This is a genomic window from Secundilactobacillus angelensis, from assembly GCF_012641075.1.
GTDB classification, from domain to species: Bacteria; Bacillota; Bacilli; order Lactobacillales; family Lactobacillaceae; genus Secundilactobacillus; species Secundilactobacillus angelensis.
Genome location: NZ_JAAXLJ010000001.1, coordinates 173,015 through 223,506 on the forward strand (window position 1 = coordinate 173,015; position 50,492 = coordinate 223,506).

Consider the following 50,492-nt stretch of genomic DNA (forward strand, 5'->3'; position numbering starts at 1 on the left):
ATTACTAATGTTAGTTATAACATTTTTTATCTCCAAATGCTTCTTTGCCAGCACTATCATGTATACTTCCCTGACGTCGAAATCGAATACTAAAACCACCGCTAGTTATTAATGACCATGTAATTGCTTGCTTAAAGTAAGTAGTTTCACTCATCACTCTAGATTTAGTTTGTTGTGTTCCACGAGTAAAGAACCTTATTTGTTGTCCATTATTCTCCCAGTTAATAATGTAATCATAGTTTCCGCTCCACTTCCGATAAGACCCTCTTTTATTGTATGGGAACCATTTTGCGTGTGAGAGCGTTGCCTCTTAATTTGACTTAACTTTAAATTCTATCTTATCTATTCTTACTTCATACCATTGACGTAAAAAGCGCGCGTTATCCCCAGTAGTTAAATCAGCTTTAGGATCCACTACTGAATCCAAGGAAAGTCCTTTCTCGAAATCTTGAAGTAAGTATTGACTGACCCAATAAGCAATTGGATTTCCCGGAATCTTGCCAAGGTTCGTTTGATTAGTTCGATAAAGATATTTTACTGTAGGATTCGATACAGCCTCTAATACTTTATCTTTTTGAATATCCATACCACCCTTAAAAGCCGAAAGCTTAAAATAAGTCCCAATATGGTTTATTTCCTTGTTTGAATTCTTCAATACAAAGGTATTAATTGGTACAGCTACTTCTTCAGTTGCTTCTTCAAAAGCCGAATACTCCATTTGAATTAAGCTTGAAATAGACTGATTATCTAATATATTAAGTCGTAATTTTTCGTATGTTTTAATAAACATCCAAACAAATGGCGTCATGTAGGTAGCATACCCAACAGGTACAGTCATATTGATATTCAACCAAATAAAGACCGAAAACAGATCACCTGAATAGCTCTTATAATACTTTTTCACGTAATCTTTAAGGGGTTTATCCATTTTGTTTAGGTACGGTGGGTTAGTTACTACCACGTCGTACTTAATTTGCAGCATCTGCCGCAATTGTGACAAATCATCCTTTCTCACAAATAAACTGCTTTGCTCAGTATCTGATAACGAATCAATAGCATTAGTTAGTGCTTGAGTATCATATTTATGATCTAGGTGGATGATGGATCCAAGCGTTTTAGCCTGTAAAAAGGTATCTCGAAGTTTTGTTAACTGTTCGCGCTGATTGCTTGTTATGGCTAACTGATTCAAGAAATCATTTGTTATATTTTTAGTACTTTCAAACGTAAATAGATTCAGTCCTAAATGCCGCTTCAGTGCTCGTCGATCATACTGACGAACTTTCATCATAATAGCAAAATATGCTAGTTGATAGGCTCGTTTATCGATTTCTAAACCAAACAAATTATGTGTGGCAATCTGTTGTGCTGCTTCGCGTCGAGAATAACCTTGTTCTTCATAAATCTGCATCAAAACGTCAAATGTATAAACTAAAATATGACCAGAACCCATTGCATTATCTAAAACACGTAATTTAGACAGATCTAACGTGTCCCTTACTCTATTTAAATCACCTGGCAATTGATATTGTAAATGATCTGCCAATCCGGAATCAGGTGTATGTTCCAAATAGTAACGTCATAAGGAATTATCGACCATATGCCTCACTACCCAATCAGTTGTAAAAAGCTGGGTGGCAGCCGGAATATCACGTTCTTTAACTGGACCACCGTTAATATTAACGACCTCATTGTGTGGCTCTTGATTATAATATTGATACAGCCACCCAATAATTTCAACTTGCCCTTGGCTATCATCACTAGAAATATCAAAATCTGTTTCCGGAATCTGTTCCACTAAGTCTGCAATTACACCGCGATTATAGCTGGGAGTGAACGATAATTACTGACGTCATCTAGTATTCAATTACTGGATTCGTTATACTAATTGCAAGAGAATAATTGCATGGACGATGCATGATAGTGGAGATATGAAAACGTATGGCTGATCTAGATTTAACACAAATAGTAACCGCAATTGAATCATTGTTTACTGAACGTAATCACTTTGTTTTTTGGTTTGATGATCAAGGCGAATTTGTCGATAATATTACAGAGATTGCGACTGCTTTGAAAGAAATGGTGATTGTAATGCAGCCGCAAGAACAATTCAAAACTAAAATTCAGTTGGTAGACATGCAACGCCAGCAGCAAGATGCACTGGTGTATTCACCTGCACCGATGCCACCCATTGAGCTTAATCATTTAGAGGACTTTATTCGTTTTTCTAAGCGTTACTCAGCCGATGCTACTTCGATGTTATTAGAAGAACTTGGCATTCCGGAGAATAATCGAACTACTTTGGTAACCTATGCATCATTTTTTGCGAATAAAGAACGTAAGGAACGGTTTAAAACACGTTATCATCATCAATCTGATCTTGAAATGGTGATGATGTCCGCATTAGCGAAGGCTAAAGATGCTAGTATGACTTCTATCTTGCAGGCAGTCTGTCAGGATACCTTAGACGCTAATAATCAGTATCTTGTTAGTTTTGACAAATATGGATTATTAACTTCATTTTGGAGTCATGTTGAGCGTGCTTACGGTTTTTCTGAAGCACAGCCAACACTGCTACATCTAATGACGGCAATGTTTGTTAATACGGCATTTGATCAGGCAGAAATTAAGTTACCAACGGGGTTACATGCCTATACCTTAACTAATAACAGTAATGCCATTACGTATTTGAAAAACACTCGTGATTCCGTTACATATCGCGGTGCAATTAAACAAATTGCTAATCAGGTTTGGTTAACTATTCAAGGTGATCAACTATTTGGCAGATTAGAGATTATTCAACTCGTTAAAGTTGATGTTTTTCCAGAAGTTGACCCAATGATCTTAAAATGGTTGACTGGGCGCTTAGTAGCGGAGGATTATTCTGTTCAGGTTAACAACCAATCAATACCAGAATTGATAGCTGATCGGTTGACTCGAGCATACGCAGAAGATTATCAAATTGCTTATCAGCTGCAAAATGAGGCATTTACGTTATTGACACTTGACTTACAAGCCACACCGAATAATTTTGAAACGGCTGTTACACAATATGTTAGCCATGATTATCAACTTGATACGAGTTATCGATTGTTCACTATGGCGTTCAGTCAGATTCAACCGCAATTGGAAGCAACGATTGAACCCTTACGTAACAAAGTTGAAGCGAAGTACCTTAATGACTTTCTGAGTGCTGTTGTACCCAATTGGACGGCTAACTATGCACCGTCTAAAGTACCTACTAATCATCAGCAAAGTCACTTTTACTACGATGATATTCGTCATAATAAAGAGCGAACTGTGGTCTTAATTTCAGATGCATTTCGCTTTGAAGCGGGGAAGTCATTACAAGCACAATTGGATAGTCGAGATGTTGTAGATACGTCAATGGATTATCGAATAACTGGACTACCTTCCGTTACTTACTTTGGCATGCCAGCATTATTACCTAACCAACAATTGACATATACGCACGATAACACGGTGTTAGTTGATGGACAGGAAGCCAATAATACAGAAAAACGTGAACTGGTTCTTCAAAACGTTAATCCTAACAGTCGGGCTCTTCAGGTAAAAGACTTCCTAGAAATGGATTCTAAAAAACGTAAGGCAACGTTAACTGATCAAAAAGTGATCTATCTTTATCATAATATCATTGACACAACAGGTGAAAAATCAATCACTGAACAAACCGTTTTTTCGGCAACTGACAAAACCATTAATGAGCTTGCACGAACAATTGAAATTTTAAGAAATCTTAGCGTTAGTCATATTGTGGTAACAGCTGATCACGGTTATATTTATCGTCAATCAGCTTTAGATAGCGCTAATAAAATCGATGTGGCTAAAGAGAATTATGATGCTATTAGTGGCGAGAAGAAGGAACAACGCTATTTAATTAGTCAAAAGCCACTGCAGTTAACTGGTGTTATAGCTCAATCGTTGGGAGAGCTACTTGGCAATGAAGACTCACGATGGATTAGTTATCCGAAGAATTTTGATATTTTTTCAGCTCCTGGGCCAAGTCAAAATTACGTGCATGGCGGTTGTTCGCCACAAGAAATGATCATTCCTGTCTTAGATATTCATACTCGTAAAGGTCGCTCACAAGCAGCCCCGGTAACTGTTCATGATGTTACAGCAATGAACCGAATTACGTCCCGTGAAGTTAATGTTCAAATTATGCAGGACGATGCGCTTAGTGACACCGTAATTGCTGCCAGTTTCCGAGTATACTTTGTTGATGACCAAAATCAGGTTATTTCTGAAATTCAAACATTGACGGCAGAGAGTACCGCAGATTTACCGACGGATCGAATTCAAACACTTCGGTTAGCGTTAAAGGACGTTAAATACGCCACTGGACAGCATTACTCATTAGTTATACAAAATACTGACACTAAGACAGAAAAACGTTCTGACTACACGATGGACATGGTGATTGGAGGAGGATTCGGCTTTGACATCTGAGGAACAACAGACACGACAGAAGACGATATTGACTAAATTGGAAGAGTTTTTCCAAGGACGTTATGTACGTAAAGATTTAACTCAACGAATTAAAGAAGGAGCCAATGTTCCAACTTATGTTCTAGAATTTCTATTAGGCCAGTACGCTAATGGGTCTGATTCAGAAGCGATTGAACATGGGGTTGAAAACGTCAAACGAACTTTAGCGAATAATTATGTTCGACCGGATGAAGCCGAAAAAATTAAATCAAAAATCCGTGAAAATGGTTCTTATACGGTAATTGATAAATTAACGGTTTATTTAAATACAGCAGAAGATCGCTATGAGGCAAGTTTTAGTAACTTAGGAATTGATGGCGTTCCTGTAGATGAACGTTATCCCCAAGACTATGAGCGCTTATTGATTGGTGGTATTTGGTCCATAGTTCGACTTAGTTACGATCATGAAAGTGAAGATCATTTTCATATAGAAGACCTTACCCCTGTTCAAGTACCGTTTGTTGATATGAAGGAGATTTACTCTGGTCGGAGTGAATTCACGACTGATGAGTGGATTGATCTTTTATTACGTTCTATGGGAATGGAGCCAGATGAGTTTGATGATCGTGTTAAATGGTTATTAATTTCACGACTGATTCCATTAGTTGAAAATAACTATAATCTTGTGGAATTAGGACCTCGGGGGACGGGGAAATCACACGTATATAAAGAACTATCACCCAATTCAATTTTAGTTTCTGGTGGGCAAACTACTGTGGCTAACCTTTTCTATAACATGACGCGTCATGAGGTCGGTTTGGTCGGCATGTGGGATACGGTTGCTTTTGACGAGGTTGCTGGGATTAATTTTAAAGATCAAGATGGCATCCAGATCATGAAGGATTACATGGCTTCTGGTTCATTTGCTCGCGGAAGAGCTGAAATTCAAGCAAGTGCAGGAATGGTATTTGTTGGTAATATCAATCAGAGCGTGGATGTTTTATTACGAACTTCTAACTTATTTGAACCATTTCCAGAAGTAATGGGAACCGATACTGCTTTTTTGGACCGAATTCACAACTATTTACCAGGCTGGGAAATTCCAAAGTATAAACCAGCTTTCTTTACGAGTGGTTTTGGCTTTATTACTGATTATCTTGCAGAAGTGATGCGAGAGTTGCGTAAGATCTCTTACGGAGATGCTTTTGATGAATACTTCTCACTGGGCTCTCAGTTGAATCAGCGTGATACAATTGCCGTTCGTAAGACTGTTTCTGGGATGATCAAGTTATTGTATCCTAATGGTGAATTTTCTAAAGAAGACGTGGCCCAGGTACTTACATTTGCTTTAGAAATGAGACGACGGGTTAAGGAACAACTTAAGAAAATTGGTGGCATGGAATTTTATGATGTCAACTTTTCCTATATTGATCGAGAAACTCAAATCGAAACCTATGTGGGTGTTCCGGAGCAAAGTTCCGCAACACTAATTCCAATGGGAACTGAAAAGCCAGGCTTTGTTTATGTCATTGGGCACGATTCCGATGAGAGATTAGGCTTATTCAAGTTAGAGTCTCAAGTAATGTCTGGTAACGGTAAGCTTGAAAAAACGGGGATTGGTAATCAGCGTGAAGCTCGTGAGTCTATGGATGCCGGCATGAGATTGTTACTGACCAATTTCCGTAAAATTGATCAACGTATTGCGCCTAAGCGACATAATTTTGTTTTGAATGTCAGCAACCTTAATGGAACAGACACAACGAGCCATTTAGCCCTAGCTAGTTATATTGCACTTGCTTCAATTGGTGTTAGCAGGCCAACCCTCGATAGTTTAGTTGTTATTGGTGATATCACAATTAGTGGCGAACCTAGAATGGTTGATGACTTGGCTGATACGCTACAAGTTGCTAAAGAGAGTGGTGCTAAAAACGTTCTTTTGCCAATTTCGGTTGTTGAGAAGCTTTCAGAAGTGCCTTCTGAAGTTGTAGCTACCTTTAACTTGATCTTTTACTCTTCAGCTGATGATGCAGTATATAAGGCACTGGGAGTTAACTAAAGGGTCTCTAGGGCTTTGATTTCAAAACTGTCTAACCAAGGAGAAATGTGTAATGGACGGAAATATTCAATATACTGCTCAGTATCTACAGGGTGGCACAAAATTTATTATTCCAGTTTATCAACGTAATTATGACTGGACAATTGATAACTGTCGTAGATTATGGAATGATTTCGTAAAGATCAAATCAGAAAATCGGCCAACTCATTTCTTCGGAAGTATTGTGGTTAAACCAGCAGATCTTGCTCAGGAAACTATTATTATTGATGGCCAACAAAGAATTACGACGGTTTCACTATTGATACTAGCTATCGCGAACTGGATGAGCGCTAATAATAAGACCGATGAAAGATTTAAGCCAGATAAAATAAAAGAACAGTTTCTTATTGCACCATTTTCCAGCGATAAAAATCCTCAAAAGCTAGTACCAATCAAGCGTGATGCTCAAGCTTATTATGCATTATTTTCAAGTCCGAAAAATTATGTTCAAGGATCGAATATTACCAATAATTATCAATTCTTTTATGACGAGTTAGATCATTTGAAAATTCCGATAGATGATTTAATGCGTAGCATCAGTGGACTGCAAATAATGGTGGTGAATTTAAATTCTCCAGATGATGATGCCCAACTGATCTTTGAAAGTCTTAATTCGACAGGCCTAGGATTAACTGATGCCGATAAGATTCGAAATTTTTTGTTGATGCGCCATAGTGTACCAGATCAGGGGAAAATATTTCAAGATTACTGGGAACCGATTGAAAAGTTTACAGATTTAAGGGTTACTAGTTTCTTTCGTGATTATTTAACAATTAAAAATTCTAAAACACCGATTAATAAGGCTATTTACGAAACCTTTAAAGAATATTTCAATATCAAAGTGGCTGATAAATGGGCTTTTTTTGAGGACCTTCTGCTATTTGCTCAAGGATTCTATCAAATTAGTAATGCTGCTACGGACCTGCCGATGGCGAACCGTATACTAAAGCGGCTGAATTATCTAGACGTGACAGTTCAACGTTCCTTTTTAATTGCTATGCTGGTGGCACATGCTCAAGAGAAAATATCTGATTCTGATTTTATTGATACGTTAAAGATCACTGAAAATTTTCTTGCCCGTCGAATGATTGCCGAGGTACCTTCAAATGGTCTGAATAAAATATTTGCTACTCTTTATAGCGAAACAATGCGATATCATGAAAATCAAGATATTGGCTTGAAAGAGATACTCATCTATTTGTTGAATGCAAGAAGTGGGTCGGGCAGATATCCACACAATGAAGAAATTATTAATAGTTTGAAGTCACGGGATATGTATAATATTAATCACTATTTTAGAACGTATTTCTTTGAGCGCTTGGAGAATGGTGATACACATGAACCTCTAAACGTGTATAAGGGTATTGAAGAACGTCAGTACAGCGTGGAACATATTATGCCACAAAAATTAAATCAATCTTGGAAGAAAGATTTAGGAGAACAGGCTGACGACGTTCATACAAAGTGGTTACACAATCTGGGAAATCTAACACTTACTGGTTATAATTCCGAGTACAGCAACCGACAGTTTTCGGAGAAAAAGTTAATGCCTGGAGGATTTAATCAAAGCCATTTTGTTAACTTAAATTACCTACCTGCGCGTTCAGAAAAGTGGACGGAAAATGAAATTCAACAAAGATTAAGTCAATTGATAAAGCTCTCCCTTGAAAGATGGCCTGAGATGCACTCTGAGTTTGTGCCAACATCTGCTGACAAAGAGATGCAGCCATTTGATGGAATCAATCATTTTGTTGGTTATAAATTAATGGGGTACAGTTTTCTCGACGATGACTATGTTGCAGAGCGGCGGTGGAAAAACTTCTACCTCCAGATAGTAAGAAAATTGTACGATATCAATTCAACAATTCTCATTGATTTAGTGAACCAGAGTGGTACAGCAGGCTTGGCTGCCCAGTTCAGTGACATAGATGGTGATAACTATGATCAAGTAGCACCAGGTATTTACCTAAATACTCATGTTGGAAACTGGGATAAAATGCAAGAAATCAAAAACTTGTTTGATAAATACGAAATACATTATGACGAGCTTTTGTTGCAAGCTAAACAGATAAAACTAGATGAGAAATAATTCAAACTCCATTTCACAGGGGATGGGGTAACGATTGCTGGTGGCCAATCACCACAATCTGAATTTGATCAACACCTGATTGCTAAGCGACAAACTGACGTCAACTTTAGCACCAGTGTTTCAGTCAAGTTTGATCCTAAGAACTATATGCAGCTGGCTGGACTAGGCCTGTACCTGGACATTGATAACTATGCCTTTTTGGCAATCAGCTATGATGAAAAAGTTGGTCGGTCAATCACTTTACTTAAGGCGGAAAAGAGTGAATTTAGTATCTTAACTTCGCCAATCGCCGTTAAGAGTGAAGCTGTAACCCTAAAGGCTGATGTTACCGGCATCACGGGGACTTTCTCCTTCATCGATGGCAATCACGAAGTCGAAATCAACCCGAAGCTAGACCTGAGTTTCTTATCAGGTGGTTTCACAGGTAACTTCATTGCCCTTGATACGATTGATATGGGACAGTATAATCGCGCTAAGGCAACGTTTAATTCGTTTGATTATCAACCAAAATAGTTTTTAACACGACCTTCGTGACACTCTTCTTAAGATCGAGAGCATCACAATTTAATAACCTAAACTGACATAATAACGCCCGCAGTTGATCACTGCGGACGTTTTTATTTATCATCAAAATATAATTAAATTTTAATTTTTCTATTGACACGGTTCTTGCCATGGTTAATAATAACAACAAGTTGAACAACAGAAAAAGCTTGAGGATGAGTAAGCTTATTTTGTCAGTTTTAGAGAGTCACTGTGTTGGTGAAAGGTGATACTGGCATTGAGCTGAAGATGGTCTGAATAATGTTGATTTGGTAAGCTTTTGTGAACCAAATTCGGGTGCGCCCGTTATAGCGGTAGGATATCTGACACTTGTCATGTATCTGAAGAGTCATAAATGAGTATTTATGAAATTAAGGTGGTACCGCGAAAGAGCGCTTTCGTCCTTTTTCTACAACAGTAGATTAAGACGAAGGCGCTCTTTTCGTCTGTTAGGAGTGAATCGCAGAATGACCAAAATTTTAACGTATCACGTACGGGAAGATGAACAGCCGTTCATAGATGAATGGGCAACTAAGCATCAGATCCAGGTAGATAGCGTACCTGACGAGTTGCATGATGACACGGTTGATTGGGCGGAAGGATATGATGGCATTAATTATAAGCAACGAAAAACACTCTCTGATGAACCAGAGCTTTACAAGAAGTTAAGCAGCTTTGGTTTGAAACAATTGGCTGTTCGTTCCGCTGGGATCGATACCGTCAATTTAAAATGGGCAACCCAAAATGGCCTCCGAGTCACAAACGTCCCGTCGTATTCTCCAGAAGCCGTTGCTGAGCTTGCATTGACCCAATCACTACAGCTGATTCGCCATATTCCACAATTCAATGAGCGTTTGAGTCATAACGATTACGTTGTTCTTGGATTACGTTCACGTGAATTGACGGAGTTAACCGTTGGTATTATTGGCGTTGGCCGGATTGGTGGCACGTTGGCGCGACTATTCCACGCTCTGGGTGCAACCGTGATTGGTAATGACATTCGTGGACCAAGAGAGGATTTACGTGGCATCCTAACCTACGTCAGCAAGGAGGAATTGTACCAACGAGCTGATATCATCTCCGTCCATGTTTGGGGCAGTGCGGATAATCGCCACCTGATTGGTGAAAAGCAGTTTACACAGTTCAAACCAACCGCATACTTCATTAACGATTCTCGGGGCCCAGTGGTGGATACGCAGGCACTGATTGAAGCTTTGAATTGCCAAGAGCTGGCTGGTGCAGCACTAGATGTGGTCGAGGATGAAACCCAGATCTTCAATTTACGTTTTGACCATGAAACACCGGTGCCACATTATAATCGACTTCGCCAACTTGATAACGTTCTATTGACACCGCACATTGGCTTTTTTACCGATCACGCGGTCAAAAACATGGTGATGCAGTCATTGGACGATACGTTAGCTGTTATTTCCGGTGGTCACAGTGCACATGAAGTCAGTCTTAACTAGCAGATGAAAAGGGGTATTCAATTATGAAAAAACATCGTTATGGATTATGGATTACAGTCATTGTCGTTATTATTGCAATCATTGGTGGCGCCTTCTGGGCAAATGGTCGGAAGAAGGCCAGTTCTTCAACCAAACCAACAATCAACATTGCCACGGCAGGAACTATTTTTCCAAATGCCTACCGTCAAAATCACAAACTGGTTGGGTATGACGTCGATGTTGCAAAAGCTGTTGCAAAGGCAGAAGGCTATAAGACTAAGTTCACTGTTACCGACTTTGATGGGATTTTTGGACAGGTCGACAGTGGTCGTGTAGATACTGTTGCCAATGACATTGGCGCTACCCAAGAGCGAAAGCAAAAGTATATTTTCACCACGCCATACAACAATGAAACAACGAATATCGCTGCCAAGAAGGGAACGAGTTACCAGAATCTCAAAGACTTTGAAGGCAAGACTGTTGCAACAAGTGGTGCTGGTAATAACTTCATTACCACGTTAAAGAAGTATGATCCAAAAATCAAAATCAAGGTTTACGAGACTCGGGACCAAGCAACTCAGGCTCTCATCACTGGTCGCGTTGACGGCTTACTATACTCACGAGCTACTTTGAGCGCCATTATCAAAAAGCAAAACTTGAACTGGCACGTTGTGAAGGATAGTGCAGGACAAGCATTAGTCGCCTACCCGTTTAAGAACGATACTCACGGTAAAAAACTACGCAAAGTCTTCAACAAAGGACTTGCCAAGATTACTAAAGATGGTACTTTGAACAAAATTTCGACTAAGTACTTCGGTTACAACATTACTAGCCAAATCAAATAAGGAGGCTGATGAAAAATGACGTTTAGTTGGACGTATTTTATCGGTTTATTTCCACAGTTAATTAAGTACATTCCGTTGAGTTTATTTATGGCGGTTGTTGCAATGCTGATTGCAGTGATAGTCGGCGGTTTATTAACTTTAGTACAACTGTACGCGGCTAAGCCATTTCAATTACTGGTGAAGCTTTACGTCTCATTTTTCCGAGGAGTTCCAACATTGGTACTGCTCTTCATTGTTTATTATGGCTTACCAGAAATTTCGCCAACGTTTAAGGGTATTTCGGCTTTAACCGCAGCAATCGCGGGACTTGGTGTTAAGCAGTCAGCTTACTTGATTGAAATTTTCCGTGCCGGTATCACTTCTGTAGATGAAGGACAGATTGAAGCTGGTGAAACGTTAAATTTCAGTTTCACGCGAATTTTCCTCAGCATTATCTTGCCACAGGCAGCGTTGAATGCCTTGCCGGCCACGGGTAATACCTTTGTTTCTTTGTTAAAAGAGACTTCGTTAGCCTTCACTTTAGGAGTGACCGAAATCTTTGCGGATGGGAAATTACTTGCTAGTGCTTCGTTGCGTTTTTTTGAAGTCTACGTTGCAGTTGGTCTGATTTATTGGGTCATGATCATTATATATACCTGGGCTCAAAAATATGTAGAGGACTTACTCAGTAAACCTTATAGGAGGGTGGTTGCCAATGTCGTTGATTCAGATCAGCAATCTAGCAGTGCAATTTAGCCAACACAAAGTTTTGAAAAATATTGATTTAACCTTTGAAGAAGGTAGTGTAACAGCTATTGTGGGACCATCTGGTTCTGGTAAAACCACCTTACTTCGAACCCTGAATCTGCTGCAGTCACCATCTGAGGGGACAGTGACAGTGGCGGGGATAACAGTTGATGCCAAACATATCAGCAAAGCCGATGTGCATAAGATTCGCAGTCAGTCGACGATGGTCTTTCAGCAGTTTAATTTGTTCAAAAATTTAACGGCACTGGAAAACGTTATGTCACCACTGATTTACAACAAGTTGGCTGGATTTGATGAGGCAAAAGCAATTGCACTGAAAGTTCTCAGCGATTTTGGATTGGAATCAATCGCTGATCAATACCCGGTAACACTGTCCGGTGGGCAATCTCAACGGGTATCGATTGCAAGGGCAATCGTTGCCAAGCCTAAGGTGGTCCTGTTTGACGAACCAACGTCAGCATTGGATCCAGAAATGGTGTCAGATGTTCTAACGACCATTGCCCAGCTGGCACAACAGCATATCACTATGGTGATTGTGACCCATGAAATTGAATTTGCACGCCAAATTGCCAACAACGCTATTTTTGTTGAGAACGGTGAAGTTATAGCACAGGGCCCAGCTAACAAGATCTTATCCACCAAGGGAACTGGTCGGATAGCAGATTTTGTTAATTCGTTGGAAAACCGTGTCATTTCGACACCACAGCAAACCAATACTAGTGAAGTGGTCACACCTCGTTTTAGACTATTGCAAAGTGGTGCGAATTAGGGCTTAGAGTGGAGTGAATTTGTACAATAGATTAGTGTGAGGAGGTTTATAAATGGCGATTTCGGAAGCGTTATTATCAAAAGTTATTGCCCTTAGACATGAATTTCATCAGCATCCAGAAGTGTCAGCCCATGAGTTTGAAACAACAAAGAGAATTACGGAAATTCTTGAACACTGGGGTATCACGGTTAATCAAACTTCTTTAGTGACCGGTGTCGTTGCAACTATTGAAGGCGCCCATCCCGGCAAGCAAGTGACGTTGCGTGCGGATATTGACGCATTACCGATAACCGAAGCCACCGATTTGAGTTTTAAAAGTGTCAATGATGGCGTGATGCATGCTTGTGGTCATGATATTCATTTATCGAGTTTATTGGGTGCGGCTTATTTGTTGCAGCAAGAGCGAGACCAGTTAACTGGAACGATTCAACTGCTATTTCAACCGGCTGAAGAAGCAGAACATGGTGCTGAAAAGGTACTGAATGCGCACGTGCTTGACCATACTGTTGCAATGGCCGGGTTTCATAACAACCCCAACTTACCGGTTGGGACGATTGGCCTGAAAGCTGGCAGTCTGATGGCCGGTTGTTACCATTTTGATATTACACTTCATGGCGCCGGGGCCCATGGTGCCAGACCAGAAAAAAGTCGTGATCCAATTGTGGCACAAGCTGCGGTGGTCACAGCATTGCAGACGGTAGTAAGCCGGAACGTCAAGCCGTTGGAGGCAGCAGTTGTCAGTGTAACCCAGGTTCATGGTGGCGATACTTGGAATGTGTTGCCAGAGGAGGTCACACTGGGTGGCACGGTGAGGACGTTCAACGATGAGACCACCGAGTTGGTTAAGCGACGAATGGAACAGTTAGTTTCTCAGGTCGCTGCCGCATATGATGTTACTGCCGACTTTGATTGGGCAATTGGTGCCTACCCGATTCAAAATGATGCCGATTTGGTCTCTGCAATTAGGCCAGCCGTGAGTGAACACGCGGAGGTAATTGTTCCCGAAGTATCGATGGCTGGAGAAGATTTTGCCACTTTTCAGCAACAAATTCCCGGTGTCTTTGTGTTTATTGGTTCTAATGGTGCACCAGACGCTGCTGATTGGCATGATCCTTATTTTGTGGGGTTGGATTCCACTTTGAAGTTCGGCATTCAATATTTTGTGGACGCTGCTCATGCTTTGAGTGAATATGCTGCTAAGAAGGCGGAATAAATGGTGGTGATTACTTGGCAATTCATTATGAAACAACAGCTTTAAAAAATTTAACGAGTCAGATTTTTCAACGCTTACAAGTATCACCTGAAGATAGCCAACAATGGGCTGATAACCTGATTGATGCGGACTTACGTGGTATTCGTTCACATGGTATTCAGCGAGTAAGCATGTACGTCAGAAAATTACGAGCTGGTGAAATTGATGTTGATCAACACGCATCGATTGTTAAGGACAGTGGTGCGGTTACAGTGATTGATGGGCAATATGGAATTGGTCAAAAAGTTGCTACTGAAGCGATGCAACGTGCCATTGAAAAGGCGCAACAACTGGGTGTCGGTATCGTAAGCGTTAGACATTCCAATCATTTTGGTGCAGCTGGGTACTACGCTCGTTTGGCAAGTCAAGCTGGATTGATCGGAATTTCAATGACAAATACCAACCCATTAACGGTACCAACTGGCGCCCGAGATGCATTCTTGGGAAGTAACCCAATTGCTGTGGCAGTACCGGCTGACCCGCAGGATTTTGTCTTTGATGGCGCGATGTCCACCGTGTCCCTAGGAAAGTTTGAAATATTGGCGAAACAGAACTTGCAAGTGCCTGGTGTCTGGGCCTTGGATGAAACCGGTAATGTGACCCAAGATTCTAATCGGCTGTTAAATAATATGCGCCAACCCCATCGTTTTGGTGGCGTATTGCCAGTCGGGGGGTTAGGCGAAACGGATGCTGGCTATAAAGGGTTTGGTCTAGCACTGGTTGTGGAACTATTAACCTCGGTCTTAGCGAATGGCCCGTTGTCCGCCGATTTAGGCGGTAAGCAATGTGGAATCAGTCATTTTTTTATTGCTTTGAATCCGAGCTTCTTTGGTGATGCAACGGCATTTAAAAGTCGGGTAACGTTGCTCTTAACGCGTTTGCGCGAATTACCCGGACTGGGTTTGACTGGCGTTCGAATTGCTGGGGATCGAGAATGGCAAACTTATCAACAAAATCAAGTTGACGGGATTACTTTAGAGCCAGCAACTATCAGGGAATTGAACAAGATTGCCACAGAATTGGGTGTTGATAGTAGCCCAGTTTTTGGTAGAGAGGTGGACTAAATTGAGTAATCAAAAGTTTGATACGGAGCGGTTACATGCTGGTTATGATCCGGCTGACCACCAATATGCGTCTTCCGTACCAATTTATGAATCGGCAGCCTTTGGTTTTGGTGATGCCGCTCGAGCAAATGGAATTTTAGGTGGCACAGTATCTGGTTATAGTTACACTCGTAACGGAAATCCCACTACCGCAGTGTTAGAGAAGCGCATTGCTGCTCTGGAAGGTGGCGTTGACGCAGTAGCAGTTGGGTCAGGGATGGCAGCTATTACATACACAATTTTAAACGTTGCTGAGGGTGGTGGCAGAATCTTGGCCCCAACTAATATTTACGGTGCCAGCTTAGATGAGTTTCGTACGCTATTTCCTAAATTTGGGATCCAGTTTGATTTTTATGATGACGTCAATGATTTGGATGAAGTTAAAAAACGACTTCATCCGGATACTAAAGCAATTTATGTCGAAAGTGTTGCTAATCCCAGCACGGAAATCACAGATATTGAGGCATTGGCCAAGATTGCTCATGAAAATGGCATCCCGTTAATCGTTGACAACACATTTCCAACCCCATATCTATTGCAGCCTTTCAAATTCGGTGCAGATATCGACGTTTATTCATCAACCAAAGGGATCAATGGTCACGGGAATGTTATTTCTGGACTGGTTGTTGATCATGGCCAGTTTGATTGGGCCAACGGGAAGTTTCCACAATTTACAGAGCCTGAGTTTACCTTAGGGGATGAAGAAAGCGGTAAGCAGGTTAGCTTCGTTGATAAGTTTGGCAAAGGGGCCTTCGCAGCTCGCATTCAAACGAAATATGTTCGCTTGTTTGGCGGATTGTTGGGACCATTTGAAGCTTATTTAGTTCTACTGGGACTGGAGACTATTTCAGAACGGTTGGAGAAAGAAGTGGCAAATGCGACCGCAGTGGCTAAATACTTGGCAGCTAATCCCCATGTCAAACGGGTCTATTACTCTAGTATTGAACCGAACAATTCTTTGCTACCCAAGTATTTTCCAAAGGGGATTGGGGCAATCTTGGCCTTTGAGGCGTCTGGGAGTGAAAAGGAAGTCGCAAACATTTTGGATAATGTTGAGCTGTTTAGCTATCTGCCCAATGTGGGGGATGCCAAATCGCTGATCGTAAACCCTACTCGGACGACTCACCGAGAGATTCCAAGTGCAATTCGCGCTAAGCATGCGCTGAATAATCAAGTCATCAGGTTGTCCATTGGTTTGGAGGATGCAGCTGATTTAATTGCTGATTTAGATCAGGCAATTACCAAAGCGTTTAATAAGTGAGAAAGAGGTGGCGACACTTGAAAATTCGGTTAATGGTCCCCGAAGATTATGAGTCTGCGTATCAGTTGTGGTCAAGAACTCCTGGGATGAACTTAAATTCTTTGGATAATAGCTTTGAGGGAATCAAGAAAATTATCGACCGTAACCCCACGCTGTGTTATGTTGCGGAAGATCAACAGCAGATTGTGGGAACACTGCTGGGTGGTACGGATGGCAGAAAGGGTTATTTTTACCATACAGCCATTGACGAGCACTATCGTGGCCAGCATATTGGTAGTCAATTGATCCAGTCGGTATTAAAGGGCTTCAAAGAGCAAGGCGTTCAGAAAGTTGGGCTATTTACAACCAACGATAATCCTGCGGGAAAGGCATTCTGGGAACACCTTGGCTTCAGTGAACGAAGTGATATTACGTATTTAGATAAAGATATATAGTTGTAATGAAGGGCAATTTCAGTACGCAAAAGCCAAAGATGAACATGTCATCAGCAAAGTAGATTTACTAATCGTTTTCTCACAAAAACGTTTGACATCCTCATCTTAAACAGTTATATTAATCACAAGTTACAAATCGAAGGAGGATCAACAATGACTGCCCATTTAGTTAAAGCTCAAATGCAAAATAGTTGTTGTCAAACGTCGCGTGTTCTGCGATGTTTGGCCTGTTAAGCATTGACTTTTAAAGGGTAATTGTTGATTTAACCTAAAAGTCTCTGTTCCAGGTGGAACGGAGTCGAGGAGCGCGCCAATTCTGAAAGAGGAATAGGCGCTTTTTTTGTGGGTGAGTGTGAAGAAAAACGCTTTGATAGCGGCCTGTAAGGGACCATCGGGAAAAATCCCGGTCTTGGATTTATCCCGATGGTCCCTTACACATAGCTATCAGTTTTTCTGAGCACGTTAGGGCACGGAGGCCATACAGAACCACATAGCTATCAGTTTTGTGGAACGTGTTAAGGCACGGAGACCCGAAAAAGCTTCTAAACTGCCCCAAAAACAACAATTATCCCTACCCAAGAAAGTACAACTCAATCAAAGGAAAGGGATCCCCAAAATGCTAATCAAATCAATCCAAGAACTCATCGGCAACACCCCGTTAATCGATTTACAAATCAGCATTCCCAACCATTCGCACATTTACGCGAAGTTAGAAATGTTTAATCCCGGCGGCAGCATCAAAGATCGGCTGGGTCAGTACATGATTCAAGACGGTATCGATAAAGGTAAAATCACCGTCACCACCACAATTATTGAACCGACAGCAGGCAATACCGGTATCGGGGTTGCGCTGGCAACCCAGGAACATCATTTACCAACGATTCTGGTTGTGCCCGAGAAATTCAGTTATGAAAAGCAAACGCTGATGAAGGCTCTAGGCGCACAACTCATCAATACACCGGCTGAGGATGGGATTAAAGGCGCCATCCAAAAAGCCCGAGAAATTGCCGCCCAAACTCCAAATAGTTATGTGCCCATGCAGTTTGAGAATCCGGCTAATCCGGCGGCCTATTATCACACCTTAGCACCGGAACTGATTGCCGATCTCAGTCAACCTATTGACGCCTTTGTGGCCGGCGCGGGTTCTGGCGGCACCTTTGCTGGAATCGCTAAGTACCTGAAGGAACAGAATCCCAACACTCAATCAATCGTGGTTGAACCAGAGGGATCCATTTTAAATGGTGGGCCAGAGCATCCCCACAAGACGGAGGGGATTGGCGTTGAATTCATCCCACCGTTTTTCAAGGATGTCCAAATTGACCAGACGTTGACGATTTCGGATGCGGATGCCTTTAAGTATGTGCGGCAGATGGCAGCGGAACAGGGGCTATTTATCGGCAGTTCATCAGGTGCAGCGTTGGCGGCGAGCTTAAAGGTAGCTGAGCGGTTACCCGAAAACAGCACCATCGTTACGGTATTCCCAGACAGTTCAGAACGATATATGAGTGAAGACATTTATGGCAACACAACATCAGGCAAAGTAGAGGAGACTTTAAAATGAACTTTGAAACGAAACTATTACACGGCGGCATCAGTGAAGATCCATACACGGGTGCAACTTCCATTCCCATTTACATGGCATCAACCTTCCATCAAACTAAAATCGGCGAATCTAAGTACGAATACTCCCGTTCTGGCAACCCCACTCGTGAAGCAGTGGAGTCACTGATTGCGGATCTCGAAGGCGGCACTCAAGGTTTTGCCTTTGCTTCTGGCTCAGCAGCTATTGACACCGTGTTTTCAATGTTCAGCGCTGGTGATGATTTTATCGTTGGTAACGATGTTTATGGTGGAACTTTCCGCCTGATTGACACCGTACTAAAGCGGTTTGGCATGACCTTTAGCGTGGTCGACACACGTGATCTGGCTGCCGTTGAAGCAGCTATCAAGCCTACGACCAAGGCCATTTATCTAGAAACACCAACGAATCCCTTGCTACGGGTGACAGATATTCAAGCAGTTGCTGATCTGGCTCACAAACACGACTTACTGAGCATTATTGATAACACGTTTAGTTCACCATACGTACAGCGGCCGTTGGAGCTGGGCGTAGACATTGTTCTCCATTCAGCTTCGAAGTATCTGGGCGGGCATTCCGATGTGATTGCCGGCGTAATTGTCACCAAAGATGACCAGTTGGGTGAAAAAATCGGCTATCTGCAAAATGCCATTGGTGGCATCCTAGCACCACAGGAAAGCTGGTTATTGCAACGGGGGATGAAAACCTTAGCACTGCGAATGCGGGCTCATTTGGCGAATGCGCAAGCCGTTTTTAATTATCTTTCTGACCAGCCAGCAGTGGCAAAAATCTACTATCCGGGTGATCCAGAGAATCCTGATTATGAAATTGCTAAAAAGCAGATGCATCATGGTTTTGGTGCTATGATTTCCTTTGAATTACAACCAGGACTAGATCCGAAGAAGTTCGTGGAAAACCTTAAAATTGTCACGTTGGCTGAAAGCCTGGGTGCACTAGAATCGTTGATCGAGATTCCAGCACTGATGACCCACGGCGCAATTCCACGGGAAATTCGGCTTAAGAATGGCATCAAGGACGAATTGATTCGCCTTTCAATTGGAGTTGAGGATGAACAGGATCTGTTGGCCGATCTAGACCGCGGCTTCAAAGCCTTACAAGGGAGCGAGAAGTATGCTGCAAACACCGCGAGCCATCCTGAAGCGTGATCCAGCGGCACATAACTTGCTACAAGTTGTACTGACTTATCCGGGGGTTAGAGCATTGTTTTGGCATCGGATTGCTCATTTCTTGGATAAACGGCGACACTATGTTTTGGCAAGTAGCTTGAGTCAGCACGCTGCAAAGATTACTGGGATTACCATCGACCCAGCTGCTCAAATCGGTAAGCGAGTCTTCATCGACCACGGCACCGGTGTTGTCATTGGTGCCACTGCAATTGTGGAAGATGACGTGACCATTTTACATGGGGTGACGCTGGGTGCCCGAAACAGTGTTGAGAATGGTCGTCGTCACCCAATCGTCAAGCGGGGTGCGTTCATCGGTGCCAACGCTTTGTTGTTAGGACCAATCGTTGTTGGCGAACAAGCTAAGATTGGGGCTGGCGCGGTTGTCTTGAAGGATGTGCCTGCCCACTGGACCGCGGTGGGGAATCCGGCGCGGTTGATGCGTAAAAATATTAAACTGATGCCTATCTCACTAAAATCTGCTCATGAACGAGCAAACGCCTGACTAAATCTATCATTAAACCCCCATAGTTTTCTAATCTTAACATTGACACTCCTCAGATACTGTTTAATAATTGAAAGTAATCAATTATTAGGAATCAACTGGGAGAGTGAGGATCCCTTGCTGTTCGATATGTGAACTGGAAGGGATTTCTTTGATTAAATTTTGGGTAGGAGACTGACATATAATGACAAAGATTTTAGCTTACAACGTGCGGATTGACGAACAGCCATTTATCGATCAATGGTCGCAGGAGCATGGTGTACAAGTTGATAGTACCGATAAAGAACTGCATGATGATACGGTTGAGATGGCTAAGGGCTACGATGGTGTTGATTTTAAACAACGAACCATTGTCACGCAGGACCCCGATTTTTATAAAAAATTAGCTAGCTATGGCATCATTCAGCTGTCAGCTCGGTCAGCCGGTATCGACACTGTGAACTTGAAGTGGGCCAAAGACAATCATCTGCGGGTCACTAATGTGCCATCATACTCACCAGAAGCCGTTGCTGAAATGGCCTTGACTCAAGCGATGCAGTTGACCCGTCATATCCCACAGTTCAATGACCGTCTTAGTGACAGTAACTATGTTGTGCTCGGCTTACGGTCTCGTGAACTCACCGAATTAACGGTGGGGATTATCGGTGTTGGTCGGATCGGCGGTAAGTTAGCACGGATTTTCCATGCTCTTGGCGCAACCGTGATCGGCAACGATTTACGGGCACCCCGCGAAGATTTGCGCGGCATTATGACCTACGTCAGCAAGGAAGAACTGTATAAACGTGCTGACATTATTTCCGTACACGTCTGGGGTGGCGATGATAACTTCCATCTGATTAACGACAAAGCTTTTGCGCAAATGAAACCAACCGCATACTTCATCAACGATTCCCGCGGTCCAGTGGTGGACACACAGGCGTTGATCAGTGCGTTGAATAATCAGCAAATTGCGGGAGCAGCACTGGACGTGGTTGAGGATGAAACCAAGATTTTCAACCAAAAGTTCGACGGTTCAACACCGGTTGATCATTATAATCAGCTCAAGCAAATGACCAATGTTTTGTTAACGCCCCACGTGGCATTCTTTACTGATCACGCGGTGAAGAACATGGTGATGCAGTCGCTGGATGATACCTTAGCGATTATTAGTGGTGGGGTGAGTGAGCATGAATTTTAGAGAGCGTGGAACAACGGGGTTGATTCCAGAATATAAGTTAAAAAATACGAGGTTCCCTGATTTTGGGAACCTCGTATTTTTTGACTCATATGGCCGGAATCACAGTTGTGGAACGCGTTTAATAGATGTAGAGCGTGGAAGCAGGCGTTAAGGGACTGTAGTGTAAGATACTTTTGGTGGAAATTTTGAACTTTGAATTTTTACCAGAAGTGTCTTACACATAAGTTCCTGCCTGCTGGAACGCGTTTAGGCTACGTAAGAGCCACACGCTAATTCACACGCCAATCCCAAATAACTATTTCTTACCCAATTCCTTCAAACTCTTCAAAGCAACTTGCTTATAAACATCATTCATGACTAAGAATTGACTTAGTTCAACGTATTCGTTCATCTTATGGGAGTTTTCCCAGTCGCCAGCACCGAGAACGATGATTGGAAATTGGTTTTCAGCCTTGCGATATTCTGATGCATCGGTGGCACCGTGGATTACTTTAAGTTCAACGTCACGGTTGAGCGCCTTGCTTGATTCGGACTGCGCCAGTTGAACCAGTGGATCTTCCTTATCGGTGACCATTGGATCAAAGGACATGTCCACGTTGAAGGCGAGGTCGGTGTCTGGTGCTGAGCTCAATCCGCGAGTAATCATGTTCAGACGCTTGATCACAGCGCCGTTACCAAATTCTGGTGTGGCGCGGATGTTACCTTGTAATTCAGCGTGACCAGGAATCGTGTTCACTTGATCGCCACTATGGAAAACGGTGATGCTGTGAACCAGTGGACCAACTTCTTCGCTGGGCTTAACGTCAGCAAAAAGATCTGCTTCCGCGTTCACAAATTTAACCAGGTTAGTCAAGGCGTTGACGCCCTGTTCTGGAATGGAACTGTGGACTGGCGTACCTTCAGAGGTCACGGTGTAATTCAGTGAACCATTGTGAGCATACACCACGTCACCACTGGTAGGTTCGCCAATAATCATGGCATTAACGTCATCAACTTCACCTTGTTCAGTGAGTTGTTTGGAACCCTGTGCACCATATTCCTCGCCAACGGATGCTAATAAACGGATACGGCCAGGAATTTTAGTTTTATCATCAGCTAGTTCAATCATGGCAATGACCATAGCAGCCAAACTGCCCTTCATGTCAGCACTGCCGCGACCGTATAGACGGTCACCGTGGATCTCAGCTGACAAGGGTTCATGAGCCCAGTCATCTAAGTTACCGAAACTGACAGTATCCATGTGGCCAGCAAAGGCGAAGACGGGTGTTGCATCTGGTTCGCCAAGTTCAGCAATCAAGTTGTTGCGTCCAGGAGACGTTTCAACTTGTTTGACTGTGATGCCGTGATCCGTGAGTAACTTTTCTAAGTAATCCGCGACCTCTTTTTCATGGTCGTTAGCCGAATCAATTTGCACCAAGTGCGTTAGGATGTCAATTTTATTTTGTTTATCCATGGTGACCTCCACTTTCATTTTTCAGACTTATACTTTTATTATAAACTTTTTTGCTGCGCTTGTCCCATTACGGACTTGTACAGTGGTGTGTGAAGTCCCTTTAAAATGCGATTATACCGCCATTAAATTAATTTTAGCAGTGCAAGTTAACGGCTGACAAATACGCCGATTTCTAAAATTTTATATAACGGCAGTAAATTTAAAACGGTGCTCCTCATCAATTTTGAGTAGCACCGTTATCGTAGTTAGTTACTTTTGTGAAGCCCCGGTAGTTGCATCCATGTTTTCGGGCATCTTCGGCTTGCCGGCTTTATCAGGTTTAGATGATGCACCTGAAATTGCGTCGAACGCACCGTTTTCAAACATGGCGATAATTTGATCAACGTTAGCTGTGCACTCTAAACACCCCAGATAGGCGCCTTCGTTATCACGTAAGGCATAGTAAGTGGTCATGATTTTGTGACCGTTCTGGGTACTTGGAATACTCATCGACTCCTTTTCACCAGCCTTGAAGCTGGCAATCAGGCCCTTGATGGCAGGGAGAATTTTTGCCGGATGAATTTCCGCCAGCGTTTTGCCGATTTGATCTTGAGAGCGAACGTGATTGCGATTCGGTTGATCCGAATACCAGCCAAACCGGTCGTCGGCATCAACTAAGTCCAATTCAAACGGAATCGTTTTGAAAATCTGCTGAAGTTCGGTCAGCGTCAATGTTCCACTGGGAAAAGTAACGTTGGCATCCTTCATAAATGGCTCATCTGACATAAAATCATCCTCCAATATTCACTTAATACCCCTATTATAGTACATTCACAGGTTACTTCAGGAAAATAACGGAAAAAAGACGTAAATAATACTTGCTAAATCAGAACATACGTTTGTATAATAGTTACAAACGTATGTTCGAGGTGAGCATGATGAATTACCAAAATGAACCTCATGGGGTCTTCTTTTTAATCGATAACAAGTCGTTTTACGCTAGCGTCGAAGCCGTGGCACGTGGGTGGAATCCATTAAAGATCAGTCTGGTGGTAATGAGTGAAGCCAGTAATACGAATGGTGGTCTGGTTTTGGCAACATCACCGGAAGCCAAGAAACGCTATCATTTGCAGGCCAACGTTTCTCGTGCTCGGGAAGTACCTCAGGACCCGCAACTGGCGGTCGTCCCGCCACGGATGAATTTGTATATCAAACGAAATTTACAGATCAACGATATTTTTCGACGCTTTGTTGCTAACGAAGATTTAATGCCATATTCCATTGATGAATCGATTTTGGATTTGACTCATTCTTGGCAGTTGTTTGGGAAATCGCCCCGGGATGTGGCGGTTCGAATTCAGAAAACCGTTCGTCGGGAACTTGGTTTATACACAACGGTTGGGATTGGTGATAACCCGGTCCAAGCTAAGTTAGCATTGGATCTTTACGCGAAACACGATACGGATTTGATTGGTGAAATCCATTATTCGACGGTACCAGAGAAAATTTGGCCGGTGAATCATTTAACCGACGTTTGGGGGATTGCGCACCGGACCGCAGATCATCTTAATCGATTAGGTATTCATAACATGTACGAGTTAGCTCACGTGGATCCCTATGAATTGAAAGGTGAGATGGGTTTGATGGGTCAACAACTATACGCCATGGCGTGGGGAATTGACCGGTCACAATTAAATAAGCGTCGCGGTCCCAAGAATGCCAGTTTAGGAAATTCACAGGTATTGCCGAGGGACTACGTCAAGCAAAAAGAGATTGAAACTGTCATCAAAGAAGTGGGTGAACAAGTAGCTTCACGGTTGCGCCACCATCACAAACAAGCTGGCTGTGTGTCACTTGGCATTGGCTTTTCTTACGCGGCCAGTGAGGCAGACGGCCGTGGTGGTTTTCATCAAGAGATGCGAATCGCACCCACGGATCAAAACGGCGAGATTGTTGCAGCATTAATTAGACTGTTTAGAAATAATTGGGACGGCCAAACGGTGCGTAATGTTGCGGTATACACTTCACGGTTGTGCGCTTCAACGGGCTTACAACTGAATTTCTTTGAACCAGCCCAAGCGCAAATTAAGCGCGCCAAAACGGATCACGTGGTTGACGCCATTCGTGACCGGTTTGGCTTCACTAGGTTAGTGTATGCCAGCAGTTTGCAAAAGGGCGGCACGGCGATTGAACGTGCATCATTAGTTGGTGGACATAATGGAGGAAACGCTTATGAATGATGATTTAAAATTAATAACGGAACGATTGGATGCCGGTTTTAAACGATTACCGCAAGTACGGTATCAAGTCCAGATTACGGATGATCCGTATGATAAAACGTATAATTTTTTTCTGAACTATCAACATCGTGGTCAACGGCTAAAGTCCCAGCCCTTGCACAGTATTCGTCAGTACCGCTTAACTTATTTGGAGCAGGTAGTTAAGGGCCTAAGGGAACATACTAAATTGAGTATTGAATATGTTGGTTTCACAGGTCAGCGTTGGCCATCTAACCAGCGCTTAATTCAAAGTAGGCGATTGAACGTTGAGTAAATTACGGCAAATCAATGATGACCAGCTAGTCCAACGTTTTTTCGATCACGATTACAGAGACCGTGGTGTGGTTAAATGGCAGGGGTATTATTTATCTGACCATACAGCCGCATTGAAAAAACAGGCTAAGCAAGAAGCTAAAAAATATCCAGCGAGGACACAGCAATCATTGGAAGAGATGGCTCAATTCCTGAGCGAAGCTTATGCTAAAGGTAAAACTGTTAGTATCCAGTTAAATGAACGGGATTTGAATGGTGAATGTTTGCCTGACATAGTTGGTAAAGTCATTGGTTATGATGATGAGATGGTTTACCTTGAAGGCCAACGTGGAGTGGCGATGGGGGAGATGAGAAATGTAGAGCGTGGAAGCAGGCGCTAAGAGACTGGCGTGAAAAGGGCTTCCGGTAGAAATCCCGAACTTGGATTTTTACCGGAAGCCCTTTACACATAAGTCTCTGCCTGCTGGAACGCGTTTGGGCGAGTAATGAAGTTTGCCTCATTTAGGGCACATTGCCGAAACGTGCTTCAGCAAGCAGACAGCTGCATGTAAAACAGCCCCACCACAAATCCTAAGCCCATGGACTTATGGTGGGGTTGTCTTACACTCCGCTATCTAACCGCTTACCTACACACTCAAACGTGTTTCAGCAGGCAAGGAGCTATGTGTAAGGTGATATTGGCATAAATCCAAACCCAGGATTTTTACCAACATCACCTTACATGACGCTCCTTAACCGCCTGCTTACACACTCTATTCCGGATCCCTCAACGACTTACCACTCTTCATCTGCTTAAATGCAGTAAAAGCATCATCAATCCGCTTAAACTCTTCGTCACTTAATTCAACGTCCAAGGCTTTCACATTCGCCGCCACCTGTTCCGGTTTTTTAGCACCCGGAATTACGACGCTAATGAGTGGATTCTTGATGTACCAGGCCAAAACAGTTTGTGTCACCGTCGCTTCGTGGGCCTCCGCAATCGGGCGAATAGCATCTACAGCTGTGAGGATATTGCCGTAACGTGGTTCTTGGAAGTCCGCAATTTGACTACGGATATCATCGTCTGGGAAGCTCGTGTCTCGCTGGTATTTTCCAGTCAATAAACCACTTGCCAATGGGAAGTAAGGCACGAAGCTGATATTGTTTTCTTTTAGATAGGGCAGCATGTCCGCACCGTGATCCTGGTGTAGCAGACTAAACTCGTCTTCCACTACGTCAACGTAACCGTCGGCGTTAGCTTCTTTTATCTGATCCAGACTGAAGTTGGAAACACCAATCGCCCGAATTTTACCTTGTTCTCGTAATCGTTGGAGTGCACCCACCGCTTCAGCTTTAGGGGTGTCGTGGTCGGGAAAGTGTAGGTAGTAAATATCGATGTAGTCGGTTCCTAATCGCCTGAGACTATTATCAACTTGTTGCGTAATGAACTTCGGGTCATTACGGATGACTTGTTCACCTGATGAAAAATCGTGGGCACCCTTGGTCGCAATCACCAACTGATGACGGTCAAAATCCTTGATTGCCTGACCCACCAGTTCCTCTGAGTGGCCAAGGCCGTAAACGTAGGCTGTATCCAATAAAGTAATGCCGTTTTCAATGCCGGTTTTAACAATGTTTAACCCATCGTCATCATTTAAATTAGGGAAGAGGTTATAGCCGCCAACTGCATTGGTTCCAAGACCTAGTGGGGTTGAGGTCACTTCTGATTTACCAATTTTAACTGTTTTTGACATTTTTGAATCCTCCTTGTAAGCGTTTTAACATACGTCCTTATTATAACCGGTTCAACCCTGTAAAATAAATAAAAATAATATTAGCACTCTACTTGCAAGAGTGCTAAAAAGGTGCTATTATATAATCGTTGACGGGGATATAAGAACTATATTAGACTTGTGTTTAATATAGAACTAATATCTGTCTCGACTGACTAGACTAACCAACTTAATAGCAATCAGCGAGGCACCGTCGACCAGACGGTGCCTTTGCGTTGTGCTTGGGCGTCAAATCACATGGGGGTGCATGTAATATGGCAAATCAATTTAACGATCCATTCTTTAATAACAACATGGATGACATGTTTAACAATCTATTTAGGCAAATGGGTAACGGTGAAACCGCTCGCTACGAAGTTAACGGGCATGAGTTAACACCGGATGAATTTGCACAATACCGTGCAACGGGGAAGTTACCAGACCGCGAACACGAAATCGAAGTGAACGATGCTGGCGACCACGCCGTTAAAAAGGGCGGTATTTTGGAAAAATTAGGTCGTAATCTTACCCAGGAAGCTCGTGATGGCTTGCTGGATCCGGTTATTGGCCGGGATAAGGAAATTCAAGAAACCGCTGAAATTTTAAGTCGACGAATCAAGAACAACCCAATCCTCGTTGGTGATGCTGGTGTTGGCAAGACGGCGGTTGTGGAAGGTTTGGCTCAAGCAATTGTTGACGGCAAGGTCCCTGAAGCAGTTCAGGGCAAGGAAATCTATTCCATCGACTTGTCTTCACTAGAAGCCGGCACACAGTTGCGTGGTTCATTTGAAGACAATATTAAAAACCTGGTTAAAGAAGTTAAGGCTGCCGGTAATGTCATCCTGTTCTTCGACGAAATCCACCAGATCTTAGGCATCGGTTCTACCGGTGGCGAAGAGAATGGTGGTAAAGGATTAGCTGACATTATTAAGCCAGCGCTTTCCCGTGGTGACATCACCGTAATTGGTGCCACAACTCAGGATGAATACCGGAACACCATTTTAAAGGACACGGCGTTAGCTCGTCGGTTCAATGATGTAACCATAAACGAACCATCTCCAGAAACCACTTTGGCAATTCTTAAAGGAATCAAAGGTCTCTACGAGAAGCACCATCACGTCAGTTTGCCTGACGATGTTTTGAAGGCTGCAGTGGACTACTCAGTTCAATACATGCCGCAACGGACATTACCAGATAAAGCGATTGACTTGATCGATATGACTGCAGCTCATTTGGCAGCTGGCAACGCTGGTTCTGATGAAGCAAGCCTGAAGGAACAACTTAAGGCTGCTAAAAAGACCAAGGATGAAGCGGCTAAAGCTGAAGATTACGAAAAAGCCGCTAAAGCCAAGGAACGCGTTAAAAAGTTGGAAGCACAGATTAAGAACGCTGACGACACCACTGAAAGTAACGTGGTTGCAACACCAAACGACGTGGCTGAATCCGTTCAGCGGCTGACGGGTATTCCGGTTGCCAAGATGGGTACCAACGATATCCAGCGTTTGAAGGGGATTGCTGATCGGTTGAAGTCTAAGGTCATTGGCCAAGACGAAGCTGTTGACATGGTGGCTCGTGCCATTCGTCGGAACCGTGCTGGTTTTGACGAAGGTAATCGGCCAATTGGCAGTTTCCTGTTCGTCGGCCCTACCGGTGTTGGTAAAACGGAATTGGCTAAGCAATTAGCGCTCGACATGTTTGGCAACAAGGATGCCATTATCCGTTTGGACATGAGTGAATACAGCGACCGAACCGCGGTTTCTAAATTAATCGGGACGAGCGCCGGCTACGTTGGCTACGAAGATAACGGTAATACGTTAACGGAACAAGTTCGTCGTAACCCTTACTCAATTGTCCTTTTGGATGAAATTGAAAAGGCGGATCCACAAGTATTGACCCTGTTATTGCAAGTTATGGATGACGGTCGTTTGACGGATGGTCAAGGTAACGTGGTTAACTTCAAGAACACGATTATCATTGCCACTTCAAACGCCGGCTTCGGTAATGAAGCTTTGACTGGCGACAAGGATAAAGACATCAGTTTATCCGAACGTCTAGCACCATACTTCAGGCCAGAATTTCTGAACCGGTTTAACGGAATCGTTGAATTCAGTCATCTGACTAAGGAAGATTTGAGTCAAATTGTTGACCTGTTATTGATCGATGTTAATAAAACGTTGGCCAAGAAGGGCATCACGTTGACCGTATCTGACGATGCTAAGAACTGGTTGATGCAGGAAGGCTATGATGAAGCAATGGGCGCACGTCCACTTCGTCGGGTTATTGAACAACAGATCAGAGATAAGGTCACTGATTTCTACTTGGATCACTTGGATGTCAAACACCTACAAGCTGATTTGGTAGATGGTACGATTAAAATCAGTGAAAAATCGGCGGTTACTGCATAATTATAGCCGTCAAAAAAGGGCGCTCACTTACCAGAAATGATAAGTGAGCGTCCTTTTTTGTGCTGTTTTGAATTCTGCCCTGAAGTAAAGATTGAAGTTAGCACAAGTATTTGATTCAATGTATCACGAGATTGATGAGGACGTGTTTGCAATGCCTACACGCCAGAAATTGATGGCGGATTTGAAAGTAAAATGCCATTTACAAGCACTGATTATCGACGACTAGATCGTAGAGACACTGAATATCTAGTAGAGCTGTCAAAAGACCTCGACATTATTGCTGAATTTGCTCTAGATAGCTAAAATCTGTAGTAATCACGATATTGCCAGAACAACGCTATTGCACCCAGCATTATTAGTATTGATCGCAATACACGATGCGTCATGGGAATGAGAAAGCAGCACAATTCGTACACGTCGAACAAGATAATTGGCATAAAGATTGGCAAGATATAAAGCTTATCTTTGATCTTTTTGAACATAATGCACCTCAATGGATATTATTTGGTGATTTAAGCTTACCATTTTGGGCTAAAAACGCCTAGATAATAGGGGAAATCGGTACAAAGTGATACAAATGTAGTGAAAAACGAGCAGAAATGATAAGTGAACGTCCTTTTAACTCATTGCGGGTCCCAACTACCCTTGAATAGTTGGCTCTTCAATTCTTCAGCCGTGAGTTTTTGTTTTTGATCAAATCCTTTAAATGGTCGGATAGTCTCCAGTGCTGAATTCTGATACCGCTTGGCCCGGGTTAGTGCGTAGTCCTCTAGAGAATCGTTTTTAACGTGGGTCATTAACCGCGCGCTCGGTGTGGTATAAGGGTTCTCAATCCGGTCTTCGAGATCTTCTAGTTCTTCTTGATATTCTGGCCCCAGCTGGATTTGGTTGGCGTACATTTCCAGCCGGCGCATGAGAGCCTTGGCCTTAGCCTGGAACTTAGTGACTGAAGTAGGTTCCTCTTCCGAAACGATTTCGTTCATTTCGTCGGCTCGCTTAATGACCTTTTCGACTTCTTCCGGGTGTAATGCCGGCGTCATGATGAAATAGCTGGCCATTAATCTTAGAAAACGTAACGTTCCAGTTCGAACGCCCACTGAACTGCTGGGATCCAAGTCTAGCATTCTCAGTTCCAGATACTTGACGCCAGTTTTTGGTAAGTCCTTTAAGTTAGAGTTACCCTTCAGACGAATAGCACCGTGAAATTCATAGTCGGAAATTAATGTCCCATCCTTGGCACCTTTTTCAATCCGGTCGACATAACGCTGTACACTGGTGTAATCACCTTTGAATTTTGTACCAAACCCGTAGACACTTTGGCGGATACTTCGCACTGGGTGGTCGGGTCCCTCATTCTTATCAAAATAGCCGGCTTCAGCGATTGGACTGGCACCGAAGAGGTAGGTGATCAACCAGCGATAACGATTAAATCCCTGGGCAATCACAGTGTAGAGGTAGTTTTCTAAGTCTACTCGATTGGGAAAACGGTCTTTTAGATGTTCATATACCAATTCAAAAACGTGGTCATCGATACTCAGGTTAATGTGGGCACCACATGGCGTTCCAGCTGCAAAACCGTGCCGCTTGACCCATTCGTGCAGATAGGCTTCCTTATCAGGTCCCATTTTGGCGAGTGGAATAGTTGATTTATCCTTGGGTAAACGTGGTGGCATCGAAAGTGGCCACAAGAGTTCACCTGGTGAAAGCGCAGTTCGCAATGCGTTATTCAAACTAAATAAGTAGTGCATCGCATCCAATGCGTGGCTGGCAGGTGGCGTCACCACTTCCGACATGGTTTCCAAGAAATCATTGGTGATCCACGGATTAGTTCGTTCATCGCCAGCACCAGCCGGATAAGGCTCCTGACTTAACTCTCCGGTTTCATCAACTCGCTGCATTTCAATTTCTAGCCCCATGGTGAAATCCTGTGTTTTCGCCACTGCTTCATTATCAAAAATTAATTGCCCGATCTCGCTAAACATCACGAGTTACCCCCTATGTGTATCTGATTAGATTATTAACATTCTATGAGAAAACATTATTCCTTAGTGTACACTTTTCTAATAATGTAGTACAGCAAATTCGGTAATTAATTTGTTAAATGCGGTAACAATGCCGGACTAATCGCTTGCGGTTAAGTCCTGTAATCGGTATGCTAAATGCAATGAAAGCGCTTAATTAGAATGGAGGCATTCATATGAAAGTCATCGTTATTGGCGGCATCGCAGGCGGACCATCATTTGCCACCCGGTTTCGGCGGTTAAATGAACAAAACGAGATTGTAATTCTGGAGCGTGGGGAGTATATCTCCATAGCCAGCTGTGCGTTGCCGTACTATCTAGGTGGCGTTATTACTGATCGCGATTCGCTGATTGAGCGGACACCAGCAGTGCTGAAACAGAAAAATAACATTGATGTGCGGGTACATCACGAAGTTACCGCCATTGATCCCAAACGACACGTGATAAACGTAACTAATCTGGATGCCGATGAACAGTATCAAGAATCCTACGACAAATTGGTGTTGGCAACTGGTGCTAGACCGGTTTTGCCACCAATCAAGGGAATCGAAACGGCGACCAACGTATTCACGCTACGCAGCTTGGCCGATGGTGATCGCATTAAGAATTATCTCCAGTCGGAAAATCCTAAACGGGTTACCATTCTGGGCGCTGGCGCAGCGGGTATAGAACTGTCTGAGAATCTACGTCGAATCGGAATGACTGTTACCTTAGTGGACCAAGCTGATCGAGTAATGCAACCCTATGATGGTGAGCTAACGGACTTTTTGCAGGAAGAACTCGTTAATAATGGTGTCGATGTGAGACTGGGTGAAACGATTGATTTAGTTGAAGAAAATGGTCATGAGCTTCATTTATCTGATGGTAGCGTGCTCACGACGGATATGCTGTTGGTCGTTGTTGGCGTCACACCCAACAGTGAGTTAGCTGGGAATGCCGGCTTACAGTTGTCGCCAGATGGGCACATCATTGTGGATGATCAGCTCGCAACATCAGCCACTGATATTTACGCCATCGGTGATGTGATTGAAACCACTAGTCGCATCACTGGACTGCCCGTTGCCAGCATGCTCTCCAGCGCCGCCAACCGTCAGGGACATTTACTGGCTGATATATTGAATGGGGAGCCATTACGCTACCCGGGTTTCGTGGGCGTTAGTGTTGCCAAGGTGTTCAATCTTACCGCTAGTATGGTGGGTTATTCGGAGCAAACCTTGCAGGCAGCAGGTGTCACGAATTACGATAGTTTGTTTATTACGCCTTTTGATCACGCTTATTTCTATCCGAATGCCAAACGACTGAATATTAAAGTGCTGTATGAACCCGATACTGGCAGAATTCTAGGAGGCCAATTTGTTGGTGAAAACGGTGTGGATAAGCGAGCAGGGGAACTGTCTGCAGCAATCGCAGGTGGGTTGACCATCGACGATTTGCCAAGCATCGAGTTGCCGTATTCACCGCCATTCTCAGCACCAAGGGATCCGCTGAACCTGGCTGGGTATGTCGGCATTAATCAGCGTCAACAGGCCAATCAAACGGTGCGGTATCGTGACTTAACTGAGCCGGAAAAATGGGCTGGTACCTTCCTGGATATTCACGAAGCGGGAAAACCAGTCAGCAGTAAAATCGACTCAGATTTGGCAATTCCCTTGACCGAACTTCGTGACCGGTTAAATGAAGTTCCAACTGGACACACCGTTTACATCCTTTATCGCAAAGGGCTAGGACCTTACAATGCCAGTCGAATCCTTGCTGGCAATGGCTATGACGTGAAGATAGTAACAGATGACTAATAAAACAGAAGGTGTGACACAACTCGGTAGATTCCAGAATATAACATAAACGAGCACCATTCCGATGGTCTTTATCGGGATGGTGCTCGTTTATGTTATATGGCCGGAATCTGAGTTGTGGAACAGGTTAAGGCAATATGCAAGTAATGAACTAAAGCAAATTCTGGGATGTGTGTGTCAAGAAATTTAACTAAATCCTTGTCAGCATAGACTTATGTTACAAACCTGTTTAGTATTGCTACAAGTTATCTAAAAACTGACGCACTGCTTGTATCCAGTTAGCAATCCAATCAGAATGCAAACTTAAGATCACCAAGAGCAGCGAGAACACAAACATGAGCACTACCATAATCAGATGTAACTTGCGTTGTCGCATGACAATTGCGATATATTCGCGCATCACGGCGTTTGGCAGGAAGAAACCGGCTGTTTTTGAACCGATTCCGGCAGCTTTTAAACCAACTGATCGAGCAAAGATGGCAGCACGGAAGGTGTGATAATTGTTGGTCACAAAAATCGTTTTCGGTTTCTTGATTGGAGAGTCGTCAATAATCTTTTTGGAAAATTGCATGTTTTGATAGGTCGTTTTCGAGGTCGTTTCGGCAAGAGCGTCATTAACAGCAACTCCGTGAGCAACTGCATACTGACGCATGGCTTCACCTTCAGGAATAGTTTCATCGCCACCCTGCCCGCCAGAAAAAATCATTTTGGGGGCGTGATCAGTTTTTTGTGACTGACGTTGATAGAATTGAATCCCTTTATTAATCCGTTGTGCCAGCAGTGGAGTGACCTGATCCCCGTTCATTAAACCAGCACCCAGTACGATGATAAAGTCTTTATTGTGCCGAGGCCAATAAAGCTGGTACAGCACCAGTACGGTGAGGTAATTATAAAACCAGAAGATGGCATATAGGATACAAAGTGCTGGAAAGGTAGTGAACAGATCAGCCCAGAATACGGGCAGATGGTTACGGATAAGACTGGTAAAAAACGGTAATAGCAGAATGCCAATCCCTAGATAAAGCGTTAGTGAATTGGCTAATGAGTGGCTTTCTCGACGCCAAACGAGGGCTGCGTTCCACAGCAGCAAAATGGCTTGAAGGGAGAAGGCCAGGCCGATACAAAACACCACAAACAAGAATAAAAAACCAACTGGATAAATAATGGCATTATTGTCGGTACTCAGAATCGTAAGTGCTAGAGCTAACCAAAAACTGTAGAAAAACAAATTGAACCAAATTCCGTTACGCAACCAGGTCCGATTATATGTATAACTGGTACCAAAGATAATCAAAAATAATGTGGTAATCAGCCAGCCAACTTTGACGTAGAATAAATAATCGCCTTGCAATAAAAACGCCTCCTTAATCGTTAAATTAAGTATACCTTAAAAATATAAAGCAACGTTAAAATCACCGATACCTTGGTATTTTGGCTGGAGACGCTTATACTAGAAAGGCTGGTTTTAACTTAGACATTAAAACCCAAAATGACATAGAGAAAGGATTTTTATTTTGGAAAATCAAGCCATTCCGAAAAGGACAATTCTAGCTATCATTGGCGCGGGGTTAATGGCGTTTTGCGGTGTCCTAACAGAAACATCGATGAACGTTACTTTTCCAACGCTGATGAAGCAATTTGGTCTTTCCATGAGTGTGGTTCAGTGGCTATCAACCGGTTATCTACTGCTGGTTTCACTGACCATGGCAACTTCGGCGTACATTCAACGCCGGTACAAAATTCGTAGTATCTTTATTTTTTCAGGAGTGTCATTTATCGTGGGCAGTTTTGTTTGTGCCATGGCACCCAACTTTATCACCTTATTAATTGGCCGACTGATTCAAGCCCTCGCGACGGGTTACGCAATTCCGCTATTATTCGCGATTATCTTGCAGCAGATTCCCGTTGCCCGCTTGGGTGTTTTTATGGGCCTTGGCGGCATGGTGGTGGGGGTCGCCCCTTCACTTGGCCCAACTTACGGTGGGATGAATACCTATCTGTTTACTTGGCGCGAAATTTTCTGGTTCATCTTACCCATTGTTGTGATTGCCGTTCTGCTAGGTAGCTTTACCATTACACAGAAGATGAAGACGCGTCGTGATACGTTCGATTTTCTCGGCGTGATCCTACTGGGCGCTTCCTTCTTCTTGATTGCTGAGGGCTTCACGGAAGCGGGCAACTTTGGCTGGCTCAGTATTCAGTTCTGGGGCTTTTTAATCGCCGGTTTACTCGTTATTGGCTTGTTTATTTATCATTCACTTCATTCCGAACGTGATTTGCTGGACTTGGCGATTTTTAAAACACCGACTTTTGTGTTGAGTATTTTGCCTTACTTCCTGATCCAGTTGATGAATATTGGTATTTCGTATTTATTGCCAAATTACAGCCAGCTGGTGTTTGGTGCTAACTCGCTAGTCGCTGGTTCAGCGATTCTATTGGGGAGTCTTGTTGGCGCAATCGTTCAACCAGTGAGTGGTCGGCTTTTGGATTCACACGGAGCCGGGTACCCAATTCGTATAGGGAGTGTGCTGATTGTCGTGGCGATGGTGTTATTTGCAGTATTTGGCCTGCACTTAACGATTCCAATGATTGTTGCTTTCTACACGATCTTTGGCCTAGGCTTTGGTTTTAGCTTTGGTAACGTGATGACCAATGGGATTCAGCAGGTAGATGGCAAATTACAGCAGGATGCTAACGCCGCTTTCAATACCAGTCAGCAATATGCCGGTTCAATTGGAACTGCAATTATGGCTGCCATTCTGACGGGTAGCCAGCACAGTCATTCGCATTTGTCACAAGCTGTGCTGTCAGCTCGTGGTGGCGCCCGTGATTTTATCCTGTTAGCCGTTCTGGCTATTGTGGCCTTCGTTTTGATTATGATTAATTTTCGGAAGCAAGCGAAAAAAATTAAGGTTTAAAATTTTTAAGCCAAATATAGGTAGCAAAAAAACATTTTAGTTGTGCACAAAACTTTTTTACACAAAACGGTTGACACTGATTGGTAAACTCGCTATAGTTAGCATCATTAAATATCGATGAGAAATCACTGAGAAGATTTAAGGAGTCGGAAGCAAGAAGTTTACAGAGAGCGTCAGGGACTGTGATGACGTAACGTCTTGTTTCTCAAAGTTAAATCCGAGTGATCGGGTGCGCCCACTATAGCGCCAACGTTATGCCGAGTCGACCGGCCGTACGTGAGTGGTTGTGTTTTTTGCACAACAAAAAAGGTGGTACCGCGCTTAAGCGTCCTTTTAGAAAGTTCAATCTTTCTGAAAGGACGCTTTTTTTGGCCAGAAGCGCGGGAACATCAACTCATCGATATTAAACACATAGAAATGGAGGAATAGCTAATGAGCACACATAAAGGAATGATCGTCATCGTAAGTATCGCAATGGGGATGATGAGCGCCTTATTAGGTGGCTGCGCGTCGACCGTTGTCGGTGGAGCGGGCGGCAATACCAGCAAAACACTGAAAGTAACTATTCCTGGAGAACCCATGACGATTGACCCCAACAAGTCCATTGAAACGAATGGCGCGGCAGTCATCAGCCAAATCAGTGAAGGAATTTACAGACGTAACGCGGATAACAAGATTGTGCCAGGCGTCGTTGAGAAAATCGTTAAGCCAACTGAAAATGGGACCAAGTACACTTTCACAATTAAGAAAGATGCTAAGTGGCAAAATGGTGATCCTGTCACTTCGCAAGATTTCGTAACATCGATGCAACGCAATGCCGATCCCGCTACTAAGTCGCAAGCAACAACGGATACCCAATACATTCAAAACTTCGCTGCTGTCAATAGTGGCAAGATGGATAAGAGTCAACTGGGGATTCACGCCGAAAATAGTCGCACCTTCAGCATCAAACTTTCTCGACCAGTACCCTATATGAATTATGAATTTGTCAGCTACCGGCCATTAAACACAGCGGCTATTAAGAAATTCGGCAGCAAGTATGGTTCAAGCGCGGATACGACGGTTGCCAACGGCGCTTACATGATCAAGGGCTGGACCGGTTCAAATGATTCTTGGCACTACGTTAAGAACCCGCACTACTGGGATGCTAAAGACGTTAAGATTTCAAACATTGACGTTCAAGTCGCTAAGGATGACAACACCGCGCAGAACCTGTTTAATTCCGGTACCGTGCAAGTCACCAGCATTAATGGTCAGTACGTTAAAGCCAACGCTAATAATAAGTCCGAGGTTGTCACTAAGAATGGTCGGAACAACTACATTTACTTCAATTCTAAGCGGCCAACGACAGCTAACGAGAACTTCCGTAAAGCCGTTAGCATGGTGATTGATCGAAAAGCACTCGCTGATAACGTGCTCCAGGATGGTTCTACAGCTTCCACTAACATTGTGCCAAAGGATTACGCTAAGGACCCGACTAATGGCAAGGACTTTATCGATGAAGTGGGTGATCAAGCACCAACGGATGTGAATAAAGCGAAGGATTACTGGACTAAGGCTCAAAAAGAGATTGGTAAGGACAAAGTCAGCATCGATTTCTTGGTCGATGATACCGACACCGAAAAGAAGGTTGCTGAATACGTTCAGGGCGCCGTTGAAAAGAATTTGAAGGGCGTTACGGTTAATATCGTCTCAGTCCCTCATGGTACCCATGTTTCTCGCGACTTTACCACCGACTTCGATATCACAACAGTTGGCTGGGGCCCCGATTATCCAGATGCCCAAAACTTCTTGGATGGGATGCAGAGTCAAAACTCAATCAACTTCTCAAAAACCAAGGATGATCAATATGATGCACTGATGGCGAAGGTTAATGATACGAACAAGTACTCAGCAGCCCAACGCTTTGAATTTGAAAAACAAGCAGATAAACGTTTGATGTCAATCGCGGCGGTTGCACCAACGTTCCAAACCGCACAAGCTCATTTGGTTAATAAAGACGTTGGCGGTCTGAAGTGGGACACCTTGTCGGGCGCTTCAGGACAGTTGCAGTACGCTTACTGGAAATAATTACATAGAAGCTGGCTTCAAGCCGCTTCTCTGAGGTACTCAAGCTTGGGTATGCTTGGGTATCTGAGATAAGCGGCTTGGGGGAAGCTGCTGGACAAAAAGAAAGGTGGTGGTTGATATGTCATACGCGTTAGTCTCAACTCAAGATGATGGTCCGTTACAGTTAAAAAACTTACATATAAAGAGGAGAAATTATTATGACAAAAATCAACTATACCAACGCAGCAATTTACAACCATGACGCACAGGACTTTGAAGCTAATCACTATGTCGTAGTCGATACGGAAACGGGTAAGATCGTTGAAACTGGTGAAGGCACGGTCAGCAGCGCCGTTCAAGTCGATGAAACAGTGGATATGAAGGGTAAGTACATCATGCCGGGGATCATGAACGCTCACACCCATATCACCAGCATTCCAACCTACTGGTGGCGCGATGGCGAAGAGGACCGGCATTCAGATTCTCGTGAATTTAACACCATGTATGCCATTCAAAACATGAAGGACGCTATCAACAACGGGATTACTTACATTCGTAACGTTGGTGCTGCTTATGATATCGATATCGAAATTAAGAAAATGCAGGAAAAAGGCATGATCAAAGGACCTAAGGTGATGACATCCGGCCGGGCATTTACCATGACTGGTGGTCACGGTTCAGGCAGCGGTCATGAAGTCGACGGTGTGGATGAAATGATCAAGGGCGTTCGTACCGCCATGAAGAAGGGTGTCGACAACATTAAGCTCATGGTCACTGGTGGCGTGCTAAAGAACGGTGAAACACCAGATGATATTCAGTTTAATGAAGACGAAGTAAGAGCTGCCGTTGTTGAAGCTCACCATAAGGGCAAGACGGTTGCTGCCCACGTTCAAGGGGCTGAAGGCGTCAAAGAAGCTGCCCGAGCTGGTGTTGATACCGTTGAACATGCTTTCAACATTGATGATGAAACCATCAAGATCTTTAAGGAACACGGTACGGCTGTCGTCCCAACGATGAACGCCATGTACGCGATTTATGAATACGGCGAAAAGACCGTACCAGAGTGGGCACGGCGCAAGGTTATTGTGAACATCGAGAAGCATTTCGCAAGCATTACCAAGGCAGCCGCAGCTGGAATTCCAATCGCCATGGGAACGGATGCTGGGACACCATACAACGGGTTCCAAAGCGAAAGTGCTTATGAAATTCAACTATACGTTGATAAAGCGGGCATGACACCTGCTCAAGCTATTGATACGGCTACGATCAACTGTGCCCGGGCCATGCACGTTGATAAGGAATATGGTGAAATTGCAGTAGGTAAATACGCCGACTTTATTGCCATGGCCGAGAACCCAATCGAGGATATTTCAGTTATTCAGCACGAAAAAGACGTTTATCAAAACGGTGTGAATGTTCACCGAGCAGTTGCGCAGGTTGAAGCTGGGCAACAAGTATCGAGTGAGATGGAAGCTGTTGGTCGCTAATAGTTGAATCGTCGAAAGTCATCGCCAAGTGCGGTGGCTTTTTTAGTGTTTTGAAAAGTTACGGCAACTTTAAGAATGTTCCCTTGATAACTTCTCGATTAGGTGATTGCACTAGGAACTGGTAAAATAGAGGCAACTTTAAGGTAGCATTGAAATGGAGGAATAAAAATGATTACAGGGATTATTATTGCAGTGGTTGTCGTTATTTTAATCATTGCTTATATCAGCGCGTATAACGGTTTGATCAAGGGCCGGACTTACGTACAAGAATCTTGGAGCCAAATTGACGTTCAGTTAAAGCGTCGGAACGATTTAATTCCTAATTTAATTGAAACGGTGAAGGGGTACAGTCACTACGAACAAAGTACCTTGGAAAAAGTCGTTGGTTTAAGAAATCAGTTGGTGAACAGTTCAGGTGAAGACCACCAACAAACGATGGCAGTTTCTGATCAATTGAGTAATTCATTGAAGAGTATTTTCGCAGTGGCTGAAGCTTACCCAGATTTAAAGGCCGACCAAGAATATACCAAGTTAATGGAAGAATTAACGAATACTGAAAACAAAATTGCTTACTCACGTCAGCTGTACAACTCAAGTGTTGCCAGCTTTAACCTGAAGATCCAATCATTTCCAAGCAACATTGTGGCGTCAATTCACCACTTCAAAATCAGTGAATATCTACAAGTTCCTGAAGAAGAAAAAGCAGCACCAAAAGTTTCTTTTGATAAATAAGCGGGGATGACAGCAGATGTTATACGAACAAATTGCGCAGAATAAACGGCGCACGATATACGTTCTGACTGGGTTTGTCATCTTAGTGCTGGCTATCGGTGCAGCAATTGGGTACGTCTTCTTTGACAGTTATGTCGCTGGGCTGGTGCTGGCACTGGTCTTTGCCGGCGTGTATGCCGCAATTATGATCGGCAATTCAACCAATATTGTGATGTCTATGAATCACGGTCATGAGATTACAAAAGAAGAACAAGCACCGGAGTTGTGGCACATTGTTGAAGACATGGCGTTAGTTGCTCGGGTACCTATGCCACGGGTGTTCATCATTGATGATCCTAGTCCTAACGCATTTGCAACCGGGAATAGTCCGAAAAACGCTGCGGTGGCTGCCACTTCCGGTATTATGGAACGGCTAAACCGTGAAGAATTAGAGGGCGTTATGGGACATGAAATGACCCATGTGCGTAACTACGATATCCGTCTGCAGACGATTGCGTTGGCGTTGGCTGCTGCAATTACCGGGATGGTCAACTTAGCTGGAAACTACTTCTGGTGGGGTGGCGGCGGTAGACGCCGCAGCAACGACAATGAGGGCGGCAACATTCTCCAGATCGTCATGCTAATCGTGTCAATCTTACTGGTTATCTTGGGTCCAATTGCCGCCACGATGGCGCAGATGGCCTTATCCAGAAACCGAGAATACTTGGCGGATGCAGGTAGTGTCGAATTGACGCGGAACCCGCAAGGTCTAATTTCAGCATTGCAAAAAATCTCAACCTCAGAACCAATGAAAGAGGCGGATCCAAGCAGTGCAGCGTTGTATATCTCGGATCCAACGAAAAGAAAAAAATCGCTAACGCACCTGTTTGATACTCACCCCCCGATGGAGGAGAGGATTGAGAGGTTGGAAAAGATGTAGAGCGTAAAAGAGCTCGTTTAGATTCCAGAATATAAGCAAATAAGGTAGGGTCTCCCTGGTTCTGGGAGGCCCTACCTTATTTGCTTATATGGCCGGAATCTGAGCTCTTTTGCGCGTTTCGGCTAGGTGAAAGATTTCACTTATATGGCCGGAATCTGGGCCCTTTTGCGCGTTTCGGCTAGGTAAAAGATTTTGCTTATATGGCCGGAATCTGAGTCCTTTTGCGCGTTTCGGCTAGGTAAAAGGAGCGCATATTCTCTCACACAGCCAGAACCCAAATTCAGACCATACCATTAAAAAATTTTCCATTCGCCACCTCACTAATAAAATGTTAAGATAATAACAATCCAATTAATAATCAATTAGAAAAATAGAGGTGCTTAACATGACAAGAAAAATCGGGGTAATTGGTATGGGTAACGTTGGTGCAACTGCCGCCCATTATATTGTGGCGAACGGTTTCGCTGATGACTTAGTTTTAATCGATCTTCGCGAGGATAAGGTGAAGGCCGATGCCTTGGACTTTGAAGATGCAATGCCAAATTTACCAGTACATACTAATATTACGGTGAATGACTATTCTGCATTGGAAGATGCGGATGTCATCATTTCAGCCGTTGGCAATATCAAATTACAGGATAATCCAAATGATGATCGATTTGCAGAACTGCCATTTACGAGTGAAGCAGCGAAAAAAGTGGGTGCACAGATCAAAGCTTCAGGGTTCCATGGCAAGTTAGTCGTGATTACGAACCCGGTTGATGTGATTACGTCAATTTACCAACAAGTTACAGGGCTGCCTAAGAATCACGTTGTTGGTACTGGGACATTGCTGGATTCGGCACGGATGAAGCGGGCAGTAGCCAATGAGTTAAACATCGATTCTCGCTCCGTTGTTGGCTATAACTTAGGTGAACACGGTAATTCTCAATTTACAGCTTGGTCAACGGTTCGGGTGCTTGGCAAGCCAATTACGGAAATTGCTAAGGAACGTAACCTTGATTTGGATGAATTAGATCATCAAGCACGGATCGGTGGCTACACGGTGTTCCATGCTAAAAAGTACACTAACTATGGGGTCGCCACGGCAGCGGTTCATTTAGCTAATACGATTTTAAGTGGTGCTGAGACTGAAATGCCGGTTTCTAACTACCGTGAAGAATACGGGACTTACCTGTCGTACCCAGCCATTGTCGGTCGGGACGGCGTGCAAGAACAGCTGCAGTTAGATTTAACTGATGAGGAACTTAAGAAGCTGCAAATTTCAGCGGATTATATCAAGACGAAGTTTGCGGAAAGTACCAAGTAATATCAGTCACTTATACGAGCAGCGGTCGATCCAGTAATGGATTGACCGTTGTTTTTTCACTAATAAATAATATCAGTAGAGATATAGCGCAAAACCTGATATACTACAATACTTGTGACTAAAATTCGTGGGAGGCGATCTTGTGTCGGGGAAAGTAAAACGTGCTATCTTGATTTTGATTTTGAGTGAATTTCTGGTCTGTTTAGGGATTGGACTAGTTATTCCAGTTATGCCGTTCTTGCGTAATCAACTCCATCTGTCGGCTTTTGATATGGGGGTCATGACGGCTTTATTTTCCTTTGCCCAATTTATCACCTCCCCAATAATCGGTAAAATTTCTGATCGGGTAGGCCGTAAGCCAATTATCGCGATTGGGCTGGCGCTCTACGCCGTTTCAGAAATCCTTTTTGCGTTGACTAACCTCTTGGGTATGTTTGATATCGCCCGTGTGATTGGTGGGATTTCGGCTGCCATGGTAACGCCCACTGGAATGGCACTGGCCGCAGATATTACAACTAAGCGGCAACGGGCTAAGGTGATTGGCTGGTTATCAGCCGCCTTTAGCGGTGGCCTAATACTTGGCCCCGGGATCGGTGGCATCTTGGCCGGTGTCAGCTACAAGGCGCCTTTTTGGTTCGCTGGCGGCTTAGGACTGCTCAGCACGATTGCGTTACTCTTCTTATTACCGAATGATTCTGAAATTGAAAAACCAGATCAAATTACCAGCCAGAAAACAAACAATCTCATGACCGGCGACTGGCATGATCTATTGATTAAGCCTGTTGTTCTACTGTTTATTTTGATTCTGGTTTCATCTTTTGGGCTACAAGGATTCGAAAGTATTTACAGCCTATTTGTTAATGAAGTTTTCCACTTTAGTATTGCTAACATTGCGTTAGTGCTGACATTGAATGGGCTAATTTCGTTAGTCTTTCAGGTGATGTTATTTGACCGGTTGGTGGTTCGCTTCAAGGAAACACGACTGATTCGGATCTGCTTTTTCTTTGCTCTCATTGGTACGGTTTGGATCATTTTCGCCCACAGCAAGATTGAAGTGATTATTGCGACTCTGATTGTCTTCACGGCCTTTGATCTTTTACGTCCAGCAATCACGACGCTACTCACTAAACTTAGCGCGAAGAACCAAGGCTTGATCAACGGTTTGAACATGTCCTTAACCAGTGTTGGTAATGTCATTGGGCCACTGATGTCAGGGGCGTTACTTGATATGAACACCCATTATCCATACGTTGTTGTGGCTGGGTTCCTGGCAGTCTCGTATTTAATGGCGTTTGCTGTTAAAATTAAACCACGTCATCTTGCGTAATGGAGGGTCATTGTGAAGAAAGCAGAGTTAGCGAGTCAATTTGTCAGCCAGCATCAGCAGCAGTTCCAGTGTCCGGTATGTGGCGGTCCAATCCAATCAGTCATTGATCAATCGTTAAAATGTGAAAATGACCATAGTTTTGATATCTCCAAAAAAGGAACGCTTTTTATGATCAACGCGCCGGTAAAAACGGAGTATACCGACGAAATGCTACGCTACAGACAGCAAATGCTGACTGCGGGATTTTTCAAACCAATGTTAGAGAGGGTTGTTGAACACGTTAAACATGGTGGCATCGTATTAGACGCTGGCTGTGGTGAGGGCACGACAACAAAGTGGCTAGCACAGCAAAATGCTAACGACGCCTACGTTGGTCTGGATATCTCTAAACCCGCGATTAACATTGCCGGTTCCGGTGCCATTAAAGAGCCGCAACCCTTGTTTATGGTTGGTGATTTAGCCAAACTTCCCTTTGGTGATCAACAGGTGACAACCATCGTTAATATTCTGTCACCAGCCAACTATCAGGAATTTGACCGCGTTTTACAGCCGGGTGGCAAACTAATCAAAGTCATCCCTAACAGTCAATATCTGAAAGAATTACGTGCGCTGATTTATCCTGAAGGCGAGCACGCGACTTACGATAATTCACCGGTGAAAGACCACTTCATCGCACAGTATGGGAAGGTTGATTTTACGCCTGTCCACTATGAATTTGACCTGACGCCAGGACTGTTTAAGGCGTTGTTTGAAATGACACCGTTGACGTGGCGAGCAGCTGATCGAAAGACTGATATTTTACAGCAAGGCCTAACCCATATTACAGCGGATTTTGAAATTGGTATTGTCACCAAATAAACTTAAAATATTCAATCTGGGCTCCATGGCATTTGCAGGTAATCACTGTAAATCCATGAGGCCCTTTATTTTTAGATACTTATCAATTAAATTATAAAAATATAATAAAAAGATACTGCTTACAGATGGTATTTCAAGATATAAATTGGTATACTAAAGGCAGAACATGAAAGTAAACTACTGTCTGATTGAAAGTTAATTTAGGGCGGTGATTTTGCGTCAGCATCTCATGAAGGGGAATGCTTGATGGTCATCAAAATTTTTTGGGGGGCATTAAAATGACAAAGCAAATCATGCAAAAAAAGCATAATCGGGTACTACGGGATAGTGCTCAAGTAAAAGAACACTTTAAGATGTATAAAGTTGGGAAGACATGGCTTTTTGCCGGACTGTTCACGATTTCATTGGGTGCCGGGCTAGCTGTTAGTCACCAAAACGTGATGGCGGATGTTTCAGATTTAACTGAACCAACCACGACGCAAACGGTAGCTCAACAAACTACTTCACAGACAGATACCGCCGCAACTAGCAGCGATACGCAATCACAGGAGTCAACGAACGCACAGACTGCTGGAGATACTACGGAATCAGCAACTCAAACAGGGACAACAAATGGTACAACTGCAACGGCTGCCAAAACAAAGGCTGCTAGCGTGCAAACCACTAATTTAGGTGATGTTACTGATCAAAGCACCATTGATCAAGCTAAGGCTACTGCTTCGGCAGCATACGCCAAGACGGGAACACCACAACAGATTACTGCTGTGGCTGGGACTCAAGGAGAACCGGACACCACAACTGCCGAGACTGTTGAAACACCCACAGTTACGGTTGAAAATAGCACCAAGGTATACGATGGGAAAACAGATACTCCTGCTAACTTTAACGTAAAGCTTTCGGATAATTTGACGGCACCAACAGATTGGTACGTTACTAGCACGAGTAACGAATATTTAGTGTCTGCCACATCAGCTGATTTAGATTTAACACAGGTCAATCAAAACGTTGGCACTTATGATATCACCTTAAGTACCGCTGGTTTAGCACGGCTTAATGCGGTTCAGGCTAATCAGGATAAAAACCTGACGTTGACCACTGCAGATGTAAAGGCCGGTCAATTAAGCATTACCAAGGCACCAGTTGCGAGTGGTTCAGTGACCGTTGAGGACACCTCAAAACCATATGATAACGATGCTTCAACGGATCCAACTAGCTATAACGTTAAATTGAATGATGGTCTAGTTGCACCAACTGGCTGGACTGTTAACAGTGATGGCACATATACCGTTACCGTAGCTTCTGGTGATTTAAACGCTGATATTACCAGTCAAGAAGCGGGAAGCTATAAAGTGACGTTATCCGCTGCCGGATTACAAAAAATCAATACGGCTAATGCCAACTACGATATTACTGCTGCGCAAGTAACAGCAGGTAATTTTAAGATTGCAGATAATACAAAGGTTTCTGTTGGCGTGGCTACAATCTCAGCTACGAATCCCGCTTTGCCTTCTAGCCTAGCAGTGTCTGTTCCGAGAGCGGAAAAAGTGCCCGATGATTGGACGATCAGTTACAATAATGCTGGCGTAGATAGCATCGTTTACAGTGTTCCGCTAAGTTACTTTGATTTCAGCCAAGTTGATACTGGTACGCTGGGGTCACACCCAATCACCTTGTCGAATGATGCCATTGATGGCTTAAATGCTTCAAATACCGCCGACATGAAACTGTTGAGTACTAATATTAAACCAGGTGCAATTATCGTAACGACGGCTGCGACCAATGCACCGCACCGTGGTTTATCCAATTTTGGTGGCGGTTTTCCCGATGGATTTGGCGATGGTCATACAATTCTTGGCGATGGGGATGGCACTCAACTGACCTTGGGCTTTTTCCATGGAACCGCGGGCGAATTTCAAAACTTTACGGATGTTGTGATTATCCCGGCTGGAATGACGGTGGCTGATGCGCATACAACAACGGTCAATGGTCAAACCGTGATGACTTACACGAAATCAACTGACCCAGCAAATAGTATTAAAGAACAAATTCAACCCGTCTTAGATCAACGCGGTGTTACTTATACGGACTTTAAGGTGACTCAATTAAGTGATTATAATAATCGGCAAGCCTTTGCGGTTCAATGGGGCACTGTTAACACTGCCAATCAAACGAGTCAACTTGATTCAAATACATTTTATTCAGTCAATATCATGGTTGATCCCGATGTGAGTGACGTGACAACCGTCAACTATGGTAATTTACAAGGCGAAAACGACGCCACTATCCTTTATGCCACCGATTCACCTAATTTGACTGACGGCAAGTACGTTTTGGATTACGGGGGTGCGTTCCCGAATAATCCGGTAGTTGCGACTGCGCTAGGTTTGTCTAATTTGGTAACCCTGGGTGACACGTACAATGGTTCACAATGGGCTGGCCACTTTACTATCGTTCATACACCAGTACAAGACACCTACCAGCTTATGGATGAGTCAGGTACGCAACAAGTGGGGGCTGCTGTTGCCACACAGGGTAAGGTTGGAGACAGTTATAATCCATTAAAGGTTGTTCCTGCCCAGTTTACCGCTGCGGATGGTACTGAATATGTATTGGATCAAGCCAGTGTTCCTACTGAGCAGACTTTTAATGCCAGCACAGCTAAGATTACTGCCGGACAAACTGTTTTGACGGGAGCGACCTACACCGCCAAATACAAGCAGGTTATTAATACGACAACTAATCAAGCAAAAGTCAGCGACCAAACAATCACCTGGGGTGCAACCACACCAGCTAACTACACGTTTACGCTACCAAGTAACTTAACGGCACCAAGTAACTGGACAAGCACGGGTAACAACACTTATACAGTGAGTGTTAATGATGCTGATTTAGATGTCTCTGATATTAAAAATCAAGTGGGTAGCTATGATGTTTTACTTTCAAATCAAGGGTTAGCTGATTTAGCAGCTGCCAACCCAGATTATCTTTTTGATAACCAAATCAACGGTGTGGGCAAATTAAACGTGATTGCGCTGAACATTCCTGTAACAGTTGAAGATACGGCGGGACAGCAGCTTAAAGACCCACAAACTGTCAGTTTAGGTACGAATCAAAAGGTAGCTGGTGCCGATGCAGGGCTTGGAACAGATTACCCAACGAGTCAGTTAAACACCATCACCTTTAACTACGCCGACAATGCGCAAAATACGACTGGTATTAAACAAGCTACCTTAGTTGTTAATAAGGCTGATAATACGATCACTCAAACCACCACTTACTTAGACAGTAGTAAACCAGCTTCAACCACAACGATTACTGCAGCTGAATTAGGTGGGTCTGATGCCGGTGAAGGTCTAGCGCTTCTGCTAAATATGGATGAAACTGGATCCGTCATTGGCTTTGGTGTTAAACCTCAAATTACGTTTGCTCAAGCAACGTCACTCAGTGCTTATGCCTCCGTCAAGGTAGTGTATAACCAAAAGGCTAGTGCTACTGTCACTTATGTTGATGATGACAATAACGGCAGTGTGGTTCCTGATACGGGTACTACCTTGAATGGCTACATTGGAGACGTATTGCCTTCTCAAGTGACTATTCCTGAGAACTATGTTGCCGCAAGCACCGATGCATTACCAACTACGGTTACTCTAACAGCGGATGATAGCGATAACCTCACCATTCATTTGAAACATCAGTTAGTAACTGATACTACTGGAAACATCACCAGCACGCAGACGGTTAATTACGCGATCAATGGCGGTGATTCTAGCAAGACACCGCAATCCAAGTCACAAACGATTACTTGGCACACGATCACCGATAAAGTGACTGGAACGTCCTATGCCACAGCACAGGCGGGGTATGCTGCTGTGAATACCCCTGACATTGCTGGCTATACGCCTAACAAGACAGTTGTTAACGCTGACTATCCTGGTGTCATTAATACCAGTGACATTAAGGACAGTAGTACTACTGTCACTTACACGCCTAATAAATCGACTACAACTATCACCTTCACGGGTTTGCCAGCATCTAAGACGCCTGAAAATAAGACCATTACAACCACCACGGATGAAGCTTATACCTTTGATGATATTCCGACCATCCCTGGTTATACAGCAAATGTGACTGAACTTACCGGGCTAGGTAAACCAACTGGGGACACTCTGAAGGTAACTTACAAAGCGGACAACAATTCTGCCACCGTAACGTACGTCGATGATGTCACTGGCACCATAGTGGATACGGATACTATTACTGGAGTGACTGATCAGACGGGTACTGTTAACTTCACAGCGCCAGCTAATTATGAATTTGCTAAGGATCAGGCTAACAGCGGTCACTACACCATTACACCTGATGATACTGATGATATTACAGTGCATTTAACACATGAAATTGTTTATGGGACTCAAGAAACCCAACGAGTCATTCACTACGTTATTGATAATCCTAATGCTGAATCAGTTCCACAGACACCAGCAACGGTTTCTCAAACAATTAAATGGCAGACTGCCAAGGATCAAGTTACGGGTGAAACTGTCGCAACCGCCCAGAATTCTGTTCCAGCAGTTACAATTCAATCAATTGAGGGTTACACTGCTACGATTGATGGTCAAACTGCTACAGAAGTATCGCAAATGTATGCGGGTGCGACGAATGCGGACAATCTGCAGGATACGGATGTTACCGTGACTTACAAGCCTAATACGGTAACTGCAACTGTTCAGGTCCCTAGCAATAAGGGGGATCAACCTGTAACGGGTGTATCCGGTCTTGTGGATAATCATGTTCAGGTTACGGTACCTGATTTACCAGGTTATTCGAAAGATAAAACAACCGTAACAGCAACTGTGCAAAGAGATGGCACGATTACGGTCGATAATCCAGCAACTACTGGTAAGGTAACTTACACGCCAAATCCACAAAAGATCAATGTTCAATTCGTTGATGAAAATGGACAAAGCTTAGGCACCACTGAATTGACCGGTGTATCCGACGGAACTGTGGATTACCAGCCAGCGTTTGAAGCGCAACAAGACCTCTTGAATCAGGGTTATACCTTGAAGGAGGGCAACAATAACGGTTTGGCCAATGCTAAGACAACTTATGACCATGACGATGCAGCCACCCCAACTTACGTGGTTGTCTTGAGTAAGGTCAACAATGTCAAAGTAACGGCCAGCATCGTACCAACCGACGGTGACGGTAATGCCATTCCAAATACCACGCCAACGTCAGTGCACAACTATCCAGGCACAAGTGTGGCAACGCCCGACATTCCAGGGTATACCACCACAACTTCAACGGTAACGGTTCCGGACGGCCGTGATGATAATACGATTAACGTGGTCTACACGCCGAATCCACAAAAGATCAATGTTAAGTTTGTGGACGAAAATGGACAAAGCTTAGGGACCACTGAATTATCCGGTGTATCCGACGGAACGGTGGATTACCAG

The 50,492-nt window shown here is 43.6% G+C and carries 37 protein-coding genes and 1 other annotated feature; of the genes, 30 read left to right on the forward strand and 7 right to left on the reverse strand.

All coding sequences use genetic code 11. The annotated features are described in order from the left end of the window. Positions 1–310 precede the first annotated feature (310 nt). Entirely contained in the window at positions 311–1,567 is a 1,257-nt protein-coding gene (locus HC026_RS00740; RefSeq protein WP_168924055.1) for an Eco57I restriction-modification methylase domain-containing protein, read from the reverse strand. Positions 1,568–1,576: 9 nt separating this feature from the next. After that, on the reverse strand, positions 1,577–1,795 hold the full coding sequence (locus tag HC026_RS00745) for a hypothetical protein (protein WP_168924056.1): 219 nt from the start codon (positions 1,793–1,795) through the stop codon (positions 1,577–1,579). A gap of 143 nt (positions 1,796–1,938) precedes the next feature. Between HC026_RS00745 and pglZ the strand changes: the two genes are divergently transcribed. The 16 genes from pglZ to HC026_RS00825 all read left to right on the forward strand — a co-directional run bounded on the left by pglZ (position 1,939) and on the right by HC026_RS00825 (position 21,477). Further along, positions 1,939–4,467: a BREX-1 system phosphatase PglZ type A gene (gene pglZ / locus HC026_RS00750; protein WP_168924057.1), complete on the forward strand. Its 2,529-nt coding sequence runs from the start codon at positions 1,939–1,941 to the stop codon at positions 4,465–4,467. After that, positions 4,457–6,502: a protease Lon-related BREX system protein BrxL gene (brxL, locus tag HC026_RS00755; protein WP_168924058.1), complete on the forward strand. Its 2,046-nt coding sequence runs from the start codon at positions 4,457–4,459 to the stop codon at positions 6,500–6,502. The genes pglZ and brxL overlap by 11 nt, the downstream gene beginning before the upstream one ends. Positions 6,503–6,554: 52 nt before the next feature. Next, positions 6,555–8,630, forward strand: a complete 2,076-nt coding sequence (locus HC026_RS00760; protein ID WP_168924059.1) for a DUF262 domain-containing protein — start codon at positions 6,555–6,557, stop codon at positions 8,628–8,630. Between the two features lie 33 nt (positions 8,631–8,663). Beyond that, complete coding sequence (locus HC026_RS00765; RefSeq protein ID WP_168924103.1) at positions 8,664–9,143, forward strand: beta-xylosidase family glycoside hydrolase; 480 nt, start codon at positions 8,664–8,666, stop codon at positions 9,141–9,143. A gap of 194 nt (positions 9,144–9,337) precedes the next feature. Further along, positions 9,338–9,582 (forward strand) — a binding site (T-box leader). Positions 9,583–9,640: 58 nt separating this feature from the next. After that, on the forward strand, positions 9,641–10,642 hold the full coding sequence (locus tag HC026_RS00770) for a D-2-hydroxyacid dehydrogenase (RefSeq protein WP_168924060.1): 1,002 nt from the start codon (positions 9,641–9,643) through the stop codon (positions 10,640–10,642). Positions 10,643–10,665: 23 nt separating this feature from the next. After that, positions 10,666–11,466: a transporter substrate-binding domain-containing protein gene (locus HC026_RS00775; protein WP_168924061.1), complete on the forward strand. Its 801-nt coding sequence runs from the start codon at positions 10,666–10,668 to the stop codon at positions 11,464–11,466. Positions 11,467–11,481: 15 nt separating this feature from the next. Beyond that, a complete protein-coding gene (locus tag HC026_RS00780) occupies positions 11,482–12,201 on the forward strand; it encodes an amino acid ABC transporter permease (RefSeq protein ID WP_168924062.1) in 720 nt (239 codons plus the stop codon). After that, positions 12,161–12,982: an amino acid ABC transporter ATP-binding protein gene (locus HC026_RS00785; protein ID WP_168924063.1), complete on the forward strand. Its 822-nt coding sequence runs from the start codon at positions 12,161–12,163 to the stop codon at positions 12,980–12,982. The genes HC026_RS00780 and HC026_RS00785 overlap by 41 nt, the downstream gene beginning before the upstream one ends. A gap of 52 nt (positions 12,983–13,034) precedes the next feature. Then, the gene (locus HC026_RS00790; protein WP_168924064.1) at positions 13,035–14,195 is read left to right on the forward strand and encodes an amidohydrolase; all 1,161 of its coding nucleotides are present in this window, start codon (positions 13,035–13,037) and stop codon (positions 14,193–14,195) included. A gap of 14 nt (positions 14,196–14,209) precedes the next feature. Continuing rightward, positions 14,210–15,298 carry an Ldh family oxidoreductase gene (locus HC026_RS00795; protein ID WP_168924065.1) on the forward strand — a complete coding sequence of 363 codons (1,089 nt, stop codon included), beginning with the start codon at positions 14,210–14,212 and terminating at the stop codon, positions 15,296–15,298. Position 15,299: 1 nt separating this feature from the next. Then, positions 15,300–16,598: an O-acetylhomoserine aminocarboxypropyltransferase/cysteine synthase family protein gene (locus HC026_RS00800; RefSeq protein WP_168924066.1), complete on the forward strand. Its 1,299-nt coding sequence runs from the start codon at positions 15,300–15,302 to the stop codon at positions 16,596–16,598. A 17-nt stretch (positions 16,599–16,615) separates the two neighbouring features. Next, complete coding sequence (locus tag HC026_RS00805; protein WP_232843546.1) at positions 16,616–17,032, forward strand: GNAT family N-acetyltransferase; 417 nt, start codon at positions 16,616–16,618, stop codon at positions 17,030–17,032. Between the two features lie 616 nt (positions 17,033–17,648). Then, complete coding sequence (locus HC026_RS00810) at positions 17,649–18,593, forward strand: PLP-dependent cysteine synthase family protein (protein WP_168924067.1); 945 nt, start codon at positions 17,649–17,651, stop codon at positions 18,591–18,593. Continuing rightward, positions 18,590–19,777, forward strand: coding sequence for a trans-sulfuration enzyme family protein (locus HC026_RS00815; RefSeq protein ID WP_168924068.1), 1,188 nt, complete (start codon positions 18,590–18,592; stop codon positions 19,775–19,777). Before HC026_RS00810 ends, HC026_RS00815 begins: the two co-directional genes overlap by 4 nt. Further along, entirely contained in the window at positions 19,743–20,300 is a 558-nt protein-coding gene (gene epsC / locus HC026_RS00820) for a serine O-acetyltransferase EpsC (RefSeq protein WP_168924069.1), read from the forward strand. Before HC026_RS00815 ends, epsC begins: the two co-directional genes overlap by 35 nt. 184 nt (positions 20,301–20,484) lie before the next feature. Further along, positions 20,485–21,477, forward strand: a complete 993-nt coding sequence (locus HC026_RS00825) for a D-2-hydroxyacid dehydrogenase (protein ID WP_168924070.1) — start codon at positions 20,485–20,487, stop codon at positions 21,475–21,477. Between the two features lie 295 nt (positions 21,478–21,772). Here the strand turns inward: HC026_RS00825 and HC026_RS00830 are convergent, their stop codons facing one another. Together HC026_RS00830 and HC026_RS00835 are read right to left on the reverse strand one after the other, a co-directional pair. Next, positions 21,773–22,930, reverse strand: a complete 1,158-nt coding sequence (locus tag HC026_RS00830) for an ArgE/DapE family deacylase (protein WP_168924071.1) — start codon at positions 22,928–22,930, stop codon at positions 21,773–21,775. Between the two features lie 249 nt (positions 22,931–23,179). Then, entirely contained in the window at positions 23,180–23,695 is a 516-nt protein-coding gene (locus tag HC026_RS00835) for a PAS domain-containing protein (protein ID WP_168924072.1), read from the reverse strand. Positions 23,696–23,847: 152 nt separating this feature from the next. Between HC026_RS00835 and HC026_RS00840 the strand changes: the two genes are divergently transcribed. From HC026_RS00840 to HC026_RS00850, 3 genes are read left to right on the forward strand one after another with little or no spacing between them, the layout of a single operon-like run. Beyond that, positions 23,848–25,149 (forward strand): Y-family DNA polymerase, encoded by a 1,302-nt coding sequence (locus HC026_RS00840; protein WP_168924105.1) that lies wholly within the window; start codon positions 23,848–23,850, stop codon positions 25,147–25,149. After that, the gene (locus HC026_RS00845; RefSeq protein WP_232843547.1) at positions 25,142–25,462 is read left to right on the forward strand and encodes an acetyl-CoA carboxylase; all 321 of its coding nucleotides are present in this window, start codon (positions 25,142–25,144) and stop codon (positions 25,460–25,462) included. The genes HC026_RS00840 and HC026_RS00845 overlap by 8 nt, the downstream gene beginning before the upstream one ends. Continuing rightward, positions 25,455–25,841, forward strand: a complete 387-nt coding sequence (locus tag HC026_RS00850) for a hypothetical protein (protein WP_211089348.1) — start codon at positions 25,455–25,457, stop codon at positions 25,839–25,841. The genes HC026_RS00845 and HC026_RS00850 overlap by 8 nt, the downstream gene beginning before the upstream one ends. A gap of 372 nt (positions 25,842–26,213) precedes the next feature. Here the strand turns inward: HC026_RS00850 and HC026_RS00855 are convergent, their stop codons facing one another. Further along, on the reverse strand, positions 26,214–27,194 hold the full coding sequence (locus HC026_RS00855; protein ID WP_168924074.1) for an aldo/keto reductase: 981 nt from the start codon (positions 27,192–27,194) through the stop codon (positions 26,214–26,216). 293 nt (positions 27,195–27,487) lie between these two features. Here HC026_RS00855 and HC026_RS00860 point away from each other — a divergent pair, with 293 nt between their 5' ends. Next, a complete protein-coding gene (locus tag HC026_RS00860) occupies positions 27,488–29,617 on the forward strand; it encodes an AAA family ATPase (protein WP_168924075.1) in 2,130 nt (709 codons plus the stop codon). Between the two features lie 623 nt (positions 29,618–30,240). Here the strand turns inward: HC026_RS00860 and HC026_RS00865 are convergent. After that, a complete protein-coding gene (locus HC026_RS00865) occupies positions 30,241–31,599 on the reverse strand; it encodes a glutamate--cysteine ligase (RefSeq protein ID WP_168924076.1) in 1,359 nt (452 codons plus the stop codon). 215 nt (positions 31,600–31,814) lie between these two features. On the opposite strand from HC026_RS00865, the gene HC026_RS00870 reads away from it, so the two are divergent. Then, positions 31,815–33,431, forward strand: a complete 1,617-nt coding sequence (locus HC026_RS00870) for an FAD-dependent oxidoreductase (protein WP_168924077.1) — start codon at positions 31,815–31,817, stop codon at positions 33,429–33,431. Positions 33,432–33,669: 238 nt separating this feature from the next. Here the strand turns inward: HC026_RS00870 and HC026_RS00875 are convergent, their stop codons facing one another. Then, the gene (locus tag HC026_RS00875) at positions 33,670–34,782 is read right to left on the reverse strand and encodes a YdcF family protein (protein ID WP_168924078.1); all 1,113 of its coding nucleotides are present in this window, start codon (positions 34,780–34,782) and stop codon (positions 33,670–33,672) included. Between the two features lie 163 nt (positions 34,783–34,945). On the opposite strand from HC026_RS00875, the gene HC026_RS00880 reads away from it, so the two are divergent. From HC026_RS00880 to HC026_RS00920, 9 genes are all read left to right on the forward strand, one after another. Next, positions 34,946–36,349: a DHA2 family efflux MFS transporter permease subunit gene (locus HC026_RS00880; protein WP_168924079.1), complete on the forward strand. Its 1,404-nt coding sequence runs from the start codon at positions 34,946–34,948 to the stop codon at positions 36,347–36,349. A gap of 432 nt (positions 36,350–36,781) precedes the next feature. Then, positions 36,782–38,419, forward strand: coding sequence for a peptide ABC transporter substrate-binding protein (locus HC026_RS00885; protein WP_168924080.1), 1,638 nt, complete (start codon positions 36,782–36,784; stop codon positions 38,417–38,419). Between the two features lie 197 nt (positions 38,420–38,616). Then, the gene (locus tag HC026_RS00890) at positions 38,617–39,885 is read left to right on the forward strand and encodes a metal-dependent hydrolase family protein (RefSeq protein ID WP_168924081.1); all 1,269 of its coding nucleotides are present in this window, start codon (positions 38,617–38,619) and stop codon (positions 39,883–39,885) included. Positions 39,886–40,053: 168 nt separating this feature from the next. Then, entirely contained in the window at positions 40,054–40,617 is a 564-nt protein-coding gene (locus tag HC026_RS00895) for a LemA family protein (protein ID WP_168924082.1), read from the forward strand. A 16-nt stretch (positions 40,618–40,633) separates the two neighbouring features. Continuing rightward, positions 40,634–41,536, forward strand: a complete 903-nt coding sequence (gene htpX, locus HC026_RS00900; RefSeq protein WP_168924083.1) for a zinc metalloprotease HtpX — start codon at positions 40,634–40,636, stop codon at positions 41,534–41,536. 385 nt (positions 41,537–41,921) lie between these two features. Continuing rightward, complete coding sequence (locus tag HC026_RS00905; RefSeq protein WP_168924084.1) at positions 41,922–42,845, forward strand: L-lactate dehydrogenase; 924 nt, start codon at positions 41,922–41,924, stop codon at positions 42,843–42,845. A 142-nt stretch (positions 42,846–42,987) separates the two neighbouring features. Continuing rightward, complete coding sequence (locus tag HC026_RS00910) at positions 42,988–44,172, forward strand: MFS transporter (protein ID WP_168924085.1); 1,185 nt, start codon at positions 42,988–42,990, stop codon at positions 44,170–44,172. Between the two features lie 12 nt (positions 44,173–44,184). Beyond that, positions 44,185–45,030: a methyltransferase domain-containing protein gene (locus HC026_RS00915; protein ID WP_168924086.1), complete on the forward strand. Its 846-nt coding sequence runs from the start codon at positions 44,185–44,187 to the stop codon at positions 45,028–45,030. Positions 45,031–45,308: 278 nt separating this feature from the next. Beyond that, positions 45,309–50,492: MBG domain-containing protein (locus HC026_RS00920; protein ID WP_168924087.1), on the forward strand; the 5,184-nt coding region annotated here is incomplete at its 3' end.

Bases quoted from the DNA above. Each gene is read 5' to 3' on its own strand.
- pglZ (WP_168924057.1), top strand. From the start codon at position 1,939: ATGGCTGATCTAGATTTAACACAAATAGTAACCGCAATTGAATCATTG.
- HC026_RS00760 (WP_168924059.1), top strand. From the start codon at position 6,555: ATGGACGGAAATATTCAATATACTGCTCAGTATCTACAGGGTGGCACA.
- HC026_RS00770 (WP_168924060.1), top strand. From the start codon at position 9,641: ATGACCAAAATTTTAACGTATCACGTACGGGAAGATGAACAGCCGTTC.
- HC026_RS00775 (WP_168924061.1), top strand. From the start codon at position 10,666: ATGAAAAAACATCGTTATGGATTATGGATTACAGTCATTGTCGTTATT.
- HC026_RS00780 (WP_168924062.1), top strand. From the start codon at position 11,482: ATGACGTTTAGTTGGACGTATTTTATCGGTTTATTTCCACAGTTAATT.
- HC026_RS00785 (WP_168924063.1), top strand. From the start codon at position 12,161: ATGTCGTTGATTCAGATCAGCAATCTAGCAGTGCAATTTAGCCAACAC.
- HC026_RS00790 (WP_168924064.1), top strand. From the start codon at position 13,035: ATGGCGATTTCGGAAGCGTTATTATCAAAAGTTATTGCCCTTAGACAT.
- HC026_RS00810 (WP_168924067.1), top strand. From the start codon at position 17,649: ATGCTAATCAAATCAATCCAAGAACTCATCGGCAACACCCCGTTAATC.
- HC026_RS00815 (WP_168924068.1), top strand. From the start codon at position 18,590: ATGAACTTTGAAACGAAACTATTACACGGCGGCATCAGTGAAGATCCA.
- epsC (WP_168924069.1), top strand. From the start codon at position 19,743: ATGCTGCAAACACCGCGAGCCATCCTGAAGCGTGATCCAGCGGCACAT.
- HC026_RS00825 (WP_168924070.1), top strand. From the start codon at position 20,485: ATGACAAAGATTTTAGCTTACAACGTGCGGATTGACGAACAGCCATTT.
- HC026_RS00830 (WP_168924071.1), bottom strand. From the start codon at position 22,930: ATGGATAAACAAAATAAAATTGACATCCTAACGCACTTGGTGCAAATT.
- HC026_RS00835 (WP_168924072.1), bottom strand. From the start codon at position 23,695: ATGTCAGATGAGCCATTTATGAAGGATGCCAACGTTACTTTTCCCAGT.
- HC026_RS00840 (WP_168924105.1), top strand. From the start codon at position 23,848: ATGAATTACCAAAATGAACCTCATGGGGTCTTCTTTTTAATCGATAAC.
- HC026_RS00845 (WP_232843547.1), top strand. From the start codon at position 25,142: ATGAATGATGATTTAAAATTAATAACGGAACGATTGGATGCCGGTTTT.
- HC026_RS00855 (WP_168924074.1), bottom strand. From the start codon at position 27,194: ATGTCAAAAACAGTTAAAATTGGTAAATCAGAAGTGACCTCAACCCCA.
- HC026_RS00860 (WP_168924075.1), top strand. From the start codon at position 27,488: ATGGCAAATCAATTTAACGATCCATTCTTTAATAACAACATGGATGAC.
- HC026_RS00865 (WP_168924076.1), bottom strand. From the start codon at position 31,599: ATGTTTAGCGAGATCGGGCAATTAATTTTTGATAATGAAGCAGTGGCG.
- HC026_RS00870 (WP_168924077.1), top strand. From the start codon at position 31,815: ATGAAAGTCATCGTTATTGGCGGCATCGCAGGCGGACCATCATTTGCC.
- HC026_RS00885 (WP_168924080.1), top strand. From the start codon at position 36,782: ATGAGCACACATAAAGGAATGATCGTCATCGTAAGTATCGCAATGGGG.
- HC026_RS00890 (WP_168924081.1), top strand. From the start codon at position 38,617: ATGACAAAAATCAACTATACCAACGCAGCAATTTACAACCATGACGCA.
- HC026_RS00895 (WP_168924082.1), top strand. From the start codon at position 40,054: ATGATTACAGGGATTATTATTGCAGTGGTTGTCGTTATTTTAATCATT.
- htpX (WP_168924083.1), top strand. From the start codon at position 40,634: ATGTTATACGAACAAATTGCGCAGAATAAACGGCGCACGATATACGTT.
- HC026_RS00905 (WP_168924084.1), top strand. From the start codon at position 41,922: ATGACAAGAAAAATCGGGGTAATTGGTATGGGTAACGTTGGTGCAACT.